Source organism: Pseudoalteromonas sp. HF66, from assembly GCF_011806445.1.
Classification (GTDB): Bacteria; Pseudomonadota; Gammaproteobacteria; order Enterobacterales; family Alteromonadaceae; genus Pseudoalteromonas; species Pseudoalteromonas apostichopi.
The window spans coordinates 1-57247 of sequence record NZ_JAATOU010000007.1; the positions used below are offsets into that span (position 1 = coordinate 1).

The 57247-nt window shown below is 41.4% G+C and carries 57 protein-coding genes and 1 tRNA gene (1 of these 58 cut by a window edge); 29 read left to right on the forward strand and 29 right to left on the reverse strand.

The features are described from left to right. Positions 1 to 116: 116 nt before the first annotated feature. From HCZ11_RS08715 to murB, 4 genes are all read right to left on the reverse strand, one after another. Positions 117 to 192, reverse strand: a tRNA-Thr gene (locus HCZ11_RS08715). Between the two features lie 120 nt (positions 193 to 312). After that, positions 313 to 1008, reverse strand: a complete 696-nt coding sequence (locus tag HCZ11_RS08720) for a type III pantothenate kinase (RefSeq protein WP_167658231.1) — start codon at positions 1006 to 1008, stop codon at positions 313 to 315. Further along, on the reverse strand, positions 1005 to 1997 hold the full coding sequence (gene birA / locus HCZ11_RS08725; protein ID WP_130050283.1) for a bifunctional biotin--[acetyl-CoA-carboxylase] ligase/biotin operon repressor BirA: 993 nt from the start codon (positions 1995 to 1997) through the stop codon (positions 1005 to 1007). The genes HCZ11_RS08720 and birA overlap by 4 nt, the downstream gene beginning before the upstream one ends. Continuing rightward, positions 1994 to 3004, reverse strand: a complete 1011-nt coding sequence (murB, locus tag HCZ11_RS08730; RefSeq protein WP_130050282.1) for a UDP-N-acetylmuramate dehydrogenase — start codon at positions 3002 to 3004, stop codon at positions 1994 to 1996. Before murB ends, birA begins: the two co-directional genes overlap by 4 nt. Before the next feature lie 145 nt (positions 3005 to 3149). Between murB and HCZ11_RS08735 the strand changes: the two genes are divergently transcribed. Then, positions 3150 to 4994 carry a M1 family metallopeptidase gene (locus HCZ11_RS08735; RefSeq protein WP_130050281.1) on the forward strand — a complete coding sequence of 615 codons (1845 nt, stop codon included), beginning with the start codon at positions 3150 to 3152 and terminating at the stop codon, positions 4992 to 4994. Between the two features lie 53 nt (positions 4995 to 5047). On the opposite strand, the gene HCZ11_RS08740 is transcribed toward HCZ11_RS08735, so the two are convergent. Next, positions 5048 to 5671, reverse strand: coding sequence for a DUF2057 domain-containing protein (locus HCZ11_RS08740; RefSeq protein ID WP_167658232.1), 624 nt, complete (start codon positions 5669 to 5671; stop codon positions 5048 to 5050). Positions 5672 to 5776: 105 nt separating this feature from the next. Between HCZ11_RS08740 and HCZ11_RS08745 the strand changes: the two genes are divergently transcribed. The 3 genes from HCZ11_RS08745 to HCZ11_RS08755 all read left to right on the forward strand — a co-directional run bounded on the left by HCZ11_RS08745 (position 5777) and on the right by HCZ11_RS08755 (position 9304). After that, complete coding sequence (locus HCZ11_RS08745; RefSeq protein ID WP_130050279.1) at positions 5777 to 6148, forward strand: histidine triad nucleotide-binding protein; 372 nt, start codon at positions 5777 to 5779, stop codon at positions 6146 to 6148. A 230-nt stretch (positions 6149 to 6378) separates the two neighbouring features. After that, the gene (locus HCZ11_RS08750) at positions 6379 to 7035 is read left to right on the forward strand and encodes a response regulator transcription factor (RefSeq protein ID WP_063701100.1); all 657 of its coding nucleotides are present in this window, start codon (positions 6379 to 6381) and stop codon (positions 7033 to 7035) included. A gap of 112 nt (positions 7036 to 7147) precedes the next feature. Continuing rightward, complete coding sequence (locus HCZ11_RS08755) at positions 7148 to 9304, forward strand: ATP-binding protein (protein WP_167658233.1); 2157 nt, start codon at positions 7148 to 7150, stop codon at positions 9302 to 9304. 128 nt (positions 9305 to 9432) lie between these two features. Here the strand turns inward: HCZ11_RS08755 and rpsQ are convergent, their stop codons facing one another. The 11 genes from rpsQ to rpsJ are packed head-to-tail and all read right to left on the reverse strand — an operon-like array spanning position 9433 to position 14400. Then, positions 9433 to 9690 (reverse strand): 30S ribosomal protein S17, encoded by a 258-nt coding sequence (rpsQ, locus tag HCZ11_RS08760; RefSeq protein WP_054552372.1) that lies wholly within the window; start codon positions 9688 to 9690, stop codon positions 9433 to 9435. Continuing rightward, positions 9690 to 9881: a 50S ribosomal protein L29 gene (gene rpmC / locus HCZ11_RS08765; protein WP_054552371.1), complete on the reverse strand. Its 192-nt coding sequence runs from the start codon at positions 9879 to 9881 to the stop codon at positions 9690 to 9692. Before rpmC ends, rpsQ begins: the two co-directional genes overlap by 1 nt. Beyond that, positions 9881 to 10294, reverse strand: coding sequence for a 50S ribosomal protein L16 (gene rplP, locus HCZ11_RS08770; RefSeq protein ID WP_036974208.1), 414 nt, complete (start codon positions 10292 to 10294; stop codon positions 9881 to 9883). The genes rpmC and rplP overlap by 1 nt, the downstream gene beginning before the upstream one ends. 12 nt (positions 10295 to 10306) lie before the next feature. After that, complete coding sequence (gene rpsC, locus HCZ11_RS08775) at positions 10307 to 11008, reverse strand: 30S ribosomal protein S3 (protein WP_054552370.1); 702 nt, start codon at positions 11006 to 11008, stop codon at positions 10307 to 10309. An 11-nt stretch (positions 11009 to 11019) separates the two neighbouring features. Then, positions 11020 to 11352 carry a 50S ribosomal protein L22 gene (gene rplV / locus HCZ11_RS08780; protein WP_004588690.1) on the reverse strand — a complete coding sequence of 111 codons (333 nt, stop codon included), beginning with the start codon at positions 11350 to 11352 and terminating at the stop codon, positions 11020 to 11022. Positions 11353 to 11366: 14 nt separating this feature from the next. Beyond that, positions 11367 to 11645, reverse strand: a complete 279-nt coding sequence (gene rpsS, locus HCZ11_RS08785) for a 30S ribosomal protein S19 (RefSeq protein ID WP_010376377.1) — start codon at positions 11643 to 11645, stop codon at positions 11367 to 11369. Positions 11646 to 11661: 16 nt separating this feature from the next. Beyond that, entirely contained in the window at positions 11662 to 12486 is an 825-nt protein-coding gene (gene rplB, locus HCZ11_RS08790) for a 50S ribosomal protein L2 (RefSeq protein WP_130050277.1), read from the reverse strand. 17 nt (positions 12487 to 12503) lie between these two features. Next, positions 12504 to 12806, reverse strand: a complete 303-nt coding sequence (rplW, locus tag HCZ11_RS08795; RefSeq protein WP_054552368.1) for a 50S ribosomal protein L23 — start codon at positions 12804 to 12806, stop codon at positions 12504 to 12506. After that, positions 12803 to 13408 carry a 50S ribosomal protein L4 gene (gene rplD, locus HCZ11_RS08800; protein ID WP_062568199.1) on the reverse strand — a complete coding sequence of 202 codons (606 nt, stop codon included), beginning with the start codon at positions 13406 to 13408 and terminating at the stop codon, positions 12803 to 12805. The genes rplW and rplD overlap by 4 nt, the downstream gene beginning before the upstream one ends. A gap of 17 nt (positions 13409 to 13425) precedes the next feature. Continuing rightward, positions 13426 to 14061: a 50S ribosomal protein L3 gene (gene rplC, locus HCZ11_RS08805; protein ID WP_036974218.1), complete on the reverse strand. Its 636-nt coding sequence runs from the start codon at positions 14059 to 14061 to the stop codon at positions 13426 to 13428. Positions 14062 to 14088: 27 nt separating this feature from the next. Then, positions 14089 to 14400, reverse strand: a complete 312-nt coding sequence (rpsJ, locus tag HCZ11_RS08810; protein ID WP_002957900.1) for a 30S ribosomal protein S10 — start codon at positions 14398 to 14400, stop codon at positions 14089 to 14091. Between the two features lie 431 nt (positions 14401 to 14831). Between rpsJ and plsB the strand changes: the two genes are divergently transcribed. Beyond that, complete coding sequence (plsB, locus tag HCZ11_RS08815) at positions 14832 to 17282, forward strand: glycerol-3-phosphate 1-O-acyltransferase PlsB (RefSeq protein ID WP_167658234.1); 2451 nt, start codon at positions 14832 to 14834, stop codon at positions 17280 to 17282. On the opposite strand, the gene tesB is transcribed toward plsB, so the two are convergent. Beyond that, entirely contained in the window at positions 17279 to 18136 is an 858-nt protein-coding gene (tesB, locus tag HCZ11_RS08820) for an acyl-CoA thioesterase II (protein ID WP_167658235.1), read from the reverse strand. The genes plsB and tesB overlap by 4 nt on opposite strands. Positions 18137 to 18215: 79 nt before the next feature. On the opposite strand from tesB, the gene HCZ11_RS08825 reads away from it, so the two are divergent. Then, positions 18216 to 18680 (forward strand): EVE domain-containing protein, encoded by a 465-nt coding sequence (locus HCZ11_RS08825; protein WP_167658236.1) that lies wholly within the window; start codon positions 18216 to 18218, stop codon positions 18678 to 18680. Between the two features lie 72 nt (positions 18681 to 18752). After that, positions 18753 to 19784, forward strand: a complete 1032-nt coding sequence (locus HCZ11_RS08830; RefSeq protein ID WP_167658237.1) for a cytosolic protein — start codon at positions 18753 to 18755, stop codon at positions 19782 to 19784. A gap of 29 nt (positions 19785 to 19813) precedes the next feature. Here HCZ11_RS08830 and HCZ11_RS19640 read toward each other — a convergent pair whose 3' ends face one another. Together HCZ11_RS19640 and HCZ11_RS08840 are read right to left on the reverse strand one after the other, a co-directional pair. Then, positions 19814 to 20026, reverse strand: coding sequence for a hypothetical protein (locus tag HCZ11_RS19640; RefSeq protein ID WP_130050272.1), 213 nt, complete (start codon positions 20024 to 20026; stop codon positions 19814 to 19816). Positions 20027 to 20189: 163 nt separating this feature from the next. Further along, positions 20190 to 21254, reverse strand: a complete 1065-nt coding sequence (locus HCZ11_RS08840; RefSeq protein WP_054563927.1) for a potassium channel family protein — start codon at positions 21252 to 21254, stop codon at positions 20190 to 20192. 145 nt (positions 21255 to 21399) lie between these two features. Here HCZ11_RS08840 and HCZ11_RS08845 point away from each other — a divergent pair, with 145 nt between their 5' ends. Together HCZ11_RS08845 and HCZ11_RS08850 are read left to right on the forward strand one after the other, a co-directional pair. Continuing rightward, entirely contained in the window at positions 21400 to 22353 is a 954-nt protein-coding gene (locus tag HCZ11_RS08845; protein WP_130050271.1) for a chemotaxis protein CheV, read from the forward strand. A gap of 114 nt (positions 22354 to 22467) precedes the next feature. Next, positions 22468 to 23781 carry a short-chain fatty acid transporter gene (locus tag HCZ11_RS08850; protein WP_130050270.1) on the forward strand — a complete coding sequence of 438 codons (1314 nt, stop codon included), beginning with the start codon at positions 22468 to 22470 and terminating at the stop codon, positions 23779 to 23781. A 54-nt stretch (positions 23782 to 23835) separates the two neighbouring features. Here the strand turns inward: HCZ11_RS08850 and HCZ11_RS08855 are convergent, their stop codons facing one another. Further along, a complete protein-coding gene (locus HCZ11_RS08855; RefSeq protein WP_167658238.1) occupies positions 23836 to 24852 on the reverse strand; it encodes a site-2 protease family protein in 1017 nt (338 codons plus the stop codon). A 175-nt stretch (positions 24853 to 25027) separates the two neighbouring features. On the opposite strand from HCZ11_RS08855, the gene HCZ11_RS08860 reads away from it, so the two are divergent. Next, a complete protein-coding gene (locus tag HCZ11_RS08860) occupies positions 25028 to 26248 on the forward strand; it encodes an EAL domain-containing protein (protein ID WP_130050268.1) in 1221 nt (406 codons plus the stop codon). On the opposite strand, the gene HCZ11_RS08865 is transcribed toward HCZ11_RS08860, so the two are convergent. Next, on the reverse strand, positions 26245 to 27309 hold the full coding sequence (locus HCZ11_RS08865) for a hemolysin family protein (protein ID WP_167658239.1): 1065 nt from the start codon (positions 27307 to 27309) through the stop codon (positions 26245 to 26247). The genes HCZ11_RS08860 and HCZ11_RS08865 overlap by 4 nt on opposite strands. Before the next feature lie 144 nt (positions 27310 to 27453). On the opposite strand from HCZ11_RS08865, the gene HCZ11_RS08870 reads away from it, so the two are divergent. Then, positions 27454 to 29949, forward strand: a complete 2496-nt coding sequence (locus HCZ11_RS08870; protein ID WP_167658240.1) for a S9 family peptidase — start codon at positions 27454 to 27456, stop codon at positions 29947 to 29949. Between the two features lie 165 nt (positions 29950 to 30114). Continuing rightward, a complete protein-coding gene (locus HCZ11_RS08875; protein WP_167658309.1) occupies positions 30115 to 30819 on the forward strand; it encodes a response regulator transcription factor in 705 nt (234 codons plus the stop codon). An 8-nt stretch (positions 30820 to 30827) separates the two neighbouring features. On the opposite strand, the gene HCZ11_RS08880 is transcribed toward HCZ11_RS08875, so the two are convergent. The 5 genes from HCZ11_RS08880 to HCZ11_RS08900 form a co-directional block, all read right to left on the reverse strand. Beyond that, the gene (locus HCZ11_RS08880; RefSeq protein ID WP_167658310.1) at positions 30828 to 32339 is read right to left on the reverse strand and encodes a YifB family Mg chelatase-like AAA ATPase; all 1512 of its coding nucleotides are present in this window, start codon (positions 32337 to 32339) and stop codon (positions 30828 to 30830) included. 39 nt (positions 32340 to 32378) lie between these two features. Then, on the reverse strand, positions 32379 to 32993 hold the full coding sequence (locus HCZ11_RS08885) for a trimeric intracellular cation channel family protein (RefSeq protein ID WP_054563935.1): 615 nt from the start codon (positions 32991 to 32993) through the stop codon (positions 32379 to 32381). Between the two features lie 437 nt (positions 32994 to 33430). Further along, on the reverse strand, positions 33431 to 34846 hold the full coding sequence (locus tag HCZ11_RS08890) for a mannose-1-phosphate guanylyltransferase/mannose-6-phosphate isomerase (RefSeq protein ID WP_175580414.1): 1416 nt from the start codon (positions 34844 to 34846) through the stop codon (positions 33431 to 33433). A 65-nt stretch (positions 34847 to 34911) separates the two neighbouring features. Next, positions 34912 to 35685: an amidohydrolase gene (locus HCZ11_RS08895; RefSeq protein ID WP_130050263.1), complete on the reverse strand. Its 774-nt coding sequence runs from the start codon at positions 35683 to 35685 to the stop codon at positions 34912 to 34914. Then, on the reverse strand, positions 35673 to 36815 hold the full coding sequence (locus HCZ11_RS08900; RefSeq protein ID WP_167658241.1) for a methionine aminotransferase: 1143 nt from the start codon (positions 36813 to 36815) through the stop codon (positions 35673 to 35675). Before HCZ11_RS08900 ends, HCZ11_RS08895 begins: the two co-directional genes overlap by 13 nt. A 99-nt stretch (positions 36816 to 36914) precedes the next feature. On the opposite strand from HCZ11_RS08900, the gene HCZ11_RS08905 reads away from it, so the two are divergent. The 5 genes from HCZ11_RS08905 to HCZ11_RS08925 all read left to right on the forward strand — a co-directional run bounded on the left by HCZ11_RS08905 (position 36915) and on the right by HCZ11_RS08925 (position 41370). After that, positions 36915 to 37544 (forward strand): methylthioribulose 1-phosphate dehydratase, encoded by a 630-nt coding sequence (locus HCZ11_RS08905; RefSeq protein ID WP_130050261.1) that lies wholly within the window; start codon positions 36915 to 36917, stop codon positions 37542 to 37544. Beyond that, entirely contained in the window at positions 37541 to 38227 is a 687-nt protein-coding gene (mtnC, locus tag HCZ11_RS08910; RefSeq protein ID WP_130050260.1) for an acireductone synthase, read from the forward strand. The genes HCZ11_RS08905 and mtnC overlap by 4 nt, the downstream gene beginning before the upstream one ends. Then, positions 38224 to 38766 (forward strand): acireductone dioxygenase, encoded by a 543-nt coding sequence (locus HCZ11_RS08915; RefSeq protein ID WP_167658242.1) that lies wholly within the window; start codon positions 38224 to 38226, stop codon positions 38764 to 38766. Before mtnC ends, HCZ11_RS08915 begins: the two co-directional genes overlap by 4 nt. 1 nt (position 38767) lies before the next feature. Further along, on the forward strand, positions 38768 to 39109 hold the full coding sequence (locus HCZ11_RS08920; RefSeq protein WP_167658243.1) for a gamma-glutamylcyclotransferase family protein: 342 nt from the start codon (positions 38768 to 38770) through the stop codon (positions 39107 to 39109). A 98-nt stretch (positions 39110 to 39207) separates the two neighbouring features. Beyond that, positions 39208 to 41370 carry a winged helix-turn-helix domain-containing protein gene (locus HCZ11_RS08925; RefSeq protein ID WP_167658244.1) on the forward strand — a complete coding sequence of 721 codons (2163 nt, stop codon included), beginning with the start codon at positions 39208 to 39210 and terminating at the stop codon, positions 41368 to 41370. A gap of 5 nt (positions 41371 to 41375) precedes the next feature. On the opposite strand, the gene mtnA is transcribed toward HCZ11_RS08925, so the two are convergent. Continuing rightward, positions 41376 to 42401: an S-methyl-5-thioribose-1-phosphate isomerase gene (gene mtnA / locus HCZ11_RS08930; protein ID WP_167658245.1), complete on the reverse strand. Its 1026-nt coding sequence runs from the start codon at positions 42399 to 42401 to the stop codon at positions 41376 to 41378. Positions 42402 to 42535: 134 nt separating this feature from the next. Here mtnA and mtnK point away from each other — a divergent pair, with 134 nt between their 5' ends. Further along, positions 42536 to 43753, forward strand: a complete 1218-nt coding sequence (mtnK, locus tag HCZ11_RS08935; protein ID WP_167658246.1) for an S-methyl-5-thioribose kinase — start codon at positions 42536 to 42538, stop codon at positions 43751 to 43753. A gap of 57 nt (positions 43754 to 43810) precedes the next feature. On the opposite strand, the gene HCZ11_RS08940 is transcribed toward mtnK, so the two are convergent. Together HCZ11_RS08940 and HCZ11_RS08945 are read right to left on the reverse strand one after the other, a co-directional pair. Next, the gene (locus HCZ11_RS08940) at positions 43811 to 45295 is read right to left on the reverse strand and encodes an FMN-binding glutamate synthase family protein (protein WP_130050254.1); all 1485 of its coding nucleotides are present in this window, start codon (positions 45293 to 45295) and stop codon (positions 43811 to 43813) included. A gap of 112 nt (positions 45296 to 45407) precedes the next feature. Then, entirely contained in the window at positions 45408 to 47186 is a 1779-nt protein-coding gene (locus HCZ11_RS08945) for a DUF885 family protein (RefSeq protein WP_130050253.1), read from the reverse strand. Between the two features lie 359 nt (positions 47187 to 47545). Between HCZ11_RS08945 and HCZ11_RS08950 the strand changes: the two genes are divergently transcribed. The 11 genes from HCZ11_RS08950 to hemB form a co-directional block, all read left to right on the forward strand. Beyond that, on the forward strand, positions 47546 to 48532 hold the full coding sequence (locus HCZ11_RS08950; protein ID WP_130052227.1) for a GGDEF domain-containing protein: 987 nt from the start codon (positions 47546 to 47548) through the stop codon (positions 48530 to 48532). 121 nt (positions 48533 to 48653) lie between these two features. Further along, positions 48654 to 49409, forward strand: a complete 756-nt coding sequence (gene ubiE / locus HCZ11_RS08955) for a bifunctional demethylmenaquinone methyltransferase/2-methoxy-6-polyprenyl-1,4-benzoquinol methylase UbiE (RefSeq protein WP_130050252.1) — start codon at positions 48654 to 48656, stop codon at positions 49407 to 49409. Positions 49410 to 49437: 28 nt separating this feature from the next. Then, positions 49438 to 50043 (forward strand): SCP2 domain-containing protein, encoded by a 606-nt coding sequence (locus tag HCZ11_RS08960; RefSeq protein ID WP_130050251.1) that lies wholly within the window; start codon positions 49438 to 49440, stop codon positions 50041 to 50043. A 17-nt stretch (positions 50044 to 50060) separates the two neighbouring features. Next, positions 50061 to 51662: a ubiquinone biosynthesis regulatory protein kinase UbiB gene (ubiB, locus tag HCZ11_RS08965; RefSeq protein ID WP_130050250.1), complete on the forward strand. Its 1602-nt coding sequence runs from the start codon at positions 50061 to 50063 to the stop codon at positions 51660 to 51662. A gap of 77 nt (positions 51663 to 51739) precedes the next feature. Beyond that, positions 51740 to 51979 (forward strand): Sec-independent protein translocase subunit TatA, encoded by a 240-nt coding sequence (gene tatA, locus HCZ11_RS08970; protein ID WP_130050249.1) that lies wholly within the window; start codon positions 51740 to 51742, stop codon positions 51977 to 51979. Between the two features lie 5 nt (positions 51980 to 51984). Further along, complete coding sequence (tatB, locus tag HCZ11_RS08975) at positions 51985 to 52317, forward strand: Sec-independent protein translocase protein TatB (protein WP_130050248.1); 333 nt, start codon at positions 51985 to 51987, stop codon at positions 52315 to 52317. Between the two features lie 50 nt (positions 52318 to 52367). After that, positions 52368 to 53108: a twin-arginine translocase subunit TatC gene (gene tatC, locus HCZ11_RS08980; RefSeq protein ID WP_130050247.1), complete on the forward strand. Its 741-nt coding sequence runs from the start codon at positions 52368 to 52370 to the stop codon at positions 53106 to 53108. Between the two features lies 1 nt (position 53109). After that, positions 53110 to 53643, forward strand: coding sequence for a hypothetical protein (locus tag HCZ11_RS08985; protein WP_130050246.1), 534 nt, complete (start codon positions 53110 to 53112; stop codon positions 53641 to 53643). Continuing rightward, the gene (locus HCZ11_RS08990) at positions 53643 to 54425 is read left to right on the forward strand and encodes a TatD family hydrolase (RefSeq protein ID WP_130050245.1); all 783 of its coding nucleotides are present in this window, start codon (positions 53643 to 53645) and stop codon (positions 54423 to 54425) included. Before HCZ11_RS08985 ends, HCZ11_RS08990 begins: the two co-directional genes overlap by 1 nt. A 1-nt stretch (position 54426) precedes the next feature. After that, a complete protein-coding gene (locus tag HCZ11_RS08995) occupies positions 54427 to 56283 on the forward strand; it encodes a diguanylate cyclase (protein WP_130050244.1) in 1857 nt (618 codons plus the stop codon). A 12-nt stretch (positions 56284 to 56295) separates the two neighbouring features. Further along, positions 56296 to 57247, forward strand: partial view of a porphobilinogen synthase gene (gene hemB / locus HCZ11_RS09000; protein WP_130050243.1) — the 5' portion only. Its footprint extends 59 nt past the window's final position; only the first 952 of its 1011 coding nucleotides appear in the window; its start codon is at positions 56296 to 56298; the stop codon falls past the right edge of the window.

Here is a 57247-nt window from a genome sequence, read left to right on the forward strand (position 1 = left end):
GAGCTGGATTCGAACCAGCGAAGGCTGAGCCGTCAGATTTACAGTCTGATCCCTTTGGCCGCTCGGGAACCCCTCCACGAAAATTCTTTACTAAGTCACTTCCGGTAAAAGGAAAGTGGTGCCGACTATCCGAGTTGAACGGATGACCTACTGATTACAAGTCAGTTGCTCTACCAACTGAGCTAAGTCGGCACTGCTTTAGTACGGGGCGAGATTCTAAGGTAAGGTTTATTGTGATGCAACCATAAAATTAAAAAAAATGTGATTTTATGTGTTAAACGCTCACTATTCAGACAAATACCCATACTTTTACTATTTTGTGGCTATTTCATGCCAATAATTCAGCCCTTTAAAAACCAGTAAGCTGTCAAATTTAGCATCTATAAATGAATCTGCTAACAGTTTGCCATAGCCACCAGCAAATAATAGCTGACAATCTTGTTGGTTAAGATGTTGTTTTGCTAGCTCGATTGCACCTAGGGTAGCAACCATGGCACCATTTTTTAGACCATTTGGAGTATTACGCCCTAAATCTGTAGTAAAGGGTATTTGTTTATCATCAAATACCCGCTGCGTGTTTTGGGTAAGTGAAGACGTCATTAAATCAAGGCCGGGTAAAATCCAGCCCCCTAAATGCGCCCCTTCTTTGTTGAGCACATCGATTGTCGTTGCGGTACCGGCATCGATAATGATGCAGTTTTGCTGAGGATATTCTACATACGCAGCTATCACCGCGAGCCAGCGATCTATTCCTAAGTTTTGAAACTGCTGATAGGCGCAGGTTAACATAGCGAGTTTAGCTGTCACCTCTGCTTCAAAGTAAGGAACAGCATGTTGCTGCGCCTGTGCCAATAAAGGTTTAAGTAGCTCAGCGCTACCCACGCAGGCATATACCAGCTCTTTTATTTGTAACCAAGGTAAATTGCTGAGCTCACATGCTTGATAACCCTTACCATCAAATAAAACGGCTTTAATTGCGGTATTGCCAACATCCACTAATAGTTTCATAGCTCAGCCTTACGTAATGAAATTTCACCACCATAATAACTTTTTACTTCGCCATCTTGACGAATGCGCACGCCACCTTGGTTATCAATCCCTTCGCAAATGCCACGCCAGCTTCGATGACCAGTATTTAGCTCAACGCACTCGCCTGCAAATGCATTTAACTGATTCCACTGTAGATACATACCGTTTAAACCTGATTGCTGATACTGGGTTAAGCGTTTTTCTAAATAAAAGCACAAATAAGCCACCAGCTTGTTTTTATCTAACCCCTTTACATGCTGGCTTAAGTCAGTCCATGCTTGATCTATGTGTTGGCTAACACTTTCTGGCATATGTAAGTTGATACCTATACCTATTACAAGCTGGCAAGGTCCTTGTGGTTGACCATCAAGTTCAACTAATACACCTGCTAATTTTTCACGGTTTAAGTAGATATCATTTGGCCATTTAAGCTCTACATCCAATTGGTACAAGGCTTTAAGTGTATCGTAAACAGCCAGCCCAACAGCAATAGATACCCCCATAGCAGCTTGCAAACCATCATCCAAACGCCAAAAATAACTAAAGTATAAGTTTGCACCAAACGGAGATTGCCAAACGCGCCCACGGCGTCCTCTTCCAGCTTGCTGCATTTCTGCAACTAACACGCTACCAGATGGCAGTGGTACCTCTGTTTGCAAACGGCGCATAAGCTCACTGTTAGTTGAATCAATAATTGGCTGCACTTCAACCTCAGCGGTGCTGCCACCCAATACAGTATAATACTGGCCGATTTTATCTTTGTTCAGTAAGCCTGCACTATTGTTAAGGCAATACCCTTTACCAGTGACCTTGAAAATATCGAGCCCCATTTCCTGTAACGAGTGAATATGTTTACCCACTGCTGCGCGGCTAATACCAAGTTGCTCACCCAATTGCTGACCAGAAATAAAACCACCAGTATTCAGAGCATGTAAAATAGCGAGCTTATTACCGTCTGGTGCTTTCATAATGAAGCTCCTAATTCAATGTGACACTCATGAACGGCATTAATCAGTCGTACTTCGTGTTGTAGAGCAATCTGATATTTTTGCCAAACTTGTTGTTGAACATGTTTTACCATGGCAATTAAATCATCGCCTGTACTATTACCATGATTGACTAGCACTAACGCTTGCTGTTGATGAACCTCAATACCTGCGATTTTACAACCTTTTAATCCTGCTTGTTCAATCAACCATCCTGCCGCAACCTTATGGTGCTCAGCATCAACAAAGTAATGAGGTAACTCAGGATACTGTTTTAAAAGTAACGCAAGTTGCTCATTACTGATCACTGGGTTTTTAAAAAAGCTGCCAGCATTCGCAAGTTTGTTTGGATTTGGTAATTTACTGCTTCTAGTTGCGATGATTTGCTCAAACACCTGCTGAGGAGAGGGAGCTGAAAGCTGTTGCAATGGTCCATAACTAAGCACTGGCTGCCATTTTTTAGGTAACAGCAACCCTACTTGGGTGATCACAGCTTTATTTTTCAAGGCATGTTTGAATATAGAATCACGATAGCCAAATTGGCATTCATTCTTAGCTAAGCGGTTTATCGTTTTGGTTGCAATATCAAAGTACTCAACATAACTAACAAACTTTTCAAGCTCCACACCATAAGCACCAATATTTTGCACTGGCGCAGCCCCAACAGTACCTGGAATTAAAGCAAGGTTTTCAAGCCCAGGCATTTCATTGGCAACGGTCATAGAGACTAATTGGTGCCAGTTTTCTCCGGCTGCGATGTGCAATAAAAAGCCATCACTTTGCTGCTCTATATCTATGCCCTTCGTGTTCATGTGGATCACAGAACCTTGGTAGTCAGATAAAAACACCGTATTACTACCTTCACCTAAAATACAAAATGGCTTAGAAAAGTCTGTGCTTAAAAGCTGATCCACTTCATCAATTTGATAAAAATGCTGGCATTGGCTAGGCAAAGAAAAGGTATGAAAAGATTGCAGGGACTGAGCCACAAAACGCCTCAAAGGTTACCGGTAACTAATCGCATTAGTGTAACCTATCGTCGCAAAATACGCATTAGATTGTAAAAATCACTCAACCCACTGCACTAATCATGTTATAAAACGAGCTCTTTTTCATTTCCGTTCCAGGGTTATTATGAAGTTTAAACCATTACTTTTAAGTCTTGCTATGGCCGGTGCTTGCTCTCAAGCAACTGCAGATGCAATCAGCCAGCACACTTACGCAAACTTAGATGACGTAACAACCACTCACCTACTACTAGATTTAGATGTTGATTTTGATGACAAACAACTTGAAGGTTTTGTTGAGCACACGCTAGATTGGCACAATGCAACAAGCAAAACGCTAGTACTTGATACACGCGATTTAGATATCGACAAAGTAATGTATCAAGATCAAAAAGGCAGCTGGCACAAGGCTGACTTCACCCTTGCTGCACGTGATGACGTGAAGGGCTCAAAATTAACAATTAAATTTAAAAGCCAAGCGGTTAAAGCTCGTATTTACTACAACAGCCGCCCAGAAGCTTCAGGTTTACAGTGGTTAACGCCAGAGCAAACAGCCAGTAAATCACACCCATTTATGTACAGCCAATCACAAGCAATTCATGCTCGTAGCTGGATCCCAGTACAAGATACGCCAGCAATGCGCGTAACATACTCGGCACGTATTCACACCCCTAAAGACATTCGTGCGGTAATGAGTGCTGATAATAAAGATGCTCTTTATAAAGACGGCGATTACTTATTTAATATGCCACAACCAATTTCGCCATACTTAATCGCAATTGGTGCTGGTAATTTAGAATTTAAAGCCATGTCTAAGCAAACAGGTATCTTTGCTGAGCCAACAATTTTAGATGCATCTGTTGCTGAGTTTAACGACACACAAGCGATGATCGATAAAACTAACGCTATGTATGGTGAATACGCATGGGGTCGTTATGACTTATTAATGCTACCACCAAGCTTCCCATTTGGTGGCATGGAAAACCCACGCTTATCTTTCATCACCCCAACAGTTGTTGCTGGTGATAAAAGCTTAGTAAACCTAATTGCTCACGAGCTTGCTCACTCTTGGTCTGGTAACTTAGTGACTAATGCGACGTGGGAAGACTTATGGCTAAATGAAGGTTTCACGTCTTACGTTGAAAACCGCATTATGGAAGAAGTGTTTGGCCGTGACCGTGCAGTTATGGAACAAGCGCTTGATGCAGCCGGCTTACGTGCATTACTTAAAACTCTGCCAGCACCAGATACGCGCCTTAACTTAAAACTTAATGGCCGCGATCCTGATGATGCATTTAGCTCAGTGCCTTACACTAAAGGTCAGCTTTTCTTAATTTATCTTGAAAACAAATTTGGCCGTGACAAGTTCGACCCATTCGTAAAAGGTTACTTTGACCAGTTTGCGTTTAAGTCTCTTACAACAGCTCAATTTGTTACTTACTTAAAAGCCAACCTTATCGACAAATATCCTGGCGTAGTGAGCATGGATAAAGTCAATGAATGGATCTTTGAGCCTGGTTTACCAAGCGATGCACCGAATCCAACCTCTGATGCCTTCGATAAAGTTGATGCAGTAACCAAAACATGGTTAAACGGTGAGATCAGTGCAGCCCAATTACCAACAGCAGATTGGTCAGTTCATGAGTGGCTACACTTTTTAAATAATCTTCCTCGCGATTTAAGCATTGCAAAAATGACTGAGCTGGATAATCAATTCAACCTAACACAGTCAACTAATGCAGAGCGCGCTTTCGCATGGTTTATGCTAGCGGTAGGTAATGGTTATCAACCTATCTACCCTGCTTTAGATAAACATCTATCAGGCATCGGTCGCCGTAAATTAATTGTGCCACTCTATAAAGCACTTATTAAAAACGGTAGAAAAGACTGGGCACATGATGTGTACTTAAAAGCACGTCCGGGTTACCACCCACTTGCACAAGGTACTGTTGACGACTTATTTGCAAAGTAAGTCATCAAACACAAAAAAGGCGCTGAAAATCAGCGCCTTTTTTAATTCTTTTATTAGTTACTTACTTTTTGTAAGAAGGCACGGCGCTCTTCAGGGCTTGCTTGTTGCCACCAAAATTCAAGCATCGCAGCCGCATTTGGCATATTTTTAAGTCCTGCTTGTCCGCCGGGTACTTTTGCAGGCAATGTAACAGGTTTTGCAGTCGCAGGCTTGTTGCTTGTAGCTGCAACTGGGGCGCTTGCCACAGCTTGTACTGGCGTGCTTGCTACACGATAGCTAACTATAGATAAAGGCACAGCAAGTTCACTGCCCTTGGCTTTTAAGCTTACTTGCGGTGATTCAGCAAATACTTCTGCGGCTACAGCATTATTGGCACGATTGAACACTAAATCATAGTCCTTGCCACTTTCCACCGTGAGCTCAACCCAAAACGGCTCAGACTCAACAACTTGATGGTCATCGTATCCTTGTTCGTATAGATCTGTGTATTTCATCTTCACTTGGTATGTACCAGGAGCAAGCTCAACATCGTCAACACGACTGAAAAACGACTGCTCAATAAGGCGCTCTCCAACTTGTAAAGGTACAAACTCTTCTGGAAAGTGAATAGTCTCAGCTACACTGCTAAAACTGTTAAATAGCATTAAAGCACTACTCAGTAATACTAACTTACGCATGTTCACTCCTTGGTTGTTCAACTTGCGGCAGTTTCAGTTTGACACTGCAAATAAAGTTTGTCATTAGTGGGTGGTCATTTAACCACATTTATAAGAGAGCTAAGTATGAGCCAAGAGACTATTTTTACAAAGATTATTAACCGAGAGATCCCAGCTGATATTATTTATGAAGATGAGCTATCACTGGCTTTTAAAGATATCAACCCGCAAGCCCCTTTTCATGTACTGATCATCCCAAAAACTCCAATAGCGACAATTAACGATGTTACAGAAGAAAATGCAGCTTTAGTCGGTCACTTATATGTGGTTGCAGCAAAGCTCGCCAAGCAATTTGGCTTTAGTGAAGACGGTTTTCGCGTCGTAATGAACTGTAATGACCATGGTGGACAAACTGTGTACCATATACATCTACACATGCTAGCAGGTAAAGAAATGGGCTGGCCTCCATATCAAGACAAGAAAAAACAACCGATCTAATACTTTGATATGTAAACAATTGTAAAAACTAGCACAAACATATTATTTTCAGCTATAATAATTATATATCAGTTAGTTAACATACTGCACTTTGTTAACTAACTGTAATTTTTGACAGAAAACACACACAAACTGTACTTTTCCTGCACAACTCTCAGAAATTTCTAATACGAAAGGGGTGGATTGCGTGATAGGATTTAACTGTCAACTTTATTCAAGAGTGTATATATATGAGTAGTTCAGCCTTTTTATTATTAGATCCAGAGCCAATTAACACTATTGGCATAAACGTATTAGAGCCATTGTTAAAAACACAAGGACTTGCAGTGACATCTGGTACTGATATCTCTGAAGTACCAGAAGGAACACGCTTGTTATTTATTGAAACTTCAAGCACTGATCCGTGGGGTAAGTTAAAAGAACAACTAGTTAATCTTCGAATGAAATGCGATATCGTACTGTTTAACTTAGATGAAAACCCTGAACTTGCTAACCGTGCTCTATTAAGTGGTATTCGTGGTGTATTTTACACAACAGATAATGCAGATGTGTTAATGAAAGGCATTCGTTTATTACTTGAAGATCAACTATGGTACCGCCGCGATATCATGTGTAACGCACTAAATCGTATGTTGCAGTTCAATAAAGATGCACTCCACAAATTGACAGATGGTGATATCGAACCGGTTAAACTTACTAAACGTGAAAAAGCAATTATCTCACTAATGAGTAAAGGTTCGAAGAATAAAGAAATTGCTGAAGACTTAAGCATCAGCCCACATACAGTTAAAACTCATTTATATAGTGCATTTAGAAAAACTAAATGTCGTAACCGTATCGAGCTATTGTCTTGGGCACAGCAAAATATTCCAGACGAAATTCGTTAAACCAAACATCCTACTAGTTAAAACAGACGCAGCCGCGTCTGTTTTTGTTTCTGGTTGCTAAACACTGCAATTGACTTTATGCTCAAACTGATTGCAAAACACCGGAAATACAATGCTCGATTCTGTTACTTTATATTACGCCAGTGCAGCCATGATGGCAGTGATGACCCTTCTTAACTATCTTACATGGCGAACCAATAAAAAAACTCCGGGTACTTTACTTTATATTTTCTATCCTTTAGTGATGTTTGCATCAGTAATGAGTTTTGCATTACATGGCCACATCAATAATATTGCCAGTGTTGGCATTGCAAATACGTTGCTCTTTAGTGCCTCCATTATTCATGTACTCGCTATTTGCCAATTTTTAAATGCCAAATGCGTTGGCTTTAAAACCTTTATTACTATTACCGTCGTACTAGCTATCAGTATAATTTACCTTGCCTCCGACAGCGCAGAATTACGTAGTCGAATTCTGGTTTCAGACCTTCAACATATCGTTGAGGTACTATTTTTACTGGCTTTATTCATTCGTAATGGTCGTAAAAGTTACCCAAATGGCAGTATTGTTTATATTTTAATTCTCAGCATTCTTCTAGCGGTTTTCACAGGCCGTACTGTAATGATGGAAAATGTCACTGCAGCTAATCTACTATCTACAAATTGGTTTAGTATCCCTTTGTTGATAAATGGCGTCATCGCGCCGATCTTTTACGCAACAGGTATGGCACTTTTATGTAATGAACGTCGCGAACAAAACTTAAACCAATTAGCCGAAAAAGCGCATAAAGATCTAGAAATACGTGGCTTATTCTTATCAACTATCAGCCATGAGATACGCACACCATTAAATGGAATTTTAGGAAGTGCACAGTTAATAATGAATCAGTCGAGTGACCCACGAGATAAGCCTTACTGTGAGGCGATAATTAACTCAGCTGAATCACTAAACCTATTGGTAGATAAAGTACTCGACTATGCAAGCCTCGACCAACGTGATGAAGCGCTTTACGAAGAAGACGTAGAGTTTAAAACCTGGCTCAATAACCTCTGCCTTTTACTTAGCCCTTTAGCAGAGCAAAAACACTTAAAATTTGAACTTATTTACAACCTACCCGAACAAGCATGTTATTACTGCGACCAACAAAAACTCAGGCAAGTAATTATTAATCTTGTTGGAAATGCGATTAAATTTACCGACCACGGTGCCGTAAAAATCCATGTTAAACTGCTAAATGAAGGTCAATTAGATCACCTTGTGCGTGTTAGTGTAATAGACTCAGGTCCAGGTATTGAAGATGAAGAGATTGCATACCTAACAGAACCTTATGTACAAAGCAGCGCAGGTAAAGAAAAAGGCGGAACGGGCCTTGGCTTAGCGATCACCAGTCGTTTACTCGAAAAATTAGGCAGTAAACTGATTATTGAAAGTGAACTAGATAAAGGCAGTACTTTCAGCTTTGATATTCCTCTTGCTATTGGTGAACTCAGCTTAGTTGAACAACGCCATCAATCAAAAGATTACGTAACCGGTCTTGATGTTTTATTAGTTGAAGATCTCGATTTAAACCAGAAAATTGCCATTGAATTTATGGCCGATGATGAACACAAAATTAAGCTTGCTAAAGATGGTACCAGCGCAATTGAACTGATGCAGAAACATCACTTTGATGTAGTATTATTGGATATGAATTTACCAGATCTAACTGGCCAAGAAGTGCTGAAAAAGCTAAAAAATATTGACCATTTAAACCAACGAACCCCTGTATTAGCGTTTACCGCAAGCCTTAGTCCGGATGAAATTAAAGAGTACTTAGCACTCGGTATTAAAGACATTGTAGGCAAGCCAATAAAGCAGCAAAAACTACGCCAAGCGCTCAGTGATTCACAAACGAATCAAGCAGCAAGTATTGCCGTAGAACTGCGTGATACACTTTATGATGAAACGGCCGCAGCCACTCTTGTAAGTTCATTCAATGAAGATGAGATGTCATCAATTTACAACGAGTTTGTACTCTCAGCTAGAAACAAACTGATCCGCTGCCAGCAGCTCGTCGAAGACGATAAAGATCAGTGTATCAAGCTACTCCACCGCCAAGCTAGCACAGCTTTGCAACTAGGCTTTAACCGCTATGGTTTAGAACTTAAGAAAATTGAGCGTAGGCTACTCGATAACAAACCTTTGAAGGATTCATTAACTGATGCCATGGTACTTTGGCAAGAAAGCCTACAAGCCTATTTAAAGCATGTGAGAAATGAATTGGCATAGCGGTAACAAACTTGAGTTAATGAACTCAAGTTAAAAAGCCACTCTCTCGATCAGCATATTGCTGTATTTTAAAAACAAAAAGCCCCAGCAGATGCCGGGGCTTTTTAGTAAGGAAACTTAATTAAAAACTAAGCTTTCTTTGGACGCTCAACAACGTCTACTAAAGTCCAAGACTTAGTCTTAGAAATAGGAGCGCACTCAGAAATAGTAACTACGTCACCAGTTTGAGCTGTGTTGTTTTCGTCATGTACGTGTAGTTTAGTCGTACGTTTGATGAATTTACCATATACTGGATGCTTCACGTAACGTGCGATAGCAACAGTGAAAGATTTGTCCATCTTGTCGCTGATTACACGGCCTTGAAGAGTACGGATTTTATCGCTCATTATTGACCTGCCTTCTGGTTAATAACTGTTTTTACACGCGCGATATCGCGACGTACTGTTCTTAGCGTGTGTGTCTGAGCTAACTGACCAGTGCTTGCTTGCATGCGCAGGTTGAACTGCTCACGAAGAAGTCCTAGAAGTTCAGCATTTAGCTCTTCTACGCTTTTGTCTTTTAGTTCGCTAGCTTTCATTACATCACCGTCCGAGTTACGAAAGTTGTTGTGAATGGTAATTTACGCGCTGCAAGGTTGAATGCTTCACGAGCAAGCTCTTCAGAAACACCTTCCATTTCGTAAAGTACTTTACCAGGTTGAATTTCAGCAACCCAATATTCAACAGAACCTTTACCTTTACCCATACGAACTTCTAATGGTTTGTTCGTAATTGGCTTATCTGGGAATACACGAATCCAGATTTTACCTTGACGCTTTACGTGACGTGTCATAGCACGACGAGCTGCTTCGATTTGACGAGCAGTCATACGGCCACGGCCAGTAGCTTTCAAACCGAAAGTACCGAAGCTTACTTTGTTACCGTTTTGCGCTAAACCGCGGTTGCGGCCTTTGTGCATTTTACGGAATTTTGTACGTTTTGGCTGTAACATTACTCGCTACCTCTACTTAGCACTTTTTTTGGCTTTCTTTGGCGCGCGTTTAGCTGGCTTCTCTTGCTCTTGTACTAGTGGTAAACCACCAATAACTTCGCCTTTGAAGATCCAAACTTTAACACCAATGATACCATAAGTGGTTAAGGCTTCAGAAGTTGCGTAGTCGATATCAGCACGAAGAGTATGTAGAGGTACACGACCTTCACGATACCATTCTGAACGTGCGATCTCAGCACCGCCAAGACGACCGCTAACTTCAACTTTGATACCCTTTGCACCAATGCGCATTGCATTTTGTACCGAACGCTTCATAGCGCGACGGAACATAACACGACGCTCTAGCTGTGACGCAATACCGTCAGCTACTAGTTGTGCATCAAGTTCAGGCTTACGAACTTCAGCGATATTAATCTGAGCCGGAACACCTGCAATCTTAGTTACTGCTTGACGTAGTTTTTCAACGTCTTCGCCTTTTTTACCGATAACAACACCAGGACGAGCTGTGTGAATTGTTACACGGATAGATTTAGCTGGACGCTCAATAACGATTTTAGACACAGAAGCCGCTTTTAATTCCTTAGTAAGGAATGTACGTACTTTGTGATCGCCAAAAAGCTGATCAGAGAAATCTTTTGAATTCGCGTACCAGGTAGAAACCCAAGGTTTAGAGATACCTAGGCGAATACCAGTAGGATGAACTTTTTGTCCCATTACTTATACTCCTAGCTATCTGAAACCACAACAGTGATGTGGCTTGTACGCTTAAGGATGCGGTCTGCGCGTCCTTTAGCACGTGGCATAATACGCTTCATTGTTGGACCATCGTCCACAAAGATCGTAGTTACACGAAGCTCATCAATGTCAGCACCTTCGTTATGCTCTGCGTTAGCAATAGCAGACTCAAGTACTTTCTTAACTAATACAGCCGCTTTTTTAGGGCTGTACGCCAGGATTTCTAGAGCGCGATCAACCGGAAGTCCGCGGATCTGATCTGCAACTAGACGTGCTTTTTGCGCCGAACCAGAGGCGAATTTATGTTTAGCTAATGCTTGCATTTATCATTCCCCTCTTAACGTTTCTTCGCTTTCTTATCCGCAGCGTGACCGCGGTAAGTGCGAGTTGGTGCAAATTCACCTAGTTTGTGACCGATCATTTCGTCTGTGATGAACACAGGAACGTGCTGACGACCATTATGGACAGCGATGGTCAATCCGATCATGTTAGGTATGATCATTGAACGACGGCTCCAAGTTTTAATTGGCTTCTTGTCACCGCTTTCCAACGCTTTCTCTACCTTCTTCAGCAAGTGTAGGTCAATAAAAGGACCTTTCTTGAGAGAACGTGGCATGGCTATTCCTCAACTATTATTTAGTACGACGACGTACGATAAATTTATCAGTACGCTTGTTCTTACGTGTCTTAGCACCTTTAGTCGGTTTACCCCATGGAGACACAGGATGACGACCACCAGATGTACGACCTTCACCACCACCGTGCGGGTGATCTACCGGGTTCATGGCAACACCACGAACTGTCGGACGGATACCACGCCAGCGATTTGCACCAGCTTTACCTAGTGAACGAAGCATATGCTCAGCATTACCTACTTCACCAAGTGTTGCGCGACAGTCAGATAGAACTTTACGAACTTCGCCAGAACGAAGACGTAGAGTTACGTATTGACCTTCACGAGCAAGGATTTGAACGTATGCACCAGCAGAACGTGCGATTTGCGCACCTTTACCTGGTTTTAATTCTACGTTGTGAACAGTCGAACCTACAGGCATGTTACGCATTGGTAACGTGTTACCAGCTTTGATTGGTGCATCAATACCAGATTGGATTGAATCACCAGCTTTTAAGCCTTTAGGTGCAATAATGTAACGACGCTCACCGTCTGCATATAATACAAGAGCGATGTTTGCGCTACGGTTTGGATCATACTCTAGACGCTCAACAACAGCTGGAATGCCATCTTTAGTGCGTTTAAAGTCGATTACACGGTAATGATGCTTATGACCACCACCGATGTGACGAACCGTGATACGACCTTTGTTATTACGACCACCAGACTTAGAGTTTTTCTCTAGTAGTGGTGCGTAAGGTTTACCCTTATGTAGATCTGGGTTAACCACTTTAACCAGGTGACGACGACCCGCAGAAGTTGGTTTACACTTTTGAAGTGCCATAATTCTAACTCCCCTTATTACTCGGCGCCGCCGACAAAGTCTAGCTCGCTACCTTCTTTAAGAGTAACGTAAGCTTTCTTCCAGTCTGAACGACGACCGAAACGCATGCCAGTACGTTTTGTTTTACCCTTAACGTTTAGTGTGCGAACACCAGTTACTTCTACTTCAAAAAGCTTTTCTGCTGCAGCTTTGATTTCAGCTTTAGTTGCATCAGAAGCTACTTTGAAAACAATCGTGTTGTTTTCTTCAGCAGCGATAGTGCTTTTTTCAGAGATGTGTGGAGCAAGGATCACTTTTAAAAGACGTTCTTCACGGATCATGCTAGCGCCTCCTCAAGTTGCTTAACAGCAGCAGCTGTAATAAGTACCTTATCGAAAGCGATTAGGCTTACAGGATCGATACCAGCTACATCACGCGTGTCAACCTTGTATAGGTTACGTGCCGATAAGAAAAGATTCTCATCTACTTCTTCAGTCACGATTAGAACATCTTTAAGCTCAAGTTCTTTAAGCTTAGCAACTAGTTCTTTAGTTTTTGGTGCTTCAAGACCAAACTGTTCAACAACGATTAAACGCTCTTGACGAACTAATTCAGATAAGATGCTTTTGATCGCACCGCGGTACATTTTACGGTTTACTTTTTGGCTGTGATCTTGTGGTTTAGCTGCGAAGCTAACGCCACCTGAACGCCAAATTGGGCTACGAATTGTACCAGCACGTGCACGGCCAGTACCTTTTTGAGACCATGGTTTTTTACCACCACCGCTTACTTCAGAACGTGTCTTCTGAGCACGAGTACCTTGACGAGCACCTGCTGCGTAAGCAACAACTACTTGGTGTACTAATGCTTCGTTAAACTCACGTCCAAAAGTAGCTTCAGAAACTTCAAGAGCGCCAGAAGCGTCTTTAATTGCTAATTCCATCACTAAATCTCCAGGACTTATGCTTTAACAGCTGGTTTAACGATAACGTCACCGCCGATAGCGCCAGGTACTGCACCTTTAACTAAAAGCAAGTTACGCTCAGCGTCAACGCGAACTAGTTCTAAGTTTTGAGTCGTTACACGCTCAGCACCCATGTGACCGGCCATTTTCTTACCTTTAAACACCTTACCAGGTGATTGGTTTTGACCGATTGAACCAGGAGCACGGTGAGATAGAGAGTTACCGTGAGTAGCGTCTTGCATGCTAAAGTTCCAGCGCTTAACACCACCTTGGAAACCTTTACCTTTAGAAGTACCGGTTACGTCAACTTTGTTGATTTCGTTGAATAATTCAACAGTAAGCTCAGCGCCTACTTCAAAATCGCCTTCACCACCATTTAGGCGGAATTCCCACAGACCGCGACCCGCTTCAACACCAGCTTTAGCGAAGTGACCCGCTGCTGCTTTGTTTACACGGCTTGCTTTTTTAGTGCCTGCGGTTACTTGAAGCGCGTTATAACCGTCAGTTGCTTCAGATTTGATCTGAGCAATACGGTTAGGAGTCGCTTCGATAACTGTCACAGGGATAGATACACCATCTTCAGTGAAGATACGTGTCATACCCACTTTACGACCGACTAGACCTAATGCCATTTTCCTAAAACCTCTCTAATCTTCCGATTAACCCAGGCTGATTTGAACATCAACACCAGCAGCAAGATCTAAACGCATAAGAGCGTCAACAGTCTTGTCAGTTGGTTCTACGATGTCGATCAGACGTTTATGGGTGCGGATTTCGTACTGATCACGCGCGTCTTTGTTAACGTGCGGTGAAGTTAGTACAGTAAAACGTTCAAAGCGTGTAGGTAGTGGGATTGGACCACGTACTTGTGCGCCAGTGCGTTTCGCAGTTTCCACGATTTCCGCCGTTGATTGGTCAATCAAACGGTGGTCAAAAGCTTTTAGGCGAATACGAATGCGTTGATTTGACATTCTTAAACCTCAATATAAAGAGCATTTAAAAAGAGCATAAAAAAACGACCGAAACATACTTATTAATTAAGATGTCGGCTGTTCTCTTATATCTACGTTGAATTCCAAATCGGAATTCCTGTTTATTAGCTTGAAATCCAAGCTTAATTTTTCCTTCCAAGTTCCCGAGGGAATTTTGAAAGCCTGCGTATTATAGATAGATTGGTGATAAATGCAACAACTATTTTGAAAATCCCAAAGGTCTAAATTAAATTTTGTTTATTTTTCGAACTTTATCAATAACATTAGCGTCTTTAAATTATACTTGGTTCGGTAAAGGAGCTAGAAAATCGCTTTTAAATGGTCAGTCCAGTTAATAATTGTTATTCTATGCTGCTTATTTTTGACCACACTCGGTCTATTTAATATCTACTAATAACTTTGGTGAGTTGATGCGTATCATTAATCGTTGTTTAAATTTCATTTCTGCCGGTATGAACCGCTTGTTTGTAAAAAGTAAGGTGCTACCAGAAAACCCGATTGAACAATACAATCTAAACCCAGCCAACCCGACCTTCTATATTGTTAGGCTTAATGCGCGTTCTGATTTAGCCGCACTCGCACGGGTATGTAAGAAATACGGTTTACCAGACCCAACCGAAGAACAGTTATTAGGTAATGCTGAACTTGATCGCTTTATTGGTATTCAAAACCCGCCACCGCTAATTGGTAACAAAAGTAAACCAAGCAATGCCCTGCAACAAGGCAAACAGATTATTGACCATCTGATGCAATCAGGTGAGAAAAACGTTCAAGTGATCCCAGTGACGATTTTATGGGGCAGAAACCCAGGAAAAGAAAAGCCAGGTTTGGGGACTTTGGTATCTCACTCATTAACTCCTAGCTGGTTTCGTAAGTTCTTTGTGCTGCTATTCTCTGGGCGCGATAACTTTATTCGTTTTAGTCAGCCGCTCGACTTATCTTTATTAGTAAATGAAAAAGCCGATGTTGATGAGCTTCCGCATAAATTATTACGTGTAGCTCGTGTACACTTTCGCCGTCAAAAACTAGCAGCGACAGGCCCGAAGATGCCATCGCGTGAGCAGCTTTTTAATTCGCTACTTGCATCACCAACAATTAAAAAAGCAATTCAAATAGAAGCGAAAGAAAAGAACATCAGCCAAGAGCAAGCTCGCCAAAATGCCCTTAAATTACTTGATGAGATTGCCGCCAATTACAGCGATGCAACTATTCGTGTTGCAGACCGTATTTTAACTTGGCTTTGGAATAAACTTTATAACGGTATTGATATTAAGTTTTCTGAACAAGTGCATGAGCTTACAGATAAAGGTCACGAGATTATTTATATGCCATGTCACCGCTCGCATATGGATTACTTATTGCTGACCTACTCTATTTACCATTTGGGCTTGGTTCCGCCGCATATCGCCGCAGGTATCAACTTAAACTTCTTCCCAGCAGGTGGTATTTTCCGTCGTAGTGGTGCTTTCTTTATTCGCCGCTCATTCGCGGGCAATAAATTGTATTCATCTGTATTTAAAGAGTACCTGAGCCAGTTATTTATCAAAGGCTATTCAGTAAAGTTTTACACTGAGGGTGGCCGTAGCCGCACTGGTCGCTTGTTACCCCCAAAAACAGGCATGCTCGCCATGACGTTGCAAGCCATGCTACGTGGCATTGATCGCCCTATTTCGATTGTTCCTGTATACATTGGTTATGAGCACGTAATGGAAATTAATACCTACTTAAAAGAGCTTGCTGGTAACGATAAGAAAGGTGAGTCGGTATTAGGTATCTTTAAAGCGATAAAAAACCTAAAAAACTATGGCCGTGGTTACCTAAACTTTGGCGACCCTATTTCGATTAATCAATACCTAAATGATCAACAACCTGATTGGCGTGAATCTATTCACCCAACTGATGTTCAGAAACCACAATGGCTTGGACCGCAGGTCGCCGAACTTGCTGATAAGGTAATGGTTAATATTAATAGTGCTGCTGCACTAAATGCTGTGAATCTACTTGCCATGATTTTATTAGTTAATGATAAACATGCATTGAGTAGACCTAAGCTGATTGCTCAACTTGAGTTTTATCTTCATTTACAACGTAGCGCCAGTTACAGTGAAAAGGTGACCACACCAGACGAAAGCGCAGAACAGCTACTAGAGCATGCACTCAAACTTAATAAGTTTGATGTTATCAGTGATGAATTTGGCGAAATTATCGCTATCAACGATAAAGAAAAAACACTGTTTAACTACTACCGAAATAACGTATTGCACTTATTTGCAGTTCCAAGCTTATTGGCGCTGCATTTATTCAAGGCACACAAAACGACCTTAGCAGAGTGCCAAGCCTTAATTGCGCGTTTTTACCCGCTGTTTGCCAAAGAGTGGTTCCTACATGAGTTAGATGAAAACTACATTACTCGGGTTCTAGCAAGCTTCGTTGATCAAGATCTCATTGAAATTGATGGCGATAATATCAAGATCACCAACAGCAACGACTGTTTAGCAAAACTCGAAATGCTAGGTCGTGCCTTAAACCTAACGCTACAGCGTTACGCTATCGTGGTTGGCTTTATTCAAACTAGCAGTGGTATTGAGCGTGAAGAACTTGAACACGAAAGCCAAGTGTTAGCAGAGCGCTTAGGCACCTTGCATGGCATTAAAACCCCAGAGTTCTTTGATAAAAAAGTGCTTATTGGTTTTATTTCAAGCTTACGTGAGCAAAAGCTAATTACCGAAACAGAGCAAGGCTTAACGGGCAGCAATGAGCTGTGTGAAGTGTATTTATATCTTAAAGCATTGCTGCCAGCACGGGTCTGGCAGTCAATTGATGATATAGTGCAAAGCCAAGCTCAGCATTCAGAAAATTAACGCTGGCGCATGACCCCTTCTTGGATCGTTGAGGCAACCAAATTGCCTTGACGATCAAAGAACTGACCTCGTACCAAACCACGACCAGAACTCGCACTTGGGCTATCAACCGAATATAAAATCCAATCATCAAGTCTAAAAGGACGGTGGAACCACATTGCATGGTCAATCGTCGCAACCTGCATATTCGGCTGCATAAACGATACACCGTGTGGTTGTAATGCGGTTGGTAAAAATTCAAAATCAGACGCGTAAGCAAGTAAGTAATTATGAATACGCTGGTCATCAGGCATCTCACCATTTGCTTTAAACCAAATATGCTTAACTGGCTCCATAACTTGTGGTTTGAACGGGTTATGGAAAGTCACAGGACGCATTTCAATCGGTACTTCACGGATGAACTTATTACGAATTTGTTCAGGAATAAGCTCTGCATTTGCTTGGTAAAATTCAAGAGATGATTTTAATTCTTCAGGCTGAGGTACATCAGGCATCTGCGCTTGATGTGATAAGCCCTCTTCTTCACCTTGAAATGAGGCGGTCATGTAAAAAATCGGCTTACCGTATTGAATTGCTTTTACACGGCGAGTACTAAAGCTTTTACCATCACGAATATTCTCGACATCATAGACAATCGGCTTTGCAGCATCACCTGGGCGTAAAAAGTAAGAGTGTAAAGAGTGAACAATACGCCCTTGTGGTAATGTTTCTTTTGCTGCAGATAGGGCTTGCCCCATTACTTGGCCACCGAATACAGCTCTAAACCCTAAATCTTGGCTTTGCCCGCGATACAAGCCTTGCTCGATCTCTTCTAACGACATTAATGACAGTAGGTCATCTAATACTTGGCTCATTTATTTATCCTCAATCCCGACAAGCGTTTAATGATACTATAGACTAATTGGAAGTAAATCTTTGTAAGAGCACCTAATTATGGCTTATTGGCTTTTTAAAACCGAACCCGATGCATTTTCAATTGATGATCTAAAAAACGCACCTGAGCAAACCTCTATGTGGGATGGCGTGCGTAATTATCAAGCCCGCAACTTTCTTCGCGATGGTATCAAGCAAGGTGACTTGGTGATGATTTATCATTCAAGTTGCAAACAGGTGGGTGTTGCAGGTATCGCTACGGTAACTCGCGAAGCCTATGCCGACCCAACACAGTTTGATTTAAATAGCGATTACTACGATGCCAAAGCAACCGCTGATAACCCGCGCTGGTTTGTGGTCGATGTGAAATATCAATCACACCTTAAAAAGCTAGTTAGCCTGCAAGCAATTAAAGTCAATGAGTCAATTACCGAAATAGCCCTTAAAAAAGGCGGACGACTGTCAGTAATGCCGGTAACCGAACACGATTGGCAACAGATCATAGCAATGAGCGAATCAAAGTAGCGACCATTTTTAATGAGCTGCTATTTTTGCTATAATTTCGCCCCTTTATTTTAGAGGTACTAAGGGGGATGTATGAAATTACTGTATTGGTTAGAGGAATGGACCAGTCTCCCCCGCGATGAGCAACAAAGCCTTACTCCTATGACCGGCGGTGACTTGCTCGGCGATGTTTATGTAAAATACCATATCATTGATGCCAATAAGCCCCTGCTAATTACCTTCTCTCCTGCTGGAACAAATTATCAAGAACATGATATCACTGATGATTTTTCGCCTTGGGCTTATAAGCTCGCGAAAAAGCAAGATGTGAATATTATCGCCTTTCAACATTTAGGCATTAGTAACTGGTTTAGACACCGTAATCTGTTGTTTTTCATTGAGCAGCTAGCACCACTGATTGGTGGATTTAAAGAGCGGTTAGGTTATGGCTTGAGTCGAGGAGGCTTTGCCGTTGGTGCATTTGCCAATCTATTAAAGCTTGATAAAGTTTTACTCTTTCACCCTGTTAGCACAAAAAACAAAGAAAAAGCGCCATGGGATGATCGTTCAAGCACCGAAATCGCGCAAAAATTCGATTGGAACGGTGACTACCACGATTTAGATTTAGGCCATGCAAAGGGTTATATTATTTACGATCCAACTAATCGCATCGACCGAGCTCATGCTAAACGTTACCCACAACTAACCCACTTGCGCGTGTTCGGCATGGGTCATAGTGTTCATGCAACATACCTGAACAAATTTGGTTTTTATAAAGATGTTGCTGTTGATTTTATTAGCCACCAGCAAGTTGATATAGCCCAATTCCGCCAGCAAACCAAAACCCTGCGCTTTAAAGAAGACTATTATCGTCGTCTAAATAAAGCAAACAAGAGTTCGCCACATCGTTTAGCCTTACTAAGCACCGCGCATACAATTTTAGCAGAAGAAAAAGCTGAGCATATGCAAGAGCAAAAGGATGCGATTGATGTGCAACCGCTGATTGATGTTGCAATCAAACATCAAGATGAACACCCAAACGATGCTATTAAGGTATTAGAAGTAGCGCAACAACTCTCACCGGATGACCCTGTGATAGATCATAAACTAAAACAGTTGAAGTGATACAGCAGCTTGAAGCCTTAAGGCGTAAGTTAACCCTTGGGTTTTACTTTGCGGTGTTTTTTGACCCGTCCGTGTTTGGGGATAATTGTTAAGTACATCACTAAAGCTAACCACGAAAAGAAGATGATACCTATTAACCAAGCATTCTTTTCGTGGCCCTGAGTGCGTTTACTATTGAGCACAATGACCACAGGTAAGATGTAGGCACTCAATACAATAATTAAAAACGCAACTTCACTCATAAATACCAATTCGCTTAATTAAGTGGTCCATTTTGAGGCAATAAAACCTTGTTGATAGCAAGGCAAAAATTTTGTTATTTAGTTGTTCTAAATGAGGAATTTTTAACGCAGTTAGCAACAGGTTTAATCCCTCAAAATGATTAAGTATTATTGCGGATTGGTACTATACCAACGCTGACCAATCAACTTCGTCGCTCAAAACACGCTCCGCAGCAATATAATGCAAAATATCTCCCTCACTTACTACATAATCAAGTGGCGGGTTTAAGTCCATATTTTTTGCACTCAAGTTATGTGCGACACCCAGTAGTATAGCATCGTGACTATATTTAAAGTGATGAAACAGCTTGCCAAATTCCATTGCTTGCACGCCTTTTGGAATTGGTAAACTAAATTGAGTATCCCCGTGTAGTGTCGATAACAACTCTTCTTGCACGCGGCTTGAACCTGGGTCTTGCATTGAACGCACTAATATCTCTGCTGATTTAGCACTACTACATTCTACATTGTGGCAATGCTCATGTAGCATTTCGATTTTAGTTTCATCAGTAAAGTGCGCACTGATGTGGCACTGTTCATTGACCAACTTGCTAATACGCAGGGCTGTTGTAAACGTTTGGTCATCATCTTGGCCATCAATTATAATTTTGTCGGCGCGATCAATGGCGATTCTTTTCAACTCATCTAAGTCAGTAAAGCTACTTAGCCGAGCAAAATCAACCATCGGATTTGCTAAAAATGGATGTTCCATTTGCTCTGTGACCGCCAATAGAATACGACGATCTAAACGTTTATGATCGGCCAAAATATAGTCAACCATCTTCTTAGTCCGTGTATCGTGCCAACCAAAGATAATTATGTGATTGTTTATATGTGCGAAGCTTTTATCACCCGTCATAGCGCGCCTAATTAAATAAGTTACTGTTTGCCCTGTTTTTCCTAACAGAACGCCAAATAATGCTAAACCAAAAGGTATTTGTAGTAATGCGACAATCCAACGGCCAAGCTCTGTGCTAGCGCTAAAGTCGCCATAGCCAACTGTTGATGTTGTTACTACATAATAATAAAAATAAGTACTGAGTGGTGTGAGCGCTTGCTCTCCTGCAAGCATAAGTAGCCACCAAATAAGTAGCATATGCAAAAGCGTAGTAAATACCACAGCCTGCCAACTTACTTGATCTATATGACTGCGAATAAGTACCACTAAACGATTAAATATATGATGCATAATCCTTGCGATTTATAGTGGAGGAAATTATCGATACGGTACTGTAATGCTTGCTCTTTGGCAACTGATGGAAAATTCCTAATGCATGTCGATGAAAAATAATAGTAGACTATACTATCTCTGTATTAGGTATTTAGGGTGAAATATGTCAGGTGTTCTTGCTTCTGTTGATAAGCGTACGCAACTGGTCGGTGAAAACCGCTTAGAGCTTTTGCTATTTTACCTACACAGCCGCCACTTATTCGCACTCAATGTGTTCAAAGTGAAAGAAGTGGTCAAGTTACCGCAAATTAGTAAAATTCCCCATGCGCATCCTAAAGTGTCTGGGGTCGTAAATATTCGCGGCGAATCCATTCCAGTGATTGATTTACGCAAAGCGATAAACATGCCAGAAGCTAAACACATCGAAGATACAAACCTCGTTATCACTGAGTACAATCGCACCGTGCAAGGCTTTTTAATTGGTAAAGTTGATCAAATTGTCAATATGACATGGTCAGATATCATGCCGCCGCCAACTGCTATTGGTAAAAATCACTACCTAACAGCCTTAACGAAATTGAAACGTGATGACCAAGAGCAGTTGGTTGAAATTATCGATGTAGAAAAAGTGCTCGCCGAAATCGTTGAATACGAAGTCCAAATATCTGAAGATATTCTTGATAAAAGCATCGTGAACGAATTTGCAGGCCGCAAAATTCTTCATGCCGATGATTCACCTACAGCACGTAAGCAAGTAAGCGATACATTATCGCAACTTGGTATCGAAATCATACCTGCTCGTAACGGACTTGAAGCACTTGAGATGTTAAAAGGCTGGGCTGATCAAGGCAAAGATGTTGAGAAAGAACTACTTATGGTGATCACCGATGCTGAAATGCCAGCAATGGATGGCTACCGTTTAACACACGAAATTCGTAACGACAGCCGAATGAAGAACTTACATATCGTTCTTAATACATCCCTAAGCGGAAGCTTTAACCAAGCTTTAGTTGAGAAGGTTGGCTGTAATGCCTTTTTATCCAAGTTCCAGCCAATACTATTAGTAGAAGAAGTTCAAGCTCGCTTAAAAGCCGTGCTAGAGCAAGACTCACAGTAATCGCTATAGCATCTGTTTTTAAACGCATCAGCTAAAGCAACGGCGTCGCAATTTGCCAATTATCGTTATTCATGATTTATTGGCATTATCGATTCGACGACAACAATAAAAACTATGCTAAATCGCGTTGCTAAACCATTCACTAAACTAGTTGAGCGTTATCTACCCGACCCGTTCGTATTTGTTATTTTACTCACCTTACTGAGCTTCATCGTTGCAAGTCTCTTTACTCCGTCAACGCCCACGCAGGTACTCGCGGCTTGGGGAGGTGGGTTTTGGAACCTATTACAATTTGCCATGCAAATGCTGCTGGTGCTGCTAACGGGCTACATGCTAGCGAGTACCCCTGTTATGCGCAGCATACTCAACAAACTTGCAACTCTCGCCAACAGCCCTGCCAAAGCGATCATACTCGTTACGCTCGTGTCTTTATTGGCTAGCTGGCTAAATTGGGGCTTTGGTTTAGTTATTGGCGCTTTGTTCGCCAAAGCAATTGCGAAACAAACCCGCGTTGATTACCGTTTACTAGTTGCCAGTGCTTATTCTGGTTTTATTGTTTGGCATGGCGGCTTAGCCGGCTCAGTACCGCTGACTATCGCAACCGACGGTCACTTTTCACAGCAAAGCATTGGCATAATAGGCACCGAGAACACGATCTTTTCAGCATTCAATATCGCCATCGTTGTGGGCTTATTTATTATTATGCCGCTGGTAAATCGCTATATGTTGCCAAGCGAAAAAGACAGCGTTTATGTTGACCTAGCAAAGCTTGAAGATGAATCACAACAAATAGCGACGCCTACCCGCCCTGCCGAAGTCATCGAGCACAGTCGCTTGCTTGGTATGGGGGTAGGTGCCGTTGGTCTTGCCTATTTATTCTATTATTTTGTGCTAAACGGTGGCGGCTTAAACTTAAATAGCGTGATCGCTATTTTCTTATTCAGTGCAATTTTACTGCATCAAACACCACATAATTTACTAAGCAGCTTACAACAAGCAATCCCCAGCGGCGCTGGTATTGTCATTCAATTTCCATTTTATGCTGGGATCATGGCGATTATGGTAAAAACGGGACTCGCTCAACAAATCTCTGAAGGGTTTATTGCCATTGCAACCGCCGAGACGCTGCCATTTTGGAGCTTTGTAAGTGCAGGGTTTGTGAATATATTTGTGCCATCAGGCGGCGGCCAGTGGGCAGTGCAAGCGCCGATTGTCATTCCAGCCGCACAAACACTTGGCGCGGATATGCCACGGGTTGCTATGGCGGTTGCATGGGGCGATGCCTGGACCAACCTAATTCAACCGTTCTGGGCACTCCCTGTGCTTGCTATTGCCGGCCTAAAAGCAAAAGACATCATGGGCTTTTGCCTTGTACAGCTGATCATCACCGGCGTGTTTATATCTTTGATGCTGAGCTTTTATCCTTAACTCAAAATTAGGAAGTGAAAAAACACTTCCTAATATTTAATATTGCAATGCTTATTAACTTGCTAAAATCTTCATTGGTAAGCTTAGGATTGCGCTTTCTGAATCGGCAAAGTGCATCATCACTGCCACATGACCTGCAACAACCAGTGCGTACATTACCGCTGAGAAGCCTTGCCCATAAGTATCAAGAGGGATGAGGTGTGAGTAGTGACGTCCGCGCCACTCAAAGATAATCTCAAGTGCCCCTACAAATAAGAAGAACACAAGTAGCATCAAACCAAAGGTGTAGCTTAGCCATAAGCCAAATAACACACCTAACAAACACACACTTAGACCTATCCATGAACGCATCGAAAAACTAATACTTTTAAGTACATGGCCGCCATCTAAGGGCAGAATAGGTAACAAGTTGAATAGGTTTAACAGTGCACTGAGTACCGCCACACCAGCGAATATTTCCATTTCAGTGGCGTAGTAAAGCACGACTCCCAGTACTGAGGTAATTAAGCCAAAAGCGGGCCCCATGAGTGAGATCACCACATCTTGCCATCGCGTGGTAATTTTATCATCGGAAACAGCCAAACCACCAATAAAGGGAATAAGGTAAATACCTTTAGTTTTAATGCCAAAATATTTCATAGCACGCACATGACCATATTCATGTACAACCAAGCAAGCAATTAACATTAAGGCAAATTCAATGGAAAATAACCAAGCGTAGCCTGCCACCGAAGCGCCCGCTAAAGCTGCTTTCACTACTTTTGCACTTTTGAATAATTTAAAACCCAGTGCCAGCAAACCTATAATGCCGCGTTTTGGTTCAGCTTCTTGTAACTCAGGTAAAGCAAGTTGGCTCACCTGCTGCTGGTTAACCAAAATTGCTAAGCTTTTTTCGTGCACTTTACTGGTATCAAGACCAATACGCTGCCCCTGAAAATCAAACTCATAAAGTTCGAGCTCTGGGTTATCGAAGGCAATTGCTTGTTGTTGATGAAAAAGCTGAATTAACTGTGAGCCATTTAAATGCAAAATAAAGGTTTCGTCTGCGAGACTCAGCTGAAGTCTGACCATAGTTCTTATATATACGGATAAAAAGTGCGGCCATTATACTTAGGCCTTGCAAAATTACTAATTTCCTTTAGGGACAAGGTTGTGTATTTTTTACACTATAAAACAGGTAAAAAACATGACTAAATACCTTTTATCTACTACTTTTAACTTTAGCGTTCTTGTTCATGGAGTGAATATGGTGAAGTCAAATAGACACATTCTCGTAGTAGATGACTCTAAAGCCATCTTGATTGTTATGCATGCCATTTTAAATGAGCTTGAGGTTCCGCATATAACAACCTGTCTAAGTGCCGAAGAAGCATTAGAAAAGGTGAAAAAAGCCCCTCACTTTTTTGATGCTATTTTTACTGATCTCAACATGCCAGACATGGATGGTATGGAGCTTATTCGTCATTTAGGCTCTATGAAGTACCATGGAGCAATTGCTATTATTTCGGAAATGGATCCTAAAGTTATTGACCTTGCTGCTGATCTGGCACGTAAGCATAACGCCCACTTAATTGGTAATGTCACTAAACCGGTACAGCTAAATCAGGTTTATTTACTACTGCAAAAACTTGAGCACTTTGCTATTCATGTTGAGCGCACCAAAACCCCTATTTCTGAGTCACTGTTACTACACGCTATCAGCCATAATGAAATTATTCCGTTTTATCAGCCTAAGATTAATCGCCATGATAATCGGGTCGAAAGTATTGAGGTACTTGCCCGTATAAATACTAGCCAAGAAGAGGAAATAATCTTACCGGATCGTTTCATTTGCATAGCTGAAGACCTAGATTTAATAAACCTCATCACATTTCAATTATTTGAAAAGGCGACTAACGACTTTGCAGAAATCAAAGAGCAGTTTGATCCTAACTTAAAATTGGCGTTTAACTTATCACCCTCACAGCTCGAGGACTTAAGTTGCCCAGATAAACTCGCTTTAATACTTCACCTTAACAACTTAACACCAAGTGAAGTAATTTTAGAAATTACCGAACAGTATGCGCTCCGTAGTACTGCTCAACTTGAAACACTCAACCGCCTGAGAATGCGCGGTTTTGGTATTTCACTTGATGACTTTGGCACAGGGTTTACTAATGTTCAGCAGCTAAAAACGCTGCCATTTACCGAAATAAAGATCGATCGCACCCTGATTAGCAATATTGAAACCGACCAGTTTTCCCAAGTGATTGTTAGTAGTTTGGTGAATATAGCAATTCAAGAAGACCTTGCCATTGTTGCTGAAGGCATTGAGCGTGTGGAAGAGCTTGAGTACCTTGACCGCTACAAAGAGTTTATTTTAATGCAGGGCTTTTTACTGTGCCGCCCGAAGGCCAAAGAAGATTTTTTAAATTGGTCACTCTCATGGCGGCAAATGGTAAAGACGGCAGCAGGACACCGCCGTTAAGGATTACGCTTATCGTCACTAACGATGGTATTACTCGATGCTAAACGTTGTCGCCAGCGCTGTTTGGCGACTTTTTGCATATTAGCTGATTGATCATGCTCATCAACAATTTCAAGTCCCATTAATGCTTCAATTAAATCTTCAAGAGTAACAATGCCCTGTACATCACCGTACTCATCTACCACTAAACAAATGTGAGTACGCTCTGACAGTAAAGTCTCGAGTAATGTAGGCACATGCAAGGTTTCTGGTACCGTGTAAATAGGCTTAACGAGCTTACTAATTTTATAGTCTTCACCTAAGCGATGATAAGCCAGCATGATGTCATTTTTATGCACGAAGCCAATAATATCGTCACCATTTTTGTCATACACCAATACCCTTGAAAACGAAGACGAACCATGTTCCGACAAGTATTGGTTTACAGTTAAATCTTTATGCACTTTAAAAAGCACCGTACGTGGCGTCATTAAAGTATCGAGTTTGGCATGACGAAAATGCAGCAGGCTGCGAATGATTTCAGATTCATCTTGCCCAAGCGCTCCTGACTCAGAGCCAATATCAGCCATTGCTTCAATCTCTTGGCGGATGTAATAAGCTTCATCGTAATTACGCCCCAAAAAGCGCGTTAAGATATCTGCAAACCACACAAAAGGTTTTAAAATAAATACCAACCAAATGAGGCTCACACTAACAATGGGGGTTAATCCTCGCCAATAATTAGCGCCTAATGTTTTAGGAATAATTTCAGAAAGCACCAGTACTAATAACGTCATAATTGCGGAGGCAATGCCAACTGCTGCATCTGAAAACACCACTGCAGCTTGTGCGCCAACGCCAGCGGCGCCTGCCGTGTGCGCTATGGTATTTAACGTCAGTATTGCTGCTAAAGGTTGGTCTATATTATCTTTAAGCTTACCAACACGTTTTGCCAGTTGCGGTTGTTGCTTTCTGAGCATGGCAACATAACTTGGTGTAATACTTAACAGTACCGCCTCCATCACTGAGCACAAAAACGAAACCGCAATGGCAACAAACATATAAACAAGTAACAATGTCACTGTAAGCCCTCTTAAAAAGTTAACCTGCTCACCATAGCAATTGAAAACCACAAGCTCAAACCCGACTGCAATCTAACGCAGAGCACTTTTTGGGTAATTTGCAGCGTGCTATATTGGTTTAAATTACCTTCAACAGGCGAAACTATGACACTTTCAACTACTTGGCTAAGCCAATCAGCCAAGCTAAAAACAACATTTAGTGCATTAGCGCTATGTGCATTAAGCAATACTGCAATGGCCGCTGCCATTGATAAATCAGCGGTGCAATTTATTGGTCCTCTTGGCGAAGATATGCAACTTAAGCCATATCAAACGGACCATCGTGATGCCACTATTGCCAACCTATTACCTAGCTTACAGAAAAGCAGCAATAGCATTCGTGTATTTGGTAATGAGCTTGACTGGCAATCATTCGACAAAATTAGTGCGCTAACACTTGGTGGTTTACAAGCCCTTAAATTTACCGCCTCAACTGAGCGCTTTAGCCAAGGCTCATTAACGCTTAAAGGCATTGAAAACGCACAGCTATTTATTGATGGTGAAAAGCAAACAGAAAAGAATAAAAGCTATGAGCTAGCTTTAAGCCAAGGCGATCATCAGTTTGTTATCATCACTGAACAAGTTGCCAACTGGAATGAGGTTGAGCTTGATTTTACAGCTAAGTCTGAACTAGATGCTGTGCAATTTAGCGCTAAACAACAACACGGTTTGTCTGCTAAGCAATTATTCGATGCGCCAACGGTAAGTTATATTTCAATGGCGCCAAATGGCGATTACTTCATTACTAGCCAACGTCATTACGAAGATGCAACCGCTAATCAAGCGCAATATGTTACTGAGCTTAAAGACGCCAAAAACAACACCCTTTATCGTTTTGAGTCAGCCCAACCGAGTAACATTACTTGGAGCCCAGATAGTAAAACTTTAGTGTATCTATTAAATGGCGAGCTTAAACGTTTAAACCTAAAAACCATGCAACTTAACGTGATTGCTAAAAACCTTGCTGGTGCAAATGGTTTTCAGTTTTTTGATAACAACAGCTTAATTTTTAGTTGGTCAAAATCTCCAACAGATAATGGTAAGCTCACTAAACATTATCAAGGCCTGCAAGACCGTTGGTCTTATGCTCGTACTACATCGCAAGTATATTTACTCGATATCGCTACAGGTCTAAGCAAAATCTTAAGCCAAGGCCCGCTTAGCCATTCACTTGAAGATTTTGATGCTAAAAACGGCCACGTTTTAATGAGCCGCTCAGCACAAGCAATGCAGCTATCACCACAACCCGCAACTGAACTTGTTGAGTTAGACCTAACTACATCGGCCCTCACAGTACTTGGTCAATACAATACCTTTAATCAGGCTAAATATACTGATGACGGTATTTATGTCACTGCCGGCCCAGATTTTAATAATGGCTTAGGTCGTAATCTTCCTGAAGGAATGCTTGCTAATAACTATGACGGTCAACTTTATCTACTGAGCCGTGACGGTAAAAAAGCCAGCGCTCTAAGTAAAGAGTTTAACCCAGCTATCGGCCAGTTAAATGTGCTTGATAATGGTGATGCACTAATCAAAGTTACCGAGCGAGACACTGTGCAGCTTTATCAATTCGACTTGAGTAAAAAACGTTTTAATAAAGTGAATACGGGCTTTGATGTTGTTGAGCAAGTTAGCTACTCACACGAACGCACCCCGCGCATCTTGGTTACCGGCACCACAGCGTCAACACCTCAGCAGTTAAAACAACTACACTTAGGTAAGAATCGCGCTAAAGTATTGTGGGACTCTAAGCCAATTGGCTATGAAGATACTCAAGTAGCCTCACTGGAAGAGTTTAACTTTACTAATAAAGATGGCATTGAAATTAAAGGCCGTGTTTATCTGCCCCATGATTTAGATAGCAATAAACAATACCCTGCACTGGTTTATTACTATGGCGGTACATCGCCTGTAACACGTGGTTTTACGGGTCGTTACCCATTTAACTTATGGGCTGAGCATGGCTATGTTGTTTACGTTGTACAACCTACTGGCGCAACAGGTTTTGGCCAAGAGTTTTCAGCTAAACACGTAAACGCATGGGGTGAGTACACAGCCAACGACATCATTGACGGCACAAAAGCCTTTTTAGATAAATATAGCTTCGTAGATAGTAAACGTGTGGGTAATCTAGGTGCATCTTACGGTGGCTTTATGACCATGTTATTAGCAACCAAAACGGATATGTTCAGTGCATCGATTGCCCATGCGGGGATTTCAAATATCACCTCGTATTGGGGCCAAGGTTGGTGGGGTTACTTATACTCAGCTGAGGCATCTAAAAATAGCTACCCTTGGAACAATCCTACACTTTATAGCCAACATAGCCCTGTGTTTCATGCTGACAAAGTAACAACGCCGTTATTACTACTTCACGGTGACTCAGATACCAATGTACCTGTTGGTGAAAGTCACAATATGTACACGGCATTAAAATTATTGGGTAAGGATGTTGAGCTGATTGAGTACAAGGGTGCTGATCACCAAATATTTGCTCGCGATAAGCGCTTTGATTGGTGGAATACGATGTTGGCTTATTTTGATAAAAACTTAAAAGATCAGCCACAATGGTGGCAATATCTTTATCCTGAAAAGTAGTTTGGTTATTTAACTGGGCACTCGTTGAGTGCTCAGTTTTCCCTCTATTTAAAAAACGCTAAGCCATTAAATTGTAAGAAATAGTTACAAACCTCGCTATGACACTTCTCAGCCTTTGCCATACAGTGCTAACATAACAACAAATCAAGTATGAAATTAAAGCGAATGACTATTCAAGTTTTATTGGTTGAAGACGACGAGCTACTCGTTAAACGCATTCTTAATCATTTTAAAGAAACTGAGTTTAATATTGAGGTAGATTCAACGGGGGCCGATGCATTAAGCATTGTGCAATCCCGAGCGTCATCAAAAGAAGCAATTTCTTTAGCCGTTATCGACATTGTGTTACCAAAACGCGATGGGCTTTTGCTTGCCAAAGAGCTTAATGCACTCACGGATATTGGTGTTATTGTGCTGTCTAGTCGTGACTCGCAAGCTGACCGTATTGCCGGACTTGCACAAGGTGCCGATGACTACATTTGCAAGCCAGTTGACTTACTAGAACTTGAACTAAGAATGCGCGCCCTTTTTAAACGTATAAAAGGCTCACATCATGATGATGAAAGTGAAGAATTTATAGAATATTCCGACTTTAAACTGCACCCAGATAACCGCACATTGATCACTCCTAATGGTGAAGAGTCTCGTCTTACAGAGGCAGAGCACAAGGTACTTATTTGTCTCATTGCAAATGCTGGTAAGGCCACATCACGTGAAAAAATTTCCGAAGAAATTGGTCAACCTGACTGGAGCCCAAGCGATCGTACCGTTGATGTACTTATTGGCCGCTTACGTAAAAAGTTAAGCGATGAAAAAGACCAAAAACGTATCGTTACCGTTCGCGGCAAAGGCTACATGCTGTCTATTTAACAAGCTTGCTAATACTGCGTTAGTTGGCTAATTAACCGTTCAAAGGCGCGATAATTCAGCGCCTCTTTTAATTCGTTTAAGGTAATTGAAGGCTGCGCTTTTAAGTCGCTAATGGTACGCGCAACTTTAATAACACGATGATACGAGCGGGGTGATAAGGCCAGTTTTTCACTGGCTTTTGCTAAAAACTGCAGCTCAGCAGCTGCCAACTCACAATGAATGCTCATTTCTTTATTATTCAAGCGCGCATTCACTTTGCCTTGTCGGTTAAGTTGAATTGCATAAGCTCTTTCGACTCTGGCTCTCACCTGTTCACTACTCTCTTCCACTTGCGTGCTCTGTAATTGGCTACTGGTAAGTCGCGGCAGCTCAATTTGTAAATCAATCCTATCGATAAATGGCCCAGACACCCGAGATAAGTACCGCAGAACTTGATCTGGTGTTGCACGTTTATCGGTATGACTTCCTGTTGGGCTAGGATTTAATGCGGCGATTAGCTGGAATTGCGATGGAAACTCCATTTGCCGTGCTGCTCGCGATATAGTCACCACGCCCGTTTCCATTGGTTCACGCAGTGAATCGAGCACTTTTCTTTCGAATTCAGGCAGCTCGTCTAAAAACAGTACGCCATTATGAGCAAGGGAGATTTCACCCGGCTTAGGGTTCGAAGAACCACCGACTAGGGCAACTGCAGAGCAAGTATGATGAGGGTTTCTGAAGGGGCGTTCACGCCAATTAGATAAATCAACCGATTGACCAATAATAGAATATAACGCGGCAGTACTAATTGCTTCATCATCCGACATAGTTGGCATAATCGTTGGCATGCGCTGGGCAAGCATTGATTTACCAGTACCTGGAGGACCAAGAAACAGCAAATTATGGCCACCAGCGGCAGCAATCTCGAGCACTCTTTTTGCGCCAGGCTGGCCTTTCACATCGCTTAAATCGAGTAGTGAATCACGCTGCGACTGCTGTTCTGGATAGCTAATATTAAGTGGTAAAGGTTGCTGATTTAATAAGTCATTCCAGACATCTTGTAAGGAGTAAACGGCTTTTCGAGAAGCGCCCGACACTAGGCTTGCGAGGTTATCGTTTTCCGCGGGTAAGAAACAACAGCGGCCCAGCTCTTTTGCTCCCAATACCGATGGCAAAATAGCATTAACCCCTCTTACTTCACCATTTAAAGCCAACTCTCCGTAAAACTCATATCGATGTATATCAGGGCAGTTTATTTGCCCAGAGGCGACTAAAATACCCACAGCAATAGCCAGATCAAAACGACCACCCTCTTTAGGCAAATCGGCAGGCGCAAGGTTGACGGTTATACGTTGGTCAGGAAAACCAAACTGTGAGTTTTCGAGAGCGCTACGCACTCTGTCTTTCGACTCTTTGACTGATGCCTCTGGTAAGCCAACGATATGAAAAGCTGGCAAGCCATTTCCTAGGTGTACTTCAACAATTACTTCAGGGGCTTGCACACCTACTTGTGCACGTGAAAATATTCTAGCTAAAGACACAATCCATGATGTCCCTATCATTAATCCTTAATACTAAGCTTAGTCGGGATATTTAAAAACGTGAAGTGTAAGTTGCCACTTCATTGCCGCTAAACGAAGCGATAAGGTCATTAGCATTGCTAAAATCATGGCTACTTCGGTTACTAAACCAAGCGAGATACTTAATGTATAAACGATGCCACCAGCAATACAAGCAATAGCATAGAGCTCACCCTTTAACAGCATCGGCATATTTCCAGCAAGCACATCACGGATAACGCCACCAAAACAGGCTGTTATTACACCCATAATAATCGCCGTAGTGTCTGGCATACCTGCAAGCATGGCTTTTTGTGTGCCCATCACCGCAAAAAATGCCAAACCAAATGCATCTGCAACTTGCAGCGCATTAAGTGAAATCGAGCGCTGCTTATTGATTAAACGAGTGGTGACAAATACAGACAATAAAATAGCCCAAAAGTAGCTTTGATCATGCAGCCAAAATACAGGAACATCTAAAATAACGTCGCGTACTGTACCACCGCCAATAGCAGTGACTGTGGCTAACACAACAACCCCAAAGCCATCCATTTTTTTGTTGTACGCCAGTAGCGTTCCTGAGACAGCAAACACGGCTACGCCGAATAAATCAAACCAATGGTAAAGTTCAGTCATGTTTGTAACTAAAGAGTATTGTTAGTGTCGTTGTAACATAAACTTTTCAACCTTTTAAGCAAAGTTGTAATAAAAATAGGCTCTGAAAATTGATCATTATGTAATGCTAGCAGCTTAACGCCACTATTTAAGTACCAATAAATAACTGCGATTCGTTATCGAGTGCCGAAGAATAGATACTGTGGATACAGTAAACTCATAACCATCAAACGGTTTAAACCTGCCTGTGATTAAAACCACATGAGGCCTTGAAGAACTTGCAGAATATCAAAAATGACACTTTGCGATAGACCATCATCAATATTGAAAATTTGAGATGCAGGCCAAGCTGAAGGTAAAAACATATGCGGTAAAAAGATATACTCCAATTCACGATAGCCACGCTACCTCTATCAAAAAGCAACTCTCTCGATCTGCTTAAAACTTATAGCTTTCAGCTAGCCTCTCCCATACCTATCATCAAATCGCTCGATATCGCATTCATCAAGTATTGCACCAGTTTGCACTTCAATAACGATCAGTGGCGTGCTTTGTTGATTAGCAAGACTATGCAATTGCTTAGCCGCAATATAACAAGATTGATCGGCTGTTAATTCAAATTCTTCATCGCCAACTCGTACACTTGCGACACCAGATACTACAACCCAATGCTCTGCACGATGCTGATGGCGTTGAGTTGAGAGCTTTGCGCCACTGTTGACGATTATTTTCTTTACCTTAAAACCAGTACTTTCAATTAAAGTTCGATAGTTTCCCCAAGGTCTAAATACGGCTTGATGGTGAGTCAATTTATCACTATCAACTACAGCAAGCTGTTTAAGTAAATCAGGCAGCTTATCGAGCGAGCTTTTGTCTGCCACTAAGGTGGCATCATGAGTATGTATAATTGCTTTATTACTGACGCCGAGCGCCGCAATGGTGTGATCTGCTTCACTTATAAGTAGATTATTTTCACTATCTAAACTCACCCCTTGCGAGCCCAGATAGTTACCATGATGGTCTTTTTCAGCGATTCTCGATAATGCTGAAAAGCCGCCAACATCACTCCAAGTTAAATCAACAGGAATAACTGCAACGTTAGCACTACGCTCCAAAATAGCATAATCAATAGAATCACTTGGACATGCTGTGAGTGCATCCGCAACAGGCCTTTGAAACCCTAAGTCTTCAGTAAAGCTAGCCGCTTTTGCGACACTTTGTGCAATCTTTGGCGCAAAGCGATTAAGCTCGTTTAAATACACTTCTGGCAGAAATAAGAACATGCCGCTATTCCAGCCATACTCACCACTGGCAAGGTATTTTTTAGCTAATTGCAGGGCTGGTTTTTCTTTGAATTCAGCCACCTTAAAGCAGCCTTCCTGGGCTAACTGCTCACCTTGGCGAATATAACCATAGCCGGTATGTGGCTCAGTAGGTGTAATTGCAAAAGTCACTAATTGTTGTTGCTGACAAAGCGCTATAGCCTTATTTAAGCATGCAATAAGCTTATCAAAATCACTTATGTGGTGATCAGCTGGCATCACCAATAAGGGATCGGTTAGGCCATTTTGCAATGCAAATTCAGCTGCTAACGCAATCGCTGGCGCGGTATTTTTACCTTCAGGCTCGAGCAGTAACGTATAGCTATCTGTGATTTCTGCAATTTGCGCTTTAGCGATAAAACGATGCTCTTCATTGCATACTAAAATTGGGGCATTAAATCGTGAGTCAGCCACTCGTAAAAGCGTGCTCTGTAATAGTGACTTTTCGCTAAGTAAAGATAAAAACTGCTTAGGCATCGCTTTACGCGACAAAGGCCATAAACGAGAACCTATGCCACCAGCAAGAATAACGGGGGTGATTTTGCGACTCATGATTGCTTATAGTAAATAATCCAACCATGAGTTTAACAAATTTTTGAGTATGCGGCTTCGAGCAATTACAGTAACTGAAATTGATCAGCATCTAAGTGAGCAGGAAACGCTCTTCGAAAATCATCAAGCGGTGATTTTTCTAAGCGCTGAATAATGATACCCGATTGGTTATCCTCCAGCTCAGCCAAGGTATCACCTTTATAGTCATATACAGCAGTGCCTCCGCTGTGGGCAACATCATTACCATCAGCCCCAATGCGATTCACACCTACGACAAAGCAAAGATTTTCCATCGCTCGTGCTTTTAGAAGGGTATCCCATACATGGCGACGAGCTGCTGGCCAATTGGCTACGTTGATCATCACATCGTAATCGTTGCAGTTTCGCTGAAATACAGGAAAGCGTAAGTCGTAACAAACTTGCGGTAAAATGCGAAAGTCATTAATCGTAAATATCTCACGCTGCTTACCCGCTACAACAAAATTGCCTTCGTTACCTAAGCAAAATAAATGACGTTTGTCGTAATACTTTACTTCGCCATTTGGCCAAACCCAATAAAAGCGATTGGCCTTTTTATCACCTTTTGCGACTAAAACAGAGCCTGCAACCACAGCATTTTTTTGCTTAGCTGTGGCTTTTAACCAGCTAAGTACCTCGCCTTGTTCTGGTTCGCTGCAATCTAGATTAATCGCAAAACCAGTAGCAAATGTTTCTGGTAAGACAATTAAATCAACTTGCTCTTTTAAGCCATTAAGCTGCTCTGTAAAGTGGGCAAGGTTAGCGCTTTTATCAAGCCAATGCAGTGATGACTGCACTAAAGCTAAGGTTAAAGTTGGCATAAAATCTCCGCGGCACGTTTTAATGTGTCATCATTTTTTGCAAAACATAAACGAATCACCTTATCGCTGCTTGTACTGTTATAAAACACACTGAGTGGTACAGCTGCAACACCCGCTTGCTCAACCAGCCATTGGCAAAACTCAACATCATCAAGATCAGACACATCACTATAATCGAGTAGCAAAAAATAGGTGCCTTCACTTGGTAAAATTTTAAAGCTACTGTGTGCTAGTGCTTCGCTAAGTAAATCGCGTTTTTGTTGATAAAAAAGGCTCAGTTCATCAACATGCTCAGGCTCTAACTCAAGCATATCGGCTAGTGCATGCTGGGCAGGCGTAAAGCTTGAAAAAGTCACGTATTGGTGAATTTTACGAAACTCCACCATTAGCTGAGCAGGCGCAACACAGTAACCCATCTTCCAGCCAGTGCTGTGAAAGGTTTTACCAAAACTTGAGATCACAAAACTACGTGCAAATAACTCAGGGTCGGTCAGTGCGCTTAAATGCAAAGCACCATCAAAGGTAATGTGCTCATACACTTCATCGCTGATTACATATAAATCATGCTTAGCAACAAGCGCTTTAAGGGCGTTAATATCTTCTGTTTTAAAGATTTTCCCGCTTGGGTTATGTGGCGTATTGATTATAACTACACGCGTTTTGTCTGTAATGACATCGGCTACGGCTTGCCAATCGATTTTGTAGTCTGGCGCACGCAAGGCAACGTGAACTGAGCGACCGCCAGCAAGTTCAATTGCTGGTTGGTACGAGTCATAAGCGGGGTCAAACACCACAACTTCATCACCCTCTTTAACAAGCGCTTGAATTGCTACAAATAATGCTTCTGTTGCCCCTGAAGTGACAGTGACTTGTTGCTCGTAGTTTATGTTGTTATGGTATTTTCTAGCAATCAGAGCAGCTATTTGCTGTTGTAGCTTTGTAACCCCACTTGAAGGCGCATATTGATTTACCCCTTCAAGTACATAGTGATTGAGTTGTTTTTTTAACAAATCAGGTGCATCAAACTCAGGAAAACCCTGAGATAGATTAATAGCTTGGTACTGATTTGCCAGAGCGGTCATTTGACTAAAAATACTAGTGCCTAAATTCGGCAATTTACTTTCAAACACAGAGGTTCCTTAAAGATGGTTTTGCGCCCAAAGCGATGCTATCATTGCTTAAAACAGATGTATAGCCGTCTAAATAACTTTTAGAATGTCGAGGAATATATGCACAACAATACCGCTATTTCAGAACTAATTGAAGCTGGTAAATGGGTAAGCCAACGTGGCTGGGTCCCTGCTACTGGTGGTAACTTTTCAGCCCGCACTGCAAGCGGTTATGTTGTCACGGCAAGTGGCTTCGATAAAGGTCAACTCGGCACTCATGCATTTATCGAATTTGATCATGAAGGCAATCGCACCAAAGGCTCTGGTAATCCATCAGCAGAAACTGAGCTACATCTAAATATGTATAAGCTAATCCCATCTGCTAAATTTGTTTTGCACACTCATTCTGTCGCAGCAACCGTGCTATCTCGTGTTATTAAGGGCCATACTATCAACTTAAATGGCTACGAAATGCAAAAGTCTCTAAGTGGTGTTAAATCGCATTTAGATACGCTAAGTATTCCAATTTTTGATAATGACCAAGACATCGACCGTTTAAGCTTACTTGTTAGTGATCATCACCTTCACACCCCTATTGAGCATGCTGTATTGATTCGTGGCCATGGTTTATATGTAGTAGGTCGAAATATCAAAGAAGTACTTCGTCATTTAGAAGGCTTAGAGTTCCTATTTAGCTGTGAACTTGAGCGCTTAAAACTAGAAGGTATTCAAGCCGGAGTTCAGCCATGATCAAAGCGATTTTAACCGATATTGAAGGCACGATTACCCGAATCTCATTTGTTAAGGACGTATTATTTCCATACGCGGCTGGGCAGTTACCTGAGTTTGTAAAGTCACATCAAACAGACCCAGAAGTAGCAGCCCAAATTGAGGCTGTTAAAGCACATATAGAACAACCAGAAGCCGATATCGAGACGGTTATTAAGCATTTAATTCATTGGATTGAAACAGATCAAAAAATTACCCCACTCAAGCAATTACAAGGCTTAATTTGGCAAACGGGCTACGAAAATGGCGATTTTACTGGCCACCTTTACCCAGATGCTTATGACTTTTTACAAGCCCAAAAACAGGCTGGCAAAAGTTTATATGTCTACTCATCAGGCTCTGTGAAAGCCCAGCACCTGATTTTTGAGTTCTCTGATTATGGTGATGTGAGACCTTTGTTCAGTGATTACTTCGACACTAAAGTCGGTGCAAAACAACAACAAAGCTCTTATGAGAATATTATTGCTGAACTGCCTTTTGACGCTGAAGAGGTGCTATTTTTAAGCGATGTGGTAGCAGAGCTTGATGCTGCAAAAGCGGCAGGTCTGCGAACGCTTCACCTTATTCGAGATGGCCAAGAAGCAAGTGATATCCACCCATATATTAACGATTTCACAGCATTCAGCGCGGAGCTTTTAGTATGAGTCAATTAACTATTTTTAATGATACAAACGCAGATAACATACTGTTTCATAGTGAAGATTTAAGCGCTATTGCTAGAGAGCTTAATGCAGTTGGCGTTCGCTTTGAGCAATGGCAAGCAACTGCAAAGATTGATCAGGATACCAGTCATAACGCTATTTTAAGTGCCTATGCTAACGATATAGAGCGTCTTAAAGCAGAGGGTGGTTATCAAACAGTCGATGTTATTTCGCTTGCAAAAGGTAACCCCAATGCCAGCGAATTACGCAGCAAGTTCTTATTTGAACATACTCATAGTGAAGATGAAGTGCGCTTTTTTGTGAAAGGCCAAGGTTTATTTTGCCTACACTTGGGCGATAAAGTGTATCAAGTGCTTTGCCAACAAGGCGACCTGATTTCAGTACCTGAGCTTACACCACATTGGTTTGATATGGGCAGCGACCCTGAATTCACAGCAATTCGCTTATTCAATAATACCGAAGGCTGGGTCGCGCAAAGTACTGAGTCTGATATTGCTAACAACTTTCCCCTTTTGGATTAATATGGAAAAGCTATTTTCGTACGGTACCTTGCAGTACCGACAAGTTCAATTGGATACCTTCGGGCGCTTGCTCGAAGGTATTCCTGCGACATTATCAGGGTATATCATTGGCGAGGTCGAGATCACCGACGAAGCAGTTCTTAAAAGTAGTGGCCAGCGTTTTCACCCCGCTTTAATCAAAACGGGCAAACAAAGTGATACGGTTAATGGCACAATTTACATAATCACGGAACAAGAGCTTGCTCAGGCAGATGCTTACGAAGTTGACGATTATCAGCGCATTGAAGAAACATTTCAGTGTAGCAACCAAGCTTGGTTATATGTTGCTAAAAAGAGCCTTTAATTTACAAAATTAAAACAAAAAAACCCAAATAAAGAACAAAAGCTGTTATTATTCTCCCTCATCAAGATCATTACTAATTATTAGTTAAAGGACTAAACATGGGGTCGGCATTTTCACCCTTACGCGATACTGTTATTTATGTGGGTGAGTGGCAATTTAACACACAGCAGCAAACCATCAGCGATGGCACTCATACGCGCGAACTAGAACCTTTACTTTATAAACTATTATGCTTTTTCATTACCCATAATGATCGCATTATTACTCGCCAAGAATTAGTTGAGAACATTTGGCAACAAAGCTTTGTTGATGACAATGCCATCAACCGTGCAATCTCAGAGCTAAGAAAAGTACTCAAGTCAGAAAAGCAACCTGGGCAAACCATTAAAACCCATTACCGCAAAGGTTACAGTTTATTTATTGAAGTTAAGTCTCTTGATCACGCTGTGAGTACAGAACAGCTAAAAACAGAAAATGTAATAACAGTAGATAAAGACGCTGAGACTCTAGTTAATACAGCCAACATTAGTCCACAAAAAGATCATACTTCACGCTGGCCATGGCCTTTTGTTGCCTTAGTATTAAGTTTATTGATTGCTGCTACCTGGTTGTATATACAACAGCCCCAAGCCAATGTCGAAGCCCAAGAGCAAGCACCATTTTTAGATCTTCAAGCCGAAACCATTACTTGGCATAAAGGCACGCACTATCGGTTATTGCTAAACCAAGACAAAACGAAACTGGCTTACATACTGCAAAATGATAAGAAACTCCTTTATGTTGTCGACTTAACAACTAAACGAGAGTACCAGATTGCATCAGGGGAGCTATTTTTACAAGGTTGGTCTGAAGACGGTGAACGCTTATTTTATGGTTCATGTGAAGGGGATGATTACAACGATTGTATTACTTGGCAAGCGAGTAACCTGCTATCTAACGAGGCACTAATAAAGCCTCGAACAAATCAATCTGTACTAAGCCGCACCCCAAGCCAATACATGGAAGTCGGCAATGTGGCAATTACAAGGCGTAATAATTACCGTGGTTTAACTCACCTATATGCTTTGTATGCACAAGATTTAAAAACAGGTGAAGAGATTCGCATTACCTCACCTAATATTACAGGCACGGGTGACTTTATATTAACGACGATTCAAAACCCTAGCCGCATTATTTTTGAACGCCATAATGTTGCCCAAGCAGAAATTTACATGGCTAATTTAGACGGCAGCTCACTAAAGCTATTAACAACTAACAATTACCGCTCTTGGGCTGCGACTTACGATGAGCAAAGCAACTCTCTTGTTTGGTATAACCGCGGTAAATTGACGATTGAATCATTTTCGTTTGATACCATGAGCCGCGGGCAACCTATTAAAGCCCCTGTAAAACGAGCTAATTACGCTTACCCTCTTAATAAACATAGCGTGCTAATTAGCACAGATATACACGACAGTGATGCAGCTTTATTTGACTTAAAATCAAAACAAATGAGCTATATTGCGACTGCAAATAAGCATGAGGATGACTTAGTTGCATTAACTAATAATGATGTGTATTTCGCGGATTTTGAATACTACAAACGCCAACACTGGCTTCGAAAAGACAACCAATATATCGATATAACCGATAAACTTGGTGAAGATACTGCGATTATTGCTGCAAGTAGTAGCAGTAGTAAGCTTGTTAGCTTTAATAAAACCAATCAGCAATTAACGCTACTAAATGCGAATGATTTTTCAGAAATTAAGCATTGGACACTACCAGGGAACACTAAACTGGCAGCTGTCAGAGGTAATAAGATTGCCGTTATTTATACCGAGCTTAGTAGCCTGCAAAACCAAATAATGATTTTGCATACTAACAGCGATGAAGTTGTCAAAAGTACCATCGACACCCCTTTGGCAATTGCTTGGTATGACGAAACTCAGCTAATAGTGCATTCTAAATATGAAAAATACCTGCTTTTAGATAGTGACAGCAATACTTACAGTGAACTAACAACGCCAGATAAGTTAACCGAGCTGAAGCCTTCAATTATCTCAATGACAAGCAACCAACACAGCTTGTATATTGCCACGGAAACTGAAGTATATAGCATTAAATTAGCAAACCTGCAGGATGTCGAATTAGCTCTGCAAATGCAGCCTTTGCACTTTATTAGCCAGCTCAATGCAAGTAATGACAAGCTCGCAATTTCATTCTTAACAGCAAACAGTCAAAACAGCATTGAGCTTTACACAGAAAAAAGCGCTGAATAAATCCGCTATTTTAACTGCTTTAAAATACCTTGCTCGATATCTGCTTGGTTATAAACACCGCTATCGAGCACCCAACCTGTTACTAAGTTAGCAGGTGTTACATCAAACGCTGGGTTATAAACCTGTGCATTAGTCGGTGCCCACATTGCTTCACCAAAACTACCACTAACACCGCGCACTTCATTTACACTGCGCTGCTCAATTTCAATGTCATTACCACATATCGTTTGCGTATCAAGTGTCGTGAGTGGCGCTACAACATAAAATGGAATGTTATGGAAATGCGCTAACACAGCGAGGTTATAAGTGCCTACCTTATTGGCAAAATCTCCGTTTGCAGCAATACGATCTGCGCCCACAAATATCTTATCGACTTTGCCCGCAGCCATTAAACTGGCCGCCATGTTATCGCAAATCAAGGTGTAAGGAATTTGCCAACGCTCGAGCTCAAAAGCAGTTAAACGACCGCCTTGCAGTAACGGTCGTGTTTCATCAACCCAAACATGAATATCACCATAGCGTTGCTGCGCTTTATAAATAACGCCTATTGCAGTGCCAACACCCGCAGTCGCTAACGCACCTGTATTACAATGGGTTAAAATGTTGTCGCCTTTATCAACCAAGGCAGCACCACGTTCAGCCATACTATCGCAAAGGGCAATATCTTCTTTAAATAACTGCTCAGCTGTAGAGACAACAGCAGCAACATAATTCGTCTCTGCAAGCGCTGCACGTAACTTGGCCATACAGTGCATAAGGTTTACCGCTGTTGGGCGGGTTGCTTCAAGTTCATCAATGGCAGTAGAAAGTGCTGATTGACTCATGCCCTGCTCAGCTAAATGTGCAACCAATAAGCTAGCACCTAAGCCGATTAAAGGTGCGCCCCGGATTTTCAAAGTCAGAATCAAATCTTTCATCGTTTCAACATCGTTACATACATGCCAATGCTGTTGATGTGGCAACAAATACTGATCAAGCACGGTTAGCGTACCTTGCTGATATTTAATACTGCTCGCGATGAGATCTTGCATACAAAATCCAGATAACTAATTTAGATGAGTCGTTATTTTACATCAGTTTTGAGAACTAACAAGTTAGATGTATGGACATCTAAACGGTTACAGGTATAGAATGCTTAAAGTTAATTGTATTACGAGATTAAGAAATGGCTAAATATACTGCCTTCACTGCAGAGCATGCTGTTGATTACATTAAAGAACTTATTGAAAGTAAGCTAATTTCAGTATTCACTAATGATGCAAAGCTTAGTGCATACGAATTTGGCGACGGAAACTTAAACTTAGTTTTTCGTGTTGCTGATCAGCACAACAATAGTGTAATTTTAAAACAAGCACTTCCTTACGCCCGTTGTGTAGGTGAGTCATGGCCGTTATCTTTGGACCGCGCACGCATTGAAGCCGAAGTATTGATTAATCATGGTCAGTTATGTCCAGAGCATACAGTGGCGATATTGCATCATAATGTAGAACTGGCTTTAACTGTATTAGAAGATTTAGGTGAGTTACAAATTTTACGTGGCGCACAAATCAACGCAGAGCAATTTCCATTATTGGCAAGTCATGTTGCGCTCTATTTAAGCCGAACAGGCTTTTATAACTCAGACTTTTACTTATCTGCTGAAGATAAAAAAGCCAAAGTCAGTCAATTTATTAATCCTGATTTATGTAAGATCACAGAAGACTTATTCTTTACTGATCCGTACATTGAGCATGAGCGCAATAATTTCCCAGCTGAGCTTAATGAGCACGTCGAAAGTATTCGTAATAATGATGCTTTAAAACTAGCAGCAGCAAAATTAAAAGCTAAATTCTTATCTTGCCCACAAACTTTATTACATGGTGATATGCATAGCGGCAGTATTTTTGTTGATAGCAATACCACCAAAATGATCGATCCAGAGTTCGGCTTTTTTGGTCCTGTTGGTTTTGATATCGGCTCATTTATGGGTAATTTGTTACTAAATTACTGCGCCCAAAACGCCCGTATCACAGAACAAGCAAAACGCCGTCAGTATCAAACCCATTTATTAACTTGCTTACAAGACTGTTATAGCCAATTTGAACAACATTGGCTAAACCTGGCAAGTAACGAAGCAACTGATATTAGCTTTGCAAATCGCGCTTTTAGCGAAGATTACTTACAACAAGTACTGCGAGATGCGATTGGCTACTGTGGCGCTGAACTTATTCGCCGTACTATTGGTTTAGCCCATGTTGCTGATATCGATGGAATTGAAGATGAACAAGCGCGTTTAGCAGTACAACAACAAACACTTGTACTCGGCGAGCAACTGATGCTCAATGCCACAAGCTGTAATAATAAAGACGAGTTCTTTTCTTTGTTAATCAGTTTATTAAACTAATAGTCAAAAATTTAAAAAGGCGCTCAATGCGCCTTTTAATTATTCAACCCAACTAGATTATTTATTGTAGTGCTCATACATTTTATCGAGCGGTTCTGATAAGCCATTTTCTTGTACCACCCGCACATGCTGACGAGCCAGCTCTCTGGCACTTGATACGCCACACGAATGGGCTATAAGCCCTGCGCCGTAATGAATGTACTTATTATAGTTAGCAACACGCTGGGCTTTGTCTGTTACATCCAAGCCTCGTTGTAAGCGTTCATTATGCGTAGTAATGCCGGTTGGGCAGGTATCTTTATTACATTGCAATGCTTGAATACAACCAAGCGAAAACATGTGACCACGAGCTGAAACAATAAAGTCAGCGCCCAATGCCAATGCCCAAGCAACTTTAGATGGTACAATCAACTTACCCGAGGCAATCACTTTCACTCGCTCTCTAAGCCCATGTTTCTTCAATAAATCAACAACCAAAGGTAAGCTTTCTCGCAGGGGCAACCCCACAGAATCCATCAAAGGCTGAGGGGCAGCGCCCGTACCACCATCGGCACTATCTATTGTGATAAAATCTGGGGCTGATTCAATGCCACGGTTATTAATTTCACTGAATAAGGTTTCGAGCCAAGTGTATTCACCAATCACCGCTTTGAAACCTGTGGGTTTGCCCGTGGTATTGCGCACCATGGCGACCATATCAAGTAGGTCAGCTGGTGATTTAATCTCAGGATGACCATTTGGACTAATTGAGTCTTGCCCTTCAGGAATCCCCCGAATTTTTGCGATTTCTGCAGTCACTTTACGTCCCGGCAACATACCTCCCTTACCGGGTTTTGCGCCTTGGCTCATTTTAATTTCGAACATTTTAACTTGTTCGTGATCAGCAATTGCTTTGAGTTTTTCGGTGCTTAATTTACCGTGCTCATCTCGTACACCATATTTTGCCGTGCCGATCTGAAACACGATATCAGCACCACCTTCAAGATGATAAGAGCTTAGCCCGCCTTCACCTGTGTTCATCCAACAGCCAGCTAATTTAGCACCTCGAGATAGTGCTCGAACAGCCGGCTTAGATAGTGCACCAAAGCTCATGCCTGAAATATTAAATAATGCATTTGTGGTATAGGGTTTAGGACAATAAGGTCCTAAAGTGACTTCACTAGGATCGAGCGCCTCTTCATCTAAGGTAGGAAACGCGCAATTCATAAACATTACGGTTCCTGTCGCTTCAAGACTCTGAGTTGAACCAAAGGCCGTCGTACGGTCAACATTCTTCGCAGCACGATACACCCAACTCCGCTCTGCACGGTTAAAGGGTAATTCTTCTCTATCCATAGCAAAGAAGTACTGACGGAAAAATTCCCCCTGGCGTTCAAAAAAGTAACGAAAGCGGCCAATCACTGGGTAGTTACGGCGAATAGCATGTTTAGATTGCGTTACATCACTAATGTAAAAACACACAATCACTAGCAAAACGATGCCTAATGCAAAAATAAATAAACTGGCAAATACATCGATACTAAAAATTATAAAATCACTCATCCAAGGCCCCTTTGTGAAATGACATCTATCAAATCATATAAGTTGTTTATATTAGGTGCAATAAACAAAAAAGGCGTGATTTAAATCACGCCTTTTCGTTTCTTTTATGCCGCTATGCTGCTCGTTTGGCTAACTCAGCTTTAATATAAAGTTGAATTTGCTCTTCAAGTACTGACATTGGCACTGAGCCATGACGTAATATTTGATGATGAAATTCGCGAATATCAAAATCTTGACCAAGCGCTTGCTCAGCTTCGTGGCGTAAACGTTTAATTGTTAACTCACCAATTTTGTATGACAAAGCTTGTGCAGGCCATGAAATATAACGGTCGGTTTCGGTCTTCACATTATGCAATGAAAGCGCGGTATTTTCGCTCATAAACTTCATCGCACGCTCGCGGCTCCAGCCATACATATGCATACCTGTATCAACCACTAAACGAGCTGCACGCCACATTTCATAGGTCAAACGACCAAAGTCACTGTATGGGTCTTGATAAAAACCCGCTTCGATACCTAAAAACTCTGAATATAAGCCCCAACCCTCACCAAATGCCGATAAATAAGCATTACGGCGATAACTTGGCAGTGACTCAAGTTCCGCATTAAGTGAGATTTGCAAGTGGTGCCCCGGAACAGCTTCGTGCAAAGTTAATGCTTCAAGAACATACAATGGACGCTTGTCTAACGCATAGGTATTAACCCAATAATAACCCGCTTGGTCATCGCGACGAGAACCTGAGTAACGGCCAGTTGTATATTTAGGCGCAATACTCGCTGGCACTGGCGCAACACCATAAGGCATTCTTGGTAAGGTGTGGAATAACTTAGGTAATTGAGCATCCATTTTCTTAGCGATGTAAGAGGCTTCTTTTAGCAGTTCTTTTGGTGTTTTTGCGTAAAATTGCGGATCAGTACGTAAAAAGTGGACAAAATCAGCAAATGAGCCTTCAAAACCTACTTTCTTAATAATTTTTTCCATTTCGGCACGAATGCGTGCCACTTCTTGTAAACCCAGCTCGTGGATTTCTTTTGGCGTCATATCTGTGGTGGTATAGTATTTAGCACGGTTTTCGTAAAACGCTTTACCGTTTGGCGTACTAGAAATACCAATGTCTGTTCGTGCACCTGGCTGATATTCATTATTAAAGAAAGTTAAGTAACCTTGATAAGCCGGAATAACCTGCTCTTTAATGATAGTTTGCGCTTGCTTTTGCAATGCTGCAAATTCGCTGTCACTAATACCTGCGGTATTTTTTAAAAATGGTTTGTAGAATTCTGACTCTGTTGCATCATCAACAATATACGCAGTAATTGAGTCTTGATACCCTTCTAAAACAGCCTTAGGTTGAGTCAGCCCCACCTCAAGACCCTTGCGCATCCAACCAATATTTTGCGAAAAATAGCGAGGAATTTGCTGTAATTTAGCAAGATATAGTTGGTAATCTTGTTCTTTTGTGTAGTCAGAGCTTGAAATCATAAATGATAAGCTAGAATGAAACCCATACTCAGACGTTAGTGGCATATAATGCGTGTTAAACACATATTCATCGACACTATTTTGCACTTGACCACGTAAAATAGTTAGGTTGATGCGGTTTTCTTCAGATAATTTATCACGGTCTATAGCATCTAAATCGGCGAGTAACGCTGTATTTTTCTTATATTTTTGCTCTAGAAACTCTGCTGATAGGTTTTCTAATAAATAACCATCTACGCCATTTTCTTTACCATATGGACTGATACTTTGACGGTAATTAACAATATTTTCGGCTACTTGAGTAAATTGCTGATCAGCATCAATATTTGTTACCTGGCAAGCGCTTAAAGTACAAGCTAAAGCAACCGCAATAACAGAACGGTTTAAAGTTCGCGACAGTGTTTGTTTCATAGCATTCTTTTTAGTTTTAATCAGTATTGCTAAAGTAGCGCAGCACTGACTAAAACCCAAGCAAATGCGACCAAGCTCAGTTTAAATGCGCTCAAATTAGCATCACTGGGGAAGCATCAATGTGCAAGCTTTAAGCAATTTTTAATTACACTTGTTAAAGTTGTTGAGAAAATCAGCTAATAGACACAAACAGAACAAATTTAAGTTCCAAAATTAGCGATTTTGCTTTTAAATAGGCTGATTACAGATTACTGTAGACTCAGTATTTATGCTTGGAAGCAAATACACTTTACGGAAGAGATGATTAATTGGTTGATATGCGTATTTAGTGGTATTGAAAAATGATGTTCCATGATCCCATGGCTATTGCTCAAGAAAAAATGACAAAGGTATGTATCTTTTTAGAACACCATGCATTACCGCCGTCACCACTTAACTACCAAGTTGTTTACACCTACGTCAGCCAATCTAACCCCAAGCTTAATGCCACAATTGACCGCGCCATTGCACAAAGAAAAGCCATTGATTGTGTCTATGTAGAACAGCTGTATTTCGATTTTATAGAACAAGGCCATAAAATGAAAACCGCCATTGTTCGCAACGTTGACTCAGTCATTAACACCCTTTCGCGTAATGCTAGCAATAACGAGCAAAATATTGTGCGCTTTGCTGATCAAGTTAGTGACTGTGTGCATTCAATCGATGAAAACAATATTGAACAAACGCGTCACGCATTAAAAATGCTCAGTAAGCAATCTGAAGTACTGCTCAACCAGCATCGCCAATTTAAGCAAGAAATAGCAAAAGCCAAATCAATACAAGAAAAAACCCAAAAACAGCTCACTCAATTACGCAAGCAACACATTACCGACCAACAAACTGGCTTATACAAGCGCCATTACTTAAATCAACAAACCCAACTCTGGGTCGGCCAAAATAAAGCGGTTTGTGCTATCTCTATCCACATTGAGAACCTGAACCATTTTATTGAAAACTATGGTGATGTCATTGGTGAGGTCATTTTAAATAAAGTCGCAAAGCAAGTGCAAAAATACGTACAAGAAAGTGGTTTGCCAGGGCGTACAAGTAAAGATGAATTTACCATCTTACTTGCTGACATAGAGCCTGAAACTGCCAACTTAATAGCTGAAAAAGTACGAAATGGCGTCGAAAAACTACGCTTTGTAAGCTCAAAAAATGGCACCAAATTACCTGCTATCACCCTAGCCCTTGGTATCGCGAAACATGAAGGCGATGGTGACTTTAATAGTTTAGCCCGTAAAGCTTCTTTAGCAGCTGCTAAAGCCAAGTCGCTTGGACAAAGTAGTTTTATTGCCGGTCAATAAAGTTTAACACTGCGCTAAGTCATGAAAAGCCACGCTAATCTGATGATTTAGTTATAATCAAATTGCACCCCACAGCCACAATCAAGTACACTAGTCTTTATTGCCACGATAGAGATTAATCATGAACGAGAATCAAGAAAAGACCACGCATTTTGGCTATAAAACCGTTGCTGAAAACGACAAAGCATCAATGGTTGCAGATGTATTCCACTCAGTCGCTGCAAAGTATGACGTAATGAATGATCTTATGTCGTTCGGTATTCATCGTTTATGGAAACGCCAAACTATTGCAAGTTCAGGTGTTCGTAAAGGTCACTATGTATTAGACCTTGCGGGCGGTACTGGTGATTTAACCGCTAAATTTAGTCAATTAGTTGGTGAAACGGGTCAGGTTATCTTAGGCGATATTAACTCTTCAATGCTGAAAGTTGGCCGCGAGAAACTTCGTAACCTTGGTCGTGTTGGCAATATTGAATATGTACAAATGAATGCAGAAGCATTGCCATTTCCTGATAACAGCTTTGACTTGATCACTATCGCATTTGGTCTTCGTAACGTTACCGATAAAGATAAAGCACTACGCTCAATGTATCGTATTCTGAAGCCTGGCGGTCGCTTATTAGTACTTGAATTCTCTAAACCGGAACAAGAAATACTGAGCAAAGCCTATGACTTCTATTCATTTAATATCTTACCTAAAATGGGTGAGCTAGTAGCGAATGATGGCGAGTCTTATCAATACCTTGCGGAATCTATCCGAATGCATCCAGATCAAGAAACGTTAAAAAGCATGATGGAAGATGCAGGTTTTGAACAAACTAATTATCAAAATCTTACTGGCGGTATTGTTGCCCTCCATCGTGGTTTTAAATACTAAAAACTCTATTAATTAAGTAGGTAACGCGATGTTAGCAAACGCTCTGTTATCACTCGTCGAACGAATCATTAATCAACTGCTGCAGTTAGACCCTCAGTTAAAAGGCAAACTTGCAGCAATTGCTGATAAACAGCTGTTGGTTGAGATACGTGATTGGCAACAGTCAATTTTGTGCGTATACAGCGACGAGCAAATTCATTTATACAGTACGCAAGAGCGCAATTTTGACTGCATGATCAGCGCTGATATCAATACCTTGTTGGCGCTTAAAGATCCGTCAATGCTAACGCAACTCATTCGCCAAGATAAGCTCGACTTGCAAGGCGATTTAAATCTTGCACAAGGCTTTAGCAATGCTTTTGCAGAGCTTGATATTGACTGGCCAGAGCACTTTTCTCGATACATTGGCGATGCCCCAGCACAACAGTTGTGGCTCTCTTTACAAACCTTAAAACGTCGTGGTTCACAAACAAAGAGTAAGTTAGAAAATACCTTAACAACACTTTGCCAAGATGAGTTAGCAGTGACCATACACCCTCTTGAGCTTGCTGAGTTTAAACAGCAAAATCGCCAATTAAAAAGCCAAGTATCTCAATTAGAGATGCGAATTAACGCGCTGTTACAGTCACGCTAATGCGCTAAGGAACTTGTGTGTCGTCTGCTCGTCTTTATTACATCACAAAAACCCTTCTGAGCTACGGCTTAGACGAATTAATTCCGCGTAAAAGAGTGCCTTGGTTTGCAAAGCTCGGACGCGGAAGCTTATTTTGGTTACGCAACCAACATAAAGATAAACCTGCAGGTATGCGCTTGCGACTTGCTCTACAAGAACTTGGCCCGGTATGGATCAAGTTTGGCCAAATGCTTTCAACACGCCGTGACTTACTCCCTCATGATGTCGCATTAGAGCTTGCACTACTACAAGATCAGGTTGAACCTTTTGAAGGTGAACTTGCCCAGCAGCTTATCGAAAAAGCGCTGGGTATTAATGATATTAGTGAATTGTTCAGTGACTTTTCGCAAACACCTTTAGCATCAGCCTCGATCGCACAAGTCCATACTGCTACCTTAATTGATGAGCATGGCGCAGCTCAAGATGTGGTAATTAAAGTCATACGCCCCAATATAAAAGAGCAAATTGATGCTGACTTAATGCTGATGCAAAAAGTCGCTCGATTAGTTGCAAAGTTATTAAAAGAGGCTAAACGTTTACGTCCTATTGAAGTCGTAAACGAGTACAAAAAAACCTTGTTGGATGAACTCGACTTAATGCGAGAAGGGGCGAATGCAATACAGCTACGTCGTAACTTTGAAGACTCAAATTCACTTTACATCCCTTTTGTATACAGTGATTACAGTCGTAGTAATGTATTGGTAATGGAGCGTATTTACGGAATTCCTGTATCAGATACTGAAGCATTGCTTGCGCAAAATACCAATATGCAGCTACTAGCCGAACGCGGAGTAGAAGTCTTTTTCACGCAAGTATTCCGTGACAGTTTCTTCCATGCAGATATGCACCCGGGTAATATTTTTGTTTCTCGTGAAAACCCACATAACCCAAAATATATAGGTATTGACTGTGGCATTGTAGGCACCCTTAATCGCGAAGATAAACGCTATTTAGCAGAAAACTTTATTGCCTTTTTCAATCGTGATTATCGCCAAGTAGCGCAACTACACGTTGATTCTGGCTGGGTACCAGCCGATACCAGCATCGAAGAGTTTGAGTTTGCTATTCGTACTGTGTGTGAGCCAATTTTTAATAAACCATTAGCTGAAATCTCTTTTGGCCATGTGTTAGTCAACCTGTTTAATACGGCTCGTCGCTTTAATATGCAAGTTCAACCGCAATTAGTGTTACTGCAAAAGACGCTGTTGTATGTTGAAGGCCTTGGCAGACAACTGTATCCGCAGCTTGATCTATGGAAAACTGCTAAACCTTTCCTAGAAGATTGGGTCAAAGAACAAGTTGGTCCGCTTGCAGTAATGAAAAAAATGTATGCGAACTTGCCATTTTGGGCAGAAAAAATGCCTGAATTACCTGATTTAATTTATCAAAACTTAAAACGTCAACAACAACCTGTACAATTGCCTGCGCCGCAATCTGCTAAACCTTTGTTACTTAGCATCTTTGCTGGTAGCTGCTTGATTGTTTCAGGCTTATGTTATTTACAGCATGATTTAGTTGCGAGCGCAATTACCGCTGGCTTTGCTGTAGCGGGCTTTATTGCTGCATGGCGAAGCACATAAACTAAGTGCTATTTATGTTTTGGTGAGTATAATCGAGACAAGTCTATTCTAAAAATTTGATAAAAACGGAGTAACCCATGGGTTTTGGTGGTATCAGTATTTGGCAATTAATCATTATTTTAGCAATCATCGTTTTGTTATTTGGCACAAAGAAACTTCGTGGCATTGGCGGTGATTTAGGCAGTGCTGTAAAAGGCTTTAAAAAAGCAGTGTCTGATGAAGACCAAACTAACGCAAAAAGCGAGCAGATAGAAAAATCTTCTAACACGCAAAGCAAAGAAACCGTAGAGAAAAGCAAAGACGACCATAAGGCTTAATCAACATGGGGATGTGGGAACTTGTTGTCGTACTGATCGTAGGTCTGATTGTATTAGGTCCAGAGCGCTTGCCTGTGGCAATTCGCACTGTGAGCCGCTGGGTAAAAACATTAAAATCAGTCGCCAACTCAGTGAAAGCTGAAGTGAACGAAGAACTCCGTATCCATGAGCTTCACGAAAACTTAAAAAAAGCAGAGCAACAAAATTTGCAAGAACTCTCTCCAGATCTGCAAGACTCTGTAAACGAACTACAAAAGGCTGCCCAGTCAGTCACCCACAGTTACAAGAAAGACACGCCTGAAAAAGCAGAAATTAACAATAATGATGAAAAAAAGTGAATTTAATCTCTGCTTTTGTGGTCAATAACAACGATGATGAATAGTAAATTATGACCGAGCAAGCTCACACAGGCTTTGTTGGCCACTTAATTGAGTTGCGAAATCGACTCATGAAAGCTTTGTTAAGCATTTTGCTAATATTTATCGGCTTGGTTTATTTTGCCAACGATATTTATAGCTTTGTTGCAGCACCTCTTATTGCAAATTTGCCAAGCACTGCCACCATGATCGCAACGGATGTAACCGCACCCTTTTTTGCACCGTTTAAACTCACTCTATTTGTGGCTTTATTTGCTGCTATTCCAATGATACTGCACCAAGTTTGGAGCTTTATAGCACCCGGCTTGTATCAACATGAAAAGCGTATGCTAATGCCGATTTTGGCCTCGAGTATTTTGCTATTTTATAGTGGTATCGCATTTTGCTACTTTGTAGTGCTGCCAATCATTTTAGGGTTTTTTACTAACGCTGGCCCTGATATGATGACATTAGCGCCTGATATTAGTAGCTATTTAAGTTTTGCTTTAAAACTGTTTTTTGCTTTTGGTATTGCGTTTGAAATACCCGTCGCCATCATGCTGTTATGCTGGAGTGGTGCTACAACAACAAAAAGTTTAAAAGAAAAACGACCTTATATTGTGGTAGGTGTATTTGTGGTTGCCATGTTTTTAACACCTCCTGATGTACTGTCACAGACATTACTAGCATTACCCATGCTGTTATTATTTGAATTAGGTTTAATTTTGGCTGCATTTTATACCGCCAAGCCTCAACAGGAATCCGAGGAATAAAATGAAAAAACAACTCATTCCCTTCGTTGCTCTTTTAACAATTGCTGGTACTACTCAAGCAAACGAAGTTAACTTACAAGCACTACAAGCGTGTACTTTTGTTGAAAATGATTTTAATCGCTTACTTTGTTACGACAACGTAATGGCTGGTAAATCGCTGTCTAAACCAGCAACAAAACAACAAATTAAACAACCTGCAGCAAGCTCTACAGCAGCTGTTGTCGCGGCGCCTGTTGCAGCTGCAACAAGCGAACAAATTGTAAAAACAAAAAATGAAGACTTTGGTTTAGAGCATAAAGAAGTTGCAAAAGTTAACGATGACCAAATAAGTTCCTTAGTAAAAAGCGTAAAAAAAGCACCTTATGGTGAACTGATCATCGAGCTTGATAATGGTCAGCAATGGCGTCAAGTTGGCTCTGATAGCTTACGTTTAAAAGCACAAGATGTTGTCATAATTGAACGAGGTATTTTCAATTCTTTCCTCCTAAAAGTTAAAGGTCAAAACCGTTCGATTCGTGTAAAACGTACTAACTAATGAGCACTTCGCTAGTTGATGCTGGTGTCAACTTAAGCAATCATCAATTTGATGATATTCATGACGCTGTGTTACAACGTGCCGCTGAGGCAGATGTAACACAGATGCTGCTTATTGGCTGCGATCTTCAGAGCAGCCAAACTTCTTTGAAACTCGCTAAACAGTTCAATCAGTATTGCACAGCAGGAGTTCATCCTCACGATGCAAAAACAGCAGATAAACACCTTGAAGAACACTTAATGACTCTTAGCCAAAACATGGAAGTGGTTGCCATTGGTGAGTGTGGTTTAGATTACAATCGTGACTTTTCTCCTCGAGATGTGCAGCGTAGCGTGTTTAGACGCCAACTGAAGCTTGCTGAACAGCTTGATATGCCAGTGTACTTGCATGAACGAGATGCCTGCGAAGATATGCTCGCAATTTTGAGTGACTATAAGGTGCGAGGTGTATTGCACTGCTTTACTGGTGACCAAGATGCATTACAAAACTACCTAGCTATGGGGCTTTATATTGGTGTCACGGGCTGGGTATGCGATGAGCGCAGAGGTGAGCAACTACAGGCCTTGGTACCGTCAATTCCTTTGAATCGTTTGTTAATTGAGACCGATGCCCCCTTTTTGATGCCGAGAAATATCAGACCAAGACCGAAATCTCGCCGCAATGAGCCTCAGAACCTTCCTTATATATGCCAGCAAATTGCTGATTTGAAAGGATGCGAATTTACTGATGTTGCAAAACACACTACACTAAACTTTTGGCAATTATTTACCACTAAGGGTTAAGATGAAGCGCCTATGGTCACTGTGTGGCGTACTCTTCGTTGTTGTTTTTACTCCCTGCTTGCTGGCTAACCCGATTACTGTTAGCCCACACTTTAAATCTCTGCATTCTCTTGATGTTGAGTACACGCTTGATCCTATTACAAAACAGCAAGCATTTACGAGTGATGCTGTACCTTGGCAAAAAAACCATGGCAACACTCTTAACTTAGGCATGAACTTAAGTCCTTTGTGGTTAAAAATGTCGATTCAGAATACATCACTACATGACTTACCACTGATCTTGTCAATTGATAACCCTTTACTTGATGAAGTGGATGTATTCCACCTCCAAGCTAGCCATGTTTTATTTAGCACAAAAATTGGAGATGCTCTTCCCTTAGAAAATCGACAAATAAAAAATGAATCACTGCTTGTATCTCTAACAATTCCCAAAGCAAGCCATTCTATCGTTTATTTGAGAGTTAAAAATAACGGTGGCCTTAGAGTACCCTTAAGCCTTTGGAAGCCCTCAGAATACCTAAAACATAAAAGTAAGTTTAATTTACTCTACGGATTACTAGTAGGGTTCATTTTATCTTTAGCGATTACTAATTTGGTACTTTATGGTTTTTCAAGACGCAGTTATTTTGCTTATACAGGCTTTCTACTGATGTTATTATGGCTATCACTTACCTACTTATATGGCTTTGGGTATCGCTACCTTCAACCAAGTGGCACATCATTTCAACAATTAACGATTCCAAGCTTGTTTTTTATATGCTGCGCATTATTCGTACCTTTACAGCGTCATATTTTTGGTGCAGAGAAAAGTCGCTTGAGCCTTATTCAAAATTGGCTCGCATGGGGTGTCATTTTCATTACTTTCATATTGTGGTTTTTACCTGTTTATGTCGCGATTTCGCTCTGCTTATTAAGCTTGCCTATTTTATTAGCTGCCTTTATTGCTATCGCTATAAAACAGTTTAACCACGAATATAAACAGCCATCCATTGCATTTATTATTGCTATGTTAGCGTTCTGCTCAGCAATTATTCACAGCGCATTTGCCGTTTTTAATCCATACAACTTGTATATAAATGAGCAGTCACTCATCTTTATTTTCTTTTTAATTTGTAGTTTAAGCCTAAGCTATGCTGTTACAAAACTGTTTATAATGCAACGTGATGCAGAAGTAGCATTACAGCAGACAGCTCTGGCTGAAAGTAAAGCACAAGATAATCTGATGCAAGAACGCCTAAAACTTCAAGAGCAAGCTCGGCAAAATCTTGAGGCTAATATTGAGGAGCGTACTTTCGAGTTACAAGTCACCCTTCGCGAGCTAGAAGAAAAAAACCGGGAGCTTGAACAGCTCAATATGGAAGATGCGCTGACCAAAACCAAGAACCGCCGCTATTTTGATAAAAAACTGCTGATGGATATTCGCCGTTCTCGTCGTGAACAAACGCCACTGGCTATAATTATGATAGATATTGATCACTTCAAAGCCGTCAATGACACTTACGGCCATTTAACAGGTGATCAAACAATTCAAGCTGCCGCCGATGTCATCAAGCAGCACCTTAAGCGACCGCTCGATGAAGTGGCCCGCTACGGCGGCGAAGAATTTGTCGTGCTGTTGCCTAATACGCCACTGACAGGTGCATTAGAAATTGCCGAACAAATACGCAAAGCCGCAGAAAAGACTGATATAATAGTTGCCGGAACAACGATTAAATTTACTTTGAGTGCAGGTGTTTACAGCGCAATTGCTGAAGACATTAATAACCCAAGTTTATTCACTGACTATGCCGACAAAGCCTTATATCATGCTAAGCAATCAGGTCGAAATCGCGTAGTGAGTTATCCTCTACCAAACTAGGAGTATACAAGCATGGCCCAATCAGGACTCGACCTTTTCCCTTATACACGTATGCGCCGCATGCGTCGTGATGGCTTCTCTCGTCGCCTAATGGCTGAAAACCAACTGACCGTTAATGACCTTATTTTTCCTGTATTTGTTTTAGAAGGTAAAAACCGCCGCGAAGCTATTGAGTCTATGCCAGGCGTAGAGCGCCTTTCTATTGATTTACTACTTGAAGAAGCAAAAGAACTCGTTGAATTAGGTGTACCTGCCGTTGCTCTTTTCCCCGTAACACCTAGCGATAAAAAATCTTTACTAGCTGAAGAAGCCTACAACCCTGATGCATTAGCACAGCGTACAGTTCGCGCATTAAAAGAAGCGTTTCCTGAGCTTGGTGTGATCACTGATGTTGCACTTGACCCGTTCACAGTACATGGCCAAGATGGCATAATTGATGAAGATGGTTACGTGATTAATGATGTAACAACTGAAATCTTAGTTAAGCAAGCGCTATCACATGCCGAAGCAGGTGCCGATATAGTCGCACCTTCAGACATGATGGATGGACGCATTGGTGCAATTCGTGAAGCACTCGAAGCCGAAGGCCATATCCACACTCGTATTATGGCTTACTCTGCAAAATACGCTTCAAGCTACTACGGTCCGTTCCGTGATGCAGTGGGCTCTGCAGGTAACTTGAAAGGCGCCGATAAAAAGACCTATCAAATGGACCCTGCCAACTCTGATGAAGCTATTCGTGAAGTAGCCCTTGACCTTCAAGAAGGTGCAGACATGGTTATGGTGAAACCTGGCATGCCATATTTAGATGTTGTACGTCGCGTAAAAGATGAATTTGGTGTACCAACATTTGCTTACCAAGTCAGTGGTGAATATGCCATGCATAAAGCAGCCATTGATAACGGTTGGCTTGCAGAAGAAGCAATAATCATGGAGTCATTATTAGCATTTAAGCGTGCTGGCG

Excerpts from the sequence above, each read along its gene's own strand:
- HCZ11_RS08720 (WP_167658231.1), bottom strand. The coding sequence starts at position 1,008 with ATGAAACTATTAGTGGATGTTGGCAATACCGCAATTAAAGCCGTTTTA.
- birA (WP_130050283.1), bottom strand. The coding sequence starts at position 1,997 with ATGAAAGCACCAGACGGTAATAAGCTCGCTATTTTACATGCTCTGAAT.
- HCZ11_RS08735 (WP_130050281.1), top strand. The coding sequence starts at position 3,150 with ATGAAGTTTAAACCATTACTTTTAAGTCTTGCTATGGCCGGTGCTTGC.
- HCZ11_RS08740 (WP_167658232.1), bottom strand. The coding sequence starts at position 5,671 with ATGCGTAAGTTAGTATTACTGAGTAGTGCTTTAATGCTATTTAACAGT.
- HCZ11_RS08745 (WP_130050279.1), top strand. The coding sequence starts at position 5,777 with ATGAGCCAAGAGACTATTTTTACAAAGATTATTAACCGAGAGATCCCA.
- HCZ11_RS08750 (WP_063701100.1), top strand. The coding sequence starts at position 6,379 with ATGAGTAGTTCAGCCTTTTTATTATTAGATCCAGAGCCAATTAACACT.
- HCZ11_RS08755 (WP_167658233.1), top strand. The coding sequence starts at position 7,148 with ATGCTCGATTCTGTTACTTTATATTACGCCAGTGCAGCCATGATGGCA.
- rpsQ (WP_054552372.1), bottom strand. The coding sequence starts at position 9,690 with ATGAGCGATAAAATCCGTACTCTTCAAGGCCGTGTAATCAGCGACAAG.
- rpmC (WP_054552371.1), bottom strand. The coding sequence starts at position 9,881 with ATGAAAGCTAGCGAACTAAAAGACAAAAGCGTAGAAGAGCTAAATGCT.
- rplP (WP_036974208.1), bottom strand. The coding sequence starts at position 10,294 with ATGTTACAGCCAAAACGTACAAAATTCCGTAAAATGCACAAAGGCCGC.
- rpsC (WP_054552370.1), bottom strand. The coding sequence starts at position 11,008 with ATGGGACAAAAAGTTCATCCTACTGGTATTCGCCTAGGTATCTCTAAA.
- rplV (WP_004588690.1), bottom strand. The coding sequence starts at position 11,352 with ATGCAAGCATTAGCTAAACATAAATTCGCCTCTGGTTCGGCGCAAAAA.
- rpsS (WP_010376377.1), bottom strand. The coding sequence starts at position 11,645 with ATGCCACGTTCTCTCAAGAAAGGTCCTTTTATTGACCTACACTTGCTG.
- rplB (WP_130050277.1), bottom strand. The coding sequence starts at position 12,486 with ATGGCACTTCAAAAGTGTAAACCAACTTCTGCGGGTCGTCGTCACCTG.
- rplW (WP_054552368.1), bottom strand. The coding sequence starts at position 12,806 with ATGATCCGTGAAGAACGTCTTTTAAAAGTGATCCTTGCTCCACACATC.
- rplD (WP_062568199.1), bottom strand. The coding sequence starts at position 13,408 with ATGGAATTAGCAATTAAAGACGCTTCTGGCGCTCTTGAAGTTTCTGAA.
- rplC (WP_036974218.1), bottom strand. The coding sequence starts at position 14,061 with ATGGCATTAGGTCTAGTCGGTCGTAAAGTGGGTATGACACGTATCTTC.
- rpsJ (WP_002957900.1), bottom strand. The coding sequence starts at position 14,400 with ATGTCAAATCAACGCATTCGTATTCGCCTAAAAGCTTTTGACCACCGT.
- plsB (WP_167658234.1), top strand. The coding sequence starts at position 14,832 with ATGCGTATCATTAATCGTTGTTTAAATTTCATTTCTGCCGGTATGAAC.
- tesB (WP_167658235.1), bottom strand. The coding sequence starts at position 18,136 with ATGAGCCAAGTATTAGATGACCTACTGTCATTAATGTCGTTAGAAGAG.
- HCZ11_RS08825 (WP_167658236.1), top strand. The coding sequence starts at position 18,216 with ATGGCTTATTGGCTTTTTAAAACCGAACCCGATGCATTTTCAATTGAT.
- HCZ11_RS08830 (WP_167658237.1), top strand. The coding sequence starts at position 18,753 with ATGAAATTACTGTATTGGTTAGAGGAATGGACCAGTCTCCCCCGCGAT.
- HCZ11_RS19640 (WP_130050272.1), bottom strand. The coding sequence starts at position 20,026 with ATGAGTGAAGTTGCGTTTTTAATTATTGTATTGAGTGCCTACATCTTA.
- HCZ11_RS08840 (WP_054563927.1), bottom strand. The coding sequence starts at position 21,254 with ATGCATCATATATTTAATCGTTTAGTGGTACTTATTCGCAGTCATATA.
- HCZ11_RS08845 (WP_130050271.1), top strand. The coding sequence starts at position 21,400 with ATGTCAGGTGTTCTTGCTTCTGTTGATAAGCGTACGCAACTGGTCGGT.
- HCZ11_RS08850 (WP_130050270.1), top strand. The coding sequence starts at position 22,468 with ATGCTAAATCGCGTTGCTAAACCATTCACTAAACTAGTTGAGCGTTAT.
- HCZ11_RS08855 (WP_167658238.1), bottom strand. The coding sequence starts at position 24,852 with ATGGTCAGACTTCAGCTGAGTCTCGCAGACGAAACCTTTATTTTGCAT.
- HCZ11_RS08860 (WP_130050268.1), top strand. The coding sequence starts at position 25,028 with ATGGTGAAGTCAAATAGACACATTCTCGTAGTAGATGACTCTAAAGCC.
- HCZ11_RS08870 (WP_167658240.1), top strand. The coding sequence starts at position 27,454 with ATGACACTTTCAACTACTTGGCTAAGCCAATCAGCCAAGCTAAAAACA.
- HCZ11_RS08875 (WP_167658309.1), top strand. The coding sequence starts at position 30,115 with ATGACTATTCAAGTTTTATTGGTTGAAGACGACGAGCTACTCGTTAAA.
- HCZ11_RS08885 (WP_054563935.1), bottom strand. The coding sequence starts at position 32,993 with ATGACTGAACTTTACCATTGGTTTGATTTATTCGGCGTAGCCGTGTTT.
- HCZ11_RS08890 (WP_175580414.1), bottom strand. The coding sequence starts at position 34,846 with ATGAGTCGCAAAATCACCCCCGTTATTCTTGCTGGTGGCATAGGTTCT.
- HCZ11_RS08895 (WP_130050263.1), bottom strand. The coding sequence starts at position 35,685 with ATGCCAACTTTAACCTTAGCTTTAGTGCAGTCATCACTGCATTGGCTT.
- HCZ11_RS08905 (WP_130050261.1), top strand. The coding sequence starts at position 36,915 with ATGCACAACAATACCGCTATTTCAGAACTAATTGAAGCTGGTAAATGG.
- mtnC (WP_130050260.1), top strand. The coding sequence starts at position 37,541 with ATGATCAAAGCGATTTTAACCGATATTGAAGGCACGATTACCCGAATC.
- HCZ11_RS08915 (WP_167658242.1), top strand. The coding sequence starts at position 38,224 with ATGAGTCAATTAACTATTTTTAATGATACAAACGCAGATAACATACTG.
- HCZ11_RS08920 (WP_167658243.1), top strand. The coding sequence starts at position 38,768 with ATGGAAAAGCTATTTTCGTACGGTACCTTGCAGTACCGACAAGTTCAA.
- HCZ11_RS08925 (WP_167658244.1), top strand. The coding sequence starts at position 39,208 with ATGGGGTCGGCATTTTCACCCTTACGCGATACTGTTATTTATGTGGGT.
- mtnA (WP_167658245.1), bottom strand. The coding sequence starts at position 42,401 with ATGCAAGATCTCATCGCGAGCAGTATTAAATATCAGCAAGGTACGCTA.
- mtnK (WP_167658246.1), top strand. The coding sequence starts at position 42,536 with ATGGCTAAATATACTGCCTTCACTGCAGAGCATGCTGTTGATTACATT.
- HCZ11_RS08940 (WP_130050254.1), bottom strand. The coding sequence starts at position 45,295 with ATGAGTGATTTTATAATTTTTAGTATCGATGTATTTGCCAGTTTATTT.
- HCZ11_RS08945 (WP_130050253.1), bottom strand. The coding sequence starts at position 47,186 with ATGAAACAAACACTGTCGCGAACTTTAAACCGTTCTGTTATTGCGGTT.
- HCZ11_RS08950 (WP_130052227.1), top strand. The coding sequence starts at position 47,546 with ATGGCTATTGCTCAAGAAAAAATGACAAAGGTATGTATCTTTTTAGAA.
- ubiE (WP_130050252.1), top strand. The coding sequence starts at position 48,654 with ATGAACGAGAATCAAGAAAAGACCACGCATTTTGGCTATAAAACCGTT.
- HCZ11_RS08960 (WP_130050251.1), top strand. The coding sequence starts at position 49,438 with ATGTTAGCAAACGCTCTGTTATCACTCGTCGAACGAATCATTAATCAA.
- tatA (WP_130050249.1), top strand. The coding sequence starts at position 51,740 with ATGGGTTTTGGTGGTATCAGTATTTGGCAATTAATCATTATTTTAGCA.
- tatB (WP_130050248.1), top strand. The coding sequence starts at position 51,985 with ATGGGGATGTGGGAACTTGTTGTCGTACTGATCGTAGGTCTGATTGTA.
- tatC (WP_130050247.1), top strand. The coding sequence starts at position 52,368 with ATGACCGAGCAAGCTCACACAGGCTTTGTTGGCCACTTAATTGAGTTG.
- HCZ11_RS08985 (WP_130050246.1), top strand. The coding sequence starts at position 53,110 with ATGAAAAAACAACTCATTCCCTTCGTTGCTCTTTTAACAATTGCTGGT.
- HCZ11_RS08990 (WP_130050245.1), top strand. The coding sequence starts at position 53,643 with ATGAGCACTTCGCTAGTTGATGCTGGTGTCAACTTAAGCAATCATCAA.
- HCZ11_RS08995 (WP_130050244.1), top strand. The coding sequence starts at position 54,427 with ATGAAGCGCCTATGGTCACTGTGTGGCGTACTCTTCGTTGTTGTTTTT.